General features: G+C 68.1%; 43 protein-coding genes and 2 riboswitches (1 of these 45 running past the window's edge). Of the genes, 24 read left to right on the top strand and 19 right to left on the bottom strand.

What is annotated here, in order from left to right:
* Positions 1-1107 (bottom strand): acyltransferase family protein (locus tag HV701_RS15800; protein ID WP_338077769.1); only part of this gene is annotated, 1107 nt, incomplete at its 3' end.
* Positions 1108-1358: 251 nt separating this feature from the next.
* Here HV701_RS15800 and HV701_RS15805 point away from each other — a divergent pair.
* From HV701_RS15805 to HV701_RS15815, 3 genes are all read left to right on the top strand, one after another.
* Entirely contained in the window at positions 1359-1889 is a 531-nt protein-coding gene (locus tag HV701_RS15805; RefSeq protein ID WP_175133991.1) for an META domain-containing protein, read from the top strand.
* An 83-nt stretch (positions 1890-1972) separates the two neighbouring features.
* Entirely contained in the window at positions 1973-2767 is a 795-nt protein-coding gene (locus tag HV701_RS15810; protein WP_175133992.1) for an META and DUF4377 domain-containing protein, read from the top strand.
* Positions 2768-2865: 98 nt separating this feature from the next.
* Entirely contained in the window at positions 2866-3603 is a 738-nt protein-coding gene (locus HV701_RS15815) for a sulfurtransferase (RefSeq protein WP_175133993.1), read from the top strand.
* Between the two features lie 123 nt (positions 3604-3726).
* Here HV701_RS15815 and metG read toward each other — a convergent pair whose 3' ends face one another.
* Both metG and HV701_RS15825 read right to left on the bottom strand, forming a co-directional pair.
* Entirely contained in the window at positions 3727-5793 is a 2067-nt protein-coding gene (gene metG, locus HV701_RS15820) for a methionine--tRNA ligase (RefSeq protein ID WP_175133994.1), read from the bottom strand.
* A 214-nt stretch (positions 5794-6007) separates the two neighbouring features.
* On the bottom strand, positions 6008-6283 hold the full coding sequence (locus HV701_RS15825) for a hypothetical protein (protein ID WP_175133995.1): 276 nt from the start codon (positions 6281-6283) through the stop codon (positions 6008-6010).
* 101 nt (positions 6284-6384) lie between these two features.
* On the opposite strand from HV701_RS15825, the gene apbC reads away from it, so the two are divergent.
* The 4 genes from apbC (at position 6385) to dcd (ending at position 13752) form a co-directional block, all read left to right on the top strand.
* The gene (apbC, locus tag HV701_RS15830) at positions 6385-7473 is read left to right on the top strand and encodes an iron-sulfur cluster carrier protein ApbC (protein WP_175133996.1); all 1089 of its coding nucleotides are present in this window, start codon (positions 6385-6387) and stop codon (positions 7471-7473) included.
* A 3-nt stretch (positions 7474-7476) separates the two neighbouring features.
* Positions 7477-9369 carry an autotransporter assembly complex protein TamA gene (locus HV701_RS15835; RefSeq protein WP_175133997.1) on the top strand — a complete coding sequence of 631 codons (1893 nt, stop codon included), beginning with the start codon at positions 7477-7479 and terminating at the stop codon, positions 9367-9369.
* Positions 9366-13100, top strand: coding sequence for a translocation/assembly module TamB domain-containing protein (locus HV701_RS15840; RefSeq protein WP_420867819.1), 3735 nt, complete (start codon positions 9366-9368; stop codon positions 13098-13100). The genes HV701_RS15835 and HV701_RS15840 overlap by 4 nt, the downstream gene beginning before the upstream one ends.
* A gap of 88 nt (positions 13101-13188) precedes the next feature.
* Positions 13189-13752, top strand: a complete 564-nt coding sequence (gene dcd / locus HV701_RS15845) for a dCTP deaminase (RefSeq protein ID WP_175133998.1) — start codon at positions 13189-13191, stop codon at positions 13750-13752.
* A 43-nt stretch (positions 13753-13795) separates the two neighbouring features.
* Here dcd and HV701_RS15850 read toward each other — a convergent pair whose 3' ends face one another.
* The gene (locus HV701_RS15850; RefSeq protein ID WP_175133999.1) at positions 13796-14653 is read right to left on the bottom strand and encodes a GNAT family N-acetyltransferase; all 858 of its coding nucleotides are present in this window, start codon (positions 14651-14653) and stop codon (positions 13796-13798) included.
* 161 nt (positions 14654-14814) lie between these two features.
* On the opposite strand from HV701_RS15850, the gene HV701_RS15855 reads away from it, so the two are divergent.
* Positions 14815-16056 (top strand): GGDEF domain-containing protein, encoded by a 1242-nt coding sequence (locus tag HV701_RS15855; RefSeq protein ID WP_175134000.1) that lies wholly within the window; start codon positions 14815-14817, stop codon positions 16054-16056.
* 13 nt (positions 16057-16069) lie between these two features.
* Here the strand turns inward: HV701_RS15855 and HV701_RS15860 are convergent, their stop codons facing one another.
* Positions 16070-16591, bottom strand: a complete 522-nt coding sequence (locus HV701_RS15860; RefSeq protein WP_175134001.1) for a GNAT family N-acetyltransferase — start codon at positions 16589-16591, stop codon at positions 16070-16072.
* 117 nt (positions 16592-16708) lie between these two features.
* Between HV701_RS15860 and HV701_RS15865 the strand changes: the two genes are divergently transcribed.
* The 8 genes from HV701_RS15865 to gcvP all read left to right on the top strand — a co-directional run bounded on the left by HV701_RS15865 (position 16709) and on the right by gcvP (position 27587).
* The gene (locus tag HV701_RS15865) at positions 16709-17161 is read left to right on the top strand and encodes a hypothetical protein (RefSeq protein ID WP_175134064.1); all 453 of its coding nucleotides are present in this window, start codon (positions 16709-16711) and stop codon (positions 17159-17161) included.
* 269 nt (positions 17162-17430) lie between these two features.
* Positions 17431-19692 carry an arginine/lysine/ornithine decarboxylase gene (locus HV701_RS15870; protein ID WP_175134002.1) on the top strand — a complete coding sequence of 754 codons (2262 nt, stop codon included), beginning with the start codon at positions 17431-17433 and terminating at the stop codon, positions 19690-19692.
* A gap of 17 nt (positions 19693-19709) precedes the next feature.
* On the top strand, positions 19710-20912 hold the full coding sequence (locus tag HV701_RS15875; RefSeq protein WP_175134003.1) for a BaiN/RdsA family NAD(P)/FAD-dependent oxidoreductase: 1203 nt from the start codon (positions 19710-19712) through the stop codon (positions 20910-20912).
* A 186-nt stretch (positions 20913-21098) separates the two neighbouring features.
* Positions 21099-21713, top strand: coding sequence for a superoxide dismutase (locus HV701_RS15880; RefSeq protein WP_175134004.1), 615 nt, complete (start codon positions 21099-21101; stop codon positions 21711-21713).
* Positions 21714-21740: 27 nt separating this feature from the next.
* Positions 21741-22634: a ZIP family metal transporter gene (locus tag HV701_RS15885; protein ID WP_175134005.1), complete on the top strand. Its 894-nt coding sequence runs from the start codon at positions 21741-21743 to the stop codon at positions 22632-22634.
* A gap of 80 nt (positions 22635-22714) precedes the next feature.
* Positions 22715-22809: riboswitch (glycine riboswitch) on the top strand.
* Between the two features lie 33 nt (positions 22810-22842).
* Positions 22843-22963, top strand: a riboswitch (glycine riboswitch).
* Positions 22964-23043: 80 nt separating this feature from the next.
* A complete protein-coding gene (gene gcvT, locus HV701_RS15890) occupies positions 23044-24144 on the top strand; it encodes a glycine cleavage system aminomethyltransferase GcvT (protein WP_175134006.1) in 1101 nt (366 codons plus the stop codon).
* Between the two features lie 99 nt (positions 24145-24243).
* Positions 24244-24621: a glycine cleavage system protein GcvH gene (gene gcvH / locus HV701_RS15895; protein ID WP_006385867.1), complete on the top strand. Its 378-nt coding sequence runs from the start codon at positions 24244-24246 to the stop codon at positions 24619-24621.
* Between the two features lie 92 nt (positions 24622-24713).
* A complete protein-coding gene (gene gcvP, locus HV701_RS15900; RefSeq protein ID WP_175134007.1) occupies positions 24714-27587 on the top strand; it encodes an aminomethyl-transferring glycine dehydrogenase in 2874 nt (957 codons plus the stop codon).
* 111 nt (positions 27588-27698) lie between these two features.
* On the opposite strand, the gene HV701_RS15905 is transcribed toward gcvP, so the two are convergent.
* From HV701_RS15905 to aptA, 10 genes are all read right to left on the bottom strand, one after another.
* Positions 27699-29693 carry a DUF945 family protein gene (locus tag HV701_RS15905; protein ID WP_175134008.1) on the bottom strand — a complete coding sequence of 665 codons (1995 nt, stop codon included), beginning with the start codon at positions 29691-29693 and terminating at the stop codon, positions 27699-27701.
* A 210-nt stretch (positions 29694-29903) separates the two neighbouring features.
* Complete coding sequence (locus HV701_RS15910) at positions 29904-31379, bottom strand: M81 family metallopeptidase (RefSeq protein ID WP_175134009.1); 1476 nt, start codon at positions 31377-31379, stop codon at positions 29904-29906.
* A gap of 33 nt (positions 31380-31412) precedes the next feature.
* Entirely contained in the window at positions 31413-32822 is a 1410-nt protein-coding gene (locus HV701_RS15915) for an amidase (protein ID WP_175134010.1), read from the bottom strand.
* A gap of 47 nt (positions 32823-32869) precedes the next feature.
* On the bottom strand, positions 32870-34555 hold the full coding sequence (locus tag HV701_RS15920) for an ABC transporter ATP-binding protein (RefSeq protein WP_175134011.1): 1686 nt from the start codon (positions 34553-34555) through the stop codon (positions 32870-32872).
* A 5-nt stretch (positions 34556-34560) separates the two neighbouring features.
* Positions 34561-35466: an ABC transporter permease gene (locus HV701_RS15925; protein WP_175134012.1), complete on the bottom strand. Its 906-nt coding sequence runs from the start codon at positions 35464-35466 to the stop codon at positions 34561-34563.
* Positions 35467-35475: 9 nt separating this feature from the next.
* Complete coding sequence (locus HV701_RS15930) at positions 35476-36417, bottom strand: ABC transporter permease (RefSeq protein WP_175134013.1); 942 nt, start codon at positions 36415-36417, stop codon at positions 35476-35478.
* A gap of 26 nt (positions 36418-36443) precedes the next feature.
* Complete coding sequence (locus tag HV701_RS15935) at positions 36444-38009, bottom strand: ABC transporter substrate-binding protein (protein WP_175134014.1); 1566 nt, start codon at positions 38007-38009, stop codon at positions 36444-36446.
* Between the two features lie 82 nt (positions 38010-38091).
* A complete protein-coding gene (locus HV701_RS15940) occupies positions 38092-39597 on the bottom strand; it encodes a M81 family metallopeptidase (RefSeq protein WP_175134015.1) in 1506 nt (501 codons plus the stop codon).
* Positions 39598-39675: 78 nt separating this feature from the next.
* Positions 39676-41172 carry a CoA-acylating methylmalonate-semialdehyde dehydrogenase gene (locus HV701_RS15945; protein WP_175134016.1) on the bottom strand — a complete coding sequence of 499 codons (1497 nt, stop codon included), beginning with the start codon at positions 41170-41172 and terminating at the stop codon, positions 39676-39678.
* 92 nt (positions 41173-41264) lie between these two features.
* Positions 41265-42590 (bottom strand): omega-aminotransferase AptA, encoded by a 1326-nt coding sequence (gene aptA, locus HV701_RS15950; RefSeq protein WP_175134017.1) that lies wholly within the window; start codon positions 42588-42590, stop codon positions 41265-41267.
* A gap of 169 nt (positions 42591-42759) precedes the next feature.
* Between aptA and HV701_RS15955 the strand changes: the two genes are divergently transcribed.
* Positions 42760-44178, top strand: coding sequence for an aminotransferase-like domain-containing protein (locus HV701_RS15955; RefSeq protein WP_175134018.1), 1419 nt, complete (start codon positions 42760-42762; stop codon positions 44176-44178).
* Positions 44179-44218: 40 nt separating this feature from the next.
* Here the strand turns inward: HV701_RS15955 and HV701_RS15960 are convergent, their stop codons facing one another.
* The 4 genes from HV701_RS15960 to HV701_RS15975 all read right to left on the bottom strand — a co-directional run bounded on the left by HV701_RS15960 (position 44219) and on the right by HV701_RS15975 (position 48821).
* On the bottom strand, positions 44219-44704 hold the full coding sequence (locus HV701_RS15960) for a dihydrofolate reductase (protein ID WP_175134019.1): 486 nt from the start codon (positions 44702-44704) through the stop codon (positions 44219-44221).
* A gap of 129 nt (positions 44705-44833) precedes the next feature.
* Positions 44834-46897, bottom strand: a complete 2064-nt coding sequence (locus HV701_RS15965; RefSeq protein WP_175134020.1) for a putative bifunctional diguanylate cyclase/phosphodiesterase — start codon at positions 46895-46897, stop codon at positions 44834-44836.
* Positions 46898-47358: 461 nt separating this feature from the next.
* Positions 47359-48330 (bottom strand): thymidylate synthase, encoded by a 972-nt coding sequence (locus HV701_RS15970; protein WP_175134021.1) that lies wholly within the window; start codon positions 48328-48330, stop codon positions 47359-47361.
* Between the two features lie 47 nt (positions 48331-48377).
* On the bottom strand, positions 48378-48821 hold the full coding sequence (locus HV701_RS15975; protein ID WP_006391405.1) for an OsmC family protein: 444 nt from the start codon (positions 48819-48821) through the stop codon (positions 48378-48380).
* Positions 48822-48938: 117 nt separating this feature from the next.
* Here HV701_RS15975 and coq7 point away from each other — a divergent pair, with 117 nt between their 5' ends.
* The 7 genes from coq7 to asnB form a co-directional block, all read left to right on the top strand.
* Positions 48939-49616: a 2-polyprenyl-3-methyl-6-methoxy-1,4-benzoquinone monooxygenase gene (gene coq7 / locus HV701_RS15980; protein WP_175134022.1), complete on the top strand. Its 678-nt coding sequence runs from the start codon at positions 48939-48941 to the stop codon at positions 49614-49616.
* Positions 49617-50429: 813 nt separating this feature from the next.
* Positions 50430-51533 (top strand): MraY family glycosyltransferase, encoded by a 1104-nt coding sequence (locus HV701_RS15985; RefSeq protein WP_175134023.1) that lies wholly within the window; start codon positions 50430-50432, stop codon positions 51531-51533.
* A gap of 99 nt (positions 51534-51632) precedes the next feature.
* Positions 51633-52910: a Vi polysaccharide biosynthesis UDP-N-acetylglucosamine C-6 dehydrogenase TviB gene (tviB, locus tag HV701_RS15990; RefSeq protein ID WP_175134024.1), complete on the top strand. Its 1278-nt coding sequence runs from the start codon at positions 51633-51635 to the stop codon at positions 52908-52910.
* Positions 52911-52924: 14 nt separating this feature from the next.
* Positions 52925-53950: an SDR family oxidoreductase gene (locus tag HV701_RS15995; protein WP_175134025.1), complete on the top strand. Its 1026-nt coding sequence runs from the start codon at positions 52925-52927 to the stop codon at positions 53948-53950.
* A gap of 1 nt (position 53951) precedes the next feature.
* The gene (murJ, locus tag HV701_RS16000; RefSeq protein ID WP_175134026.1) at positions 53952-55301 is read left to right on the top strand and encodes a murein biosynthesis integral membrane protein MurJ; all 1350 of its coding nucleotides are present in this window, start codon (positions 53952-53954) and stop codon (positions 55299-55301) included.
* Positions 55302-56444, top strand: a complete 1143-nt coding sequence (locus HV701_RS16005; RefSeq protein ID WP_175134027.1) for a glycosyltransferase family 4 protein — start codon at positions 55302-55304, stop codon at positions 56442-56444.
* 4 nt (positions 56445-56448) lie between these two features.
* Positions 56449-57671 carry the 5' portion of an asparagine synthase (glutamine-hydrolyzing) gene (gene asnB / locus HV701_RS16010; RefSeq protein ID WP_175134028.1) on the top strand. It continues 709 nt past the right edge of the window, so 1223 of the gene's 1932 nt are visible here — the first part of the coding sequence; it begins with the start codon at positions 56449-56451; its stop codon lies off the right edge, out of view.

Genomic DNA, 57671 nt, shown 5'->3' on the forward strand with positions numbered 1-57671 from the left:
CAAGCCTGCGGCCGAGTGGCGCGGCCCGGCCGTCGGCTGGCCGGCCGGCGAGGCGCCGCGCAGGCGCCGCCGCAACCGCTCCACCGGTTCGGCGACCAGCACGTTCAGCAGCGCCGCGAAGCCGATGCTGCCTGCCACCACCAGCGTCATGAACATCATCGGCTGGCGCAACTGCGTACCATCGAGCAGCCAGCCAAAGAACACGATGACCAGCGCGTGGCAGATATAGATCGGATAGCTCAGCTCACCAATCGCCTTGTCCAGGCGATAGCGCGCCTGGAACAGGAAAGCCAGCGGCATCAGCGCGGCGAACAACAGCACCGCCAGGCCGTCGCGCACCGTCGGCGGCAAGGCGATGGAAAAATGCGCCAGCGCGTACAGCAGCAGCAGCGCGGTGCCGAGTTCGGGCAGGCGCCGCAGGCGCGCGCTCCACGCCTGCCAGCGCGGCAGCAGCACCTGGTGCGACAGCGAGCCGGCCAGGAACAGCGCCAGTTCGGTCGGAAAGAAGCGATAGGTCCAGGGGTCGCTCCTGCCGATGCCGCTGGCCACCAGCGCCACGCGCAATGCCAATGAGGCCAGCAGCAGGAGCAGCAGGCGTCGTGGCGAATGCAGCACGAAGGGCGCGATCAGGTAGAAGCTCAATTCCACGCCCAGCGTCCAGGCCTGCGGCACCAGCAGGCCCTGGTACAGCGGCACGTCGCTGTGCGCGAAACTGCCGGTAAAGGCCAGCGCGCCGTGTTCGATGCCGAAGAACATCAGCCAGTCCTGTCCCAGGATCAGCAGGTTCGACAGCGCCAGGTACACGGTTGCGGTCAGCGGCAGGCCGTCATAGATGCGCCAGAACGGCGACTCGCCGGCGCCGGCATAAGCCAACAGCGTCAATGCGGCCACCACCAGGTAGACGGGATACAGACGCAGCGCGCGGTTGGCGTAGAACCGGCCCGGCGCGCCCTGGTAGTGGTCGGTGGCGGTAAGCACGTAGGAAATCAGGAAACCCGAGATCACGTAGAAAAGCTGCACCGCCAGGCGTCCGCCCACCAGCCGGTCGGTGGCGGCGCCGCCCAGGTGGTCCAGTACGACAGACAGCGCCAGCAAGGTTCTCAGCATGCCCATCGCCGTGTCTCCGGAAATTGTTGTCGTCGCCCGAGGCTGTTGCCGGCCAGGCGCGAAGCGTCAATCGATTCTGCGCGCCCGGGCGGCCCGCCGCCATGCGGCATTCGATGCAACCCCTCCGGCGCGCGGTTTAGCGCGCCCGGCGCGATGTGCTGCTTTGGGATTCGGCTGTCGGGATGAGGCGCGGGACGGGGCCTGCCCAGGGCGGTTACAGTCGAGGGAGTGTCTTTTCTGGAGGGCTGTCCATGTCTACTTTCCTGTCTTCGCGATATCGCCTGGCCGGTGTCTGCGCGCTGGCCATGGCGCTGGCGGGCTGCGCCGGATCGACCGCAGGCGCGCGTCCCCAGGGCGCCGCTGCCGCCAACGCGGCCAGCAGCGCCGATTCGCTGGCCCAGACCAGCTGGGAGCTGGTGCGCTGGACGCAGCCCGGCGGCGCCCTGCGCGAGATTCCGCACGGCGACAATGGCGAACCGATCCGCCTGACATTCCTGGCGCAAGGCAGGCAGTACCGGACCGAAGGTTTCTCGGGTTGCAACCGCTACATGGGCCGCTACCAGCTCCAGGGCGGCAAGCTGTCGATCGAGGCGCGCGCCGCCACCCGCATGGCGTGCGTGCCGGCGGCCCGCGCCGCGCTCGAGAACGACTATCTGCGCGGCCTGGGCGCGATCGACTCGTTCACGCTGGACAGCGGCGGCGCGCCGCGCCATTTGAGCTTCAATCTGCGCGGTGGCGACGTCCTGGAATTCGAGCGCCGCCAGGATCCGCCGACGCCCTGAAACCGGCGCCGCGCCTACAATGGACGCTACCGCGCCGTGCGGCAAGCGTGCCGGGGCGCCCTGGTTTTCCACGGGAGATATCGATGTTCTTGTCCTCTTCCTGGCGCTGGATCGCGCCTTGCGCGCTGGGCCTGGTGCTGGCGGCCTGCGCGGCGCCGCCGCGCGGCGCGGACGGGCGCGACCCGCGCTTCCAGCCGGCCGCCGCCTCCGACGTGCTGGCGCAGACCAACTGGGAGCTGGCACGCTGGACCCGCCCGGGCGGCGCGCTGCGCGAGATCCCGCATCCGTCGTCGCATTCGGTGCCGTTGACCATCGGCTTCATCCATGACCAGGGCGCCACGCGGGCCACCGGCTTTGCCGGCTGCAACACCTACAGCGCGCCCTACACGGTGGCCAACGGCCAATTGATCATCCCCTCCGGCCCGGTGGCGACCATGAAGGCCTGCGCGCCCGTGAACATGCGGCTCGAACAGGAATTCCTGGCTGCGCTGACGCGCATCACCGCCACCTCGTTCGACAACACCAGCAATCCGCAGCGCATGACCTGGGCGCTGAGCAACGGCGACACGCTGGATTTCGGCCGCCGCCTCGATCCGGTCGCCGGCGGTCAGGTGGGCGCGACCAAGCTGGTCTACGTCAACGCCGAACGCGTGCCCTGCAACGCCGGCGCCGGCCGCGCCATGTGCTATCAGGTGCGGGACACCCCGACGCAGCCGTGGCAGCTCTGGTACGGCGACATCACCGGCTTCGATTTCCAGCCCGGCATCCGCTATCGCCTGCGCGTGGTCGAGGTCAGGGACCCGAATCCGCCGGCCGACGCCTCGGGCTTGCGCTGGGTGCTGGACGCGGTGGTGGAACAGGAAATCGTGCGGCGCTGAGCCGGCGCGCTGCAGGCCCGCGCTTGACCCGCGACAAGCGGGCCGCGCGGGGCAGCGATTACTATTACGGCCTTCGCCGCTTTCCGCCTTGCTTTGCCATGTCTTCCGTCGTCAATATCGCCGCCTACAAATTCGTTTCGCTGGACGCGTTGCCCGAGCTGCGCGCGCGGCTGCTGGCCGAGGCCGGCGCGGCCGGCCTGAAGGGCACCATCCTGCTGGCCGGGGAGGGCATCAACCTGTTCCTGGCGGGCACGGCGGACGGCATCGACACCTTCCTGCGGGGCCTGCGCGGCGACGCCCGGTTTGCCGATCTCGAAGTCAAGTTCAGCCACAGCGCGCAGGTGCCGTTTCGCAAGCTGCTGGTCAAGATCAAGCGCGAGATCATCCGCATGGATCACCCGGCGATCCGGCCCGAGGCCGGCCGTGCGCCGGGCGTGGACGCCAGGACGCTGGCGCGCTGGCTGCAGCAGGGGGCCGACGACAGCGGGCGCCCCGTGGTCATGCTGGACACGCGTAATGCCTTCGAGGTCGACGAGGGCACCTTCCGCGATGCCATCGACTGGCGCATCGACCGCTTCACGCAGTTCCCGGCGGCGGTGCAGGCGCACCGCGCCGAGCTGGCGGGCAAGACCGTGGTCAGCTTCTGCACCGGCGGCATCCGTTGCGAGAAGGCGGCCATCTACATGAACGAGGCCGGCATCGAGAACGTCTACCAGCTCGACGGCGGCATTCTCAAGTATTTCGAGGAAACCGGTGGCCCAGGGTTCGACGGCAAGTGTTTCGTGTTCGACGAACGCATTTCGCTCGATCCGGCGCTGGCGCCGAGCAAGGACTGAGATCGCCGCGACTGATTGCGCCATTCGCTGCCGAGCGCCCGGCGCGGCGCGACCGTCACGACAAAAAAATGAGCCCGCCGATCGGCGGGCTCATTTCATTGGGCGGGTGCGCGGATCGCGCGATCAGCGCACGCGCATGCCGGGCTTGGCGCCGGGGAACGGCTCCAGCACGTAGATGCCGGCGTCGACGGCCTCGTCAGCATGGCTGGCGGCCAGCACCATGCCTTCCGAGACGCCGAACTTCATCTTGCGCGGGGCCAGGTTGGCGACCATGACGGTCAGCTTGCCGATCAGGTCTTCCGGCTTGTAGGCCGACTTGATGCCGGAGAAGACGTTGCGGTGGCGGCCTTCGCCCACGTCCAGCGTCAGGCGCAGCAGCTTGGTCGAGCCTTCGACGTGTTCGCAGTTGACGATCTGCGCGATGCGCAGGTCGACGCGGGCGAAGTCGTCGATCGAGATGGTTTCGGCCAGCGGTTCGCCGCCGGGGATCACGGCGGGGGCGGCGGGCGGCTCGAACAGGTCTTCCAGCATCTGCGGCTCGACGCGCTGCATCAGGTGCTTGAACGGCGCCACGCGCTGCGGCAGCACCGCGGCATCGGCCCAGGTGAAGTCGGCGTCGGCGCCGAACAGCTCGCGGGCGACGCGCTCGGCCAGGGCCGGCAGCACCGGCGCCAGCATCACCGACAGGGCCTTGAAGCCGGCCAGCGAGCGCGAGCAGATGTCCTGCAGCGCGGCCTTCTGCGCGGCGTCGGCGCTGGCGATGCCCTTGGCCAGCACCCACGGCTGGGCCGTGTCGAAGGCCTGGTTGATGCGGTCGGCGTAGGCCATGATCTCGCGGATGGCGCGGTTGTATTCGCGCGCCTCGAAGGCGGCGCGAATCGACTCGGCCTGCGCGGCATACTCGGCCGACAGCGCGGCGGTGTCGCCCGCATAGGCCAGGGCGCCGTCGAAATGCTTGGTGATGAAGCTGGCGGCGCGGCTGGCGATGTTGACGTACTTGCCGACCAGATCGCTGTTGACGCGGGCGATGAAGTCTTCCGGATTGAAGTCGACGTCCTCCACCCGGGCGTTGAGCTTGGCGGCGATGTAGTAGCGCATCCATTCGGCATTCATGCCGAGTTCCAGATAGCGCAGCGGCGAGATGCCGGTGCCGCGGCTCTTGGACATCTTTTCGCCGCTGACGGTGATGAAGCCGTGCACGTTGACCGCGTCCGGCGTCTTGCGGCCGGCGAACTTCAGCATCGCGGGCCAGAACAGCGCGTGGAAATAGACGATGTCCTTGCCGATGAAGTGCACCTGCTCGGTGCTGCCGGCCGGATCGAGCAGGGCGTCGAAATCCAGGCCCTTGACCGCGCAGTACGACTTGAGCGAAGCCAGGTAACCGACCGGCGCGTCCAGCCAGACATAGAAGTACTTACCCGGCGCGTCCGGGATCTCGATGCCGAAATACGGCGCGTCGCGCGAGATGTCCCAGTCGCCGAGCTTGGCTTCGCCGTCCTCGGCGCCCAGCCATTCACGCGTCTTGGCCAGCATTTCGGGCTGCAGGTGCTTGCCGCCGCTGGCGTTGCTGCCGGTGGTCCATTGCTGCAGGAATTCGACGCAGCGCGGGTCCGACAGCTTGAAGAAGAAGTGATCCGACGACTTCAGCACCGGCGTGGCGCCGGTCAGGGCCGAGTAGGGGTTGATCAGGTCGGTCGGGGCGTAGACCGCGCCGCAGACCTCGCAGGAGTCGCCGTACTGGTCCTTGGCATGGCACTTGGGGCATTCGCCCTTGATGTAGCGGTCGGCCAGGAACATGCCCTTGACCGGATCGTAGAACTGCTCGATGGAGCGGGTTTCGATCAGGTCCTGCGCCTTGAGCGCGCGGTAGATGTCCTGCGACAGCGCGACGTTCTCGGGCGAATCGGTGGTGTGCCAGTGGTCGAAACGGATGTGGAAACCGTTCAAATATTGCGGACGCTCGGCGGCGTAGCGCGCCACCAGCGCCTGTGGCGTGATGCCTTCTTTCTCGGCCTTGAGCATGATCGGCGCGCCGTGCGCGTCGTCGGCACCCACGAAGTGCACCGTGTGGCCCGCCATTCGCATCGAACGAACCCAGATGTCGGCCTGGATGTACTCCATGATGTGGCCGATGTGGAAGGATCCGTTGGCGTAGGGCAGCGCAGTGGTGACAAAGAGAGTGCGAGACATGGTTGTCGGTCGAGGTTGAGGGGAAAAATGGGTTGGCCGGCCATTTTAGGGCAACGGCGGGGAGACGCCCGGCGCAGAGGGGGGCGGCCCCCCAAAACGAAGCAACCCGCCGGTCGCGCGCGGCGCGTCTGGCGGGTTGTATCGCGGTGAGCCGGGAGACCGGCCGCTGGCGCGTGAGGCGGCGGCGAGGCGGCCGCAGCCGGTGCGGCCGCGCTTAGCGGACTTCGCGGGCCTCGACGTCGATCACGTCGCCGCGCGGCTGCGTGGCGAACGGGGCGCTGGCGGGCTGGAACGGGCTGGGACGGGCGCCCTGGCGCTGGCTCCAGTAGGCGCGCACGCCGAAAGGCTTGCCGCGCACCTTGGCGACCACGTACAGGATCGCCACGGCGATCGCCGTGGACAACATGAAGACCAGCGCCATCGCCATGCCGATCAAGGCCAGGGCGGCGAATAGGACGGCTCGGAAGAAGCGGATAAGAGTATTGGTCATGAAGGTCGGATGCAAAACGCAGCGAAAGGTTCCCGTGTATCCGCTATCCTTTAGGGGATGGCGGCCCGCAGACGCCGCGCTGCCTACGGAACCATAGTGACATGAGTATAACGATAGAACACATCCGCGCCGCGCTGCGCGGCGCGCAAGACCCGAATACCGGCCTGGACCTGGGTGTTTCTGTAAAAGATCGTGACATTCGAATCGACGGCGGCCGCGTTGGCGTGGCGCTGGAACTGGGTTATCCGGCCGACGCCGCGCGCGATCAGGTGCGCGCCATCGCGGTGGCGGCGCTGGCCGCCGCCGGCGCGCCCGGCGCCGACGTGGACATTTCCTGGAAAGTGGCCGCGCACGCGGTGCAAAAAGGCCTCAAGCCGCTGCCCAATGTACGCAACATTATTGCGGTCGCTTCCGGCAAGGGCGGCGTGGGCAAGAGCACCACGGCCGTGAACCTGGCGCTGGCGCTGGCCGCCGAGGGCGCCCGGGTCGGTTTGCTGGACGCCGACATCTATGGCCCCAGCGTGCCGACCATGCTGGGCATTTCGGGCCGTCCCGAGAGCCTGGACAACAAAAGCATGGAGCCGCTGACCGGCCACGGCCTGCAGGCCAACTCCATCGGCTTCCTGATCGACGCGGACGCGCCCGCCATCTGGCGCGGCCCCATGGTCACCCAGGCGCTCGAACAACTGCTGCGCCAGACCAACTGGCGCGATCTCGATTACCTGATCGTCGACATGCCGCCGGGCACCGGCGACGTGGCGCTGACGCTGGCGCAGAAAGTGCCGGTAGTGGGCGCCGTCATCGTCACCACGCCGCAGGACGTGGCGCTGCTGGATGCGCGCAAGGGCCTGCGCATGTTCCAGAAGGTCGAGGTGCCGATCCTGGGGGTGGTCGAGAACATGGCCATCCACATCTGCTCGCAGTGCGGCCACGCCGAGCACATCTTCGGCGAGGGCGGCGGCCAGCGCATGGCCGCGCAGTACGGCACGCCCTGGCTGGGCAGCCTGCCGCTGACGCTGGCGATCCGCGAGCAGACCGATGCCGGCACGCCGACCGTGGTGGCGGACCCGGGCAGCGAAGCGGCCGGGTTGTACCGCGCCATCGCGCGCAAACTGGCGGCGGGCGTCGCGGCGCTGCCCCGTGACATGGCCGGGAAGTTCCCGTCCATCGTCGTGCAGCAGCCGTCTTGACGCATGCAGTGGGCGGCCCGGGCCTTCTTGGCTGGACTTTGCGTAGTGGCGGGCGAGGCGATGGCCAAGCGCCCGGAGATCATCGTGGACCCGGGCGGCGTGCCGCCCGCCGCGTTGCAGGCGATCACCGAGGCGGTGGACGCCATTGCGCGCCTGGCGGAAGACCAGGACGGCGGCGAAATCAATCGCTTGCGGCGCCGCGCGCGCGACGCCACGCTGGCGGCGCTGGCCACCCAGGGCTATTTCTCGCCCACCGTCACGCTCGAGGCCGGCACCGACATCGGCGGTGAAACCTGGGACATCGGCATCGTGCCCGGCAAGCGCACCACGGTGTCGTCGGTCGACCTGACGTTCACCGGCCGCATCACGCGGCCGGAATACGCGCAGCGGGTGCAGAAACTGCGCGACGACTGGCTGCTCAAGCCTGGCCAGCCTTTCATCAACGCCGACTGGAACAGGGCCAAGTCTTCATTGCTGGACGAAGTCTCGGTGCGTGATTTCATGCTGGCGCGCATGACCGCCTCCGAGGCCGACGTGCAGGCCGACGCGGCCTCGGCGGCCTTGCGCGTCACCATCGACAGCGGGCCGCTGGTACGCATGGGCGAACTCAGCACCGAAGGGCTGGAGCGGGTGCCGCCCAAGCTCATCACCCGTTATGTGCGTTACTCGCCGGGGGCGGTCTACGACCAGAACCGCCTCGACGAATGGCAGCAGGACCTGCAATCGACCGCGTTTTTCCGGGGCGCCTTCGTGTCGGTGCGCCAGCCGGGCAGCGCCCAGCAGCCCGTCGAACCCGCCAGCGACCGGGCCCGCGCGCCCGGCGCGGCCGACGTGGCCGAATCCACGCCCGCCGGAGATCCTGCCGTGTCCGGCGCCTTGCCGCCGCCGCCAGCCAAGTACGATTCCGACGGCGAGGTGACCCTGCCGCTGCAGGTGCGCGTGGTCGAGGCGCCGCCCAAGCGCCTGTCGGTTTCGCTTGGCGTCGACGACGAGGCCGGCGTGCGGCTGGAATCGCTCTATCGCCAGAACGTGGTGTTCGGCCAGCCGGTGACCATGGAATCCGGTTTCAGCGTCGACCGCCTGCAGCAACGCGTCTACACCGATTTCCTGCTGCCGCCGACCGAGCGCGGCTACAAGGACTCCATCGGGGTGCTGGCGCAGCATTCCGATATCCAGGGGCTGGACGTGACCCGCTACGCCCTGGGCGCCACCCGCAGCCAGGAGCGCAAGGGCGCCGGCGACAGCCGCGTCACCTACGAAACCCGCTGGGGCCTGCTGCTGGCGCAGGACCACGTCAAGATCGACGGCGGCGATGAATACACGCTGCCCACGCTGACCGCCACCGGCGAATGGCTGCGGCGCGATGTCGACAACAAGTACGACCCGCGCGAGGGCAACCTGATCGCCCTGGGCGGCGGCGTGGGGGTGACGCTGGATACCGGCGAGCCGTACACCCGCGCCCGTTTCCGCGCGCAGAAGTGGTGGCCGATCGGCAAGCTGGACGTGCTGACCGTGCGCGGCGAGGTTGGCCGCGTCTGGGCCAACGGCAATGTGCAGGTGCCGGACGATTTCGGTTTCCGCACCGGCGGCGCGCGCTCGATCCGTGGCTACAAGTACCAGAGCATCGGCCTCAAGCGTGACAACGCCACCGTGGGGGCGCCGGCGCTGGTGGTCGGCAGCGTTGAATACGATCACTATTTCAATGAGCGCTGGGGCATGGGGGTGTTCCTCGACGCGGGGGATGCGGCCCAATCCTTTGGCGACATGTCGCTGGCGCTGGGTTACGGCGTGGGCGCGCGGGTGCGCACGCCGGCTGGCCCGCTGTTCCTGGACGTGGCCTATGGCCAGCGCGAGCGCGACCTGCGCCTGCACTTTTCGCTGGGGATCGCGTTTTGACGGCGCTGCGTCGATTCCTGCGGCGCCTGCTGGTGTGGTGGCTGCCGGGGCTGGCGATGCTGGCGGTGCTGGCGTGCAGCTTCATCTTCTGGCTGCTGGCCTCGCAGACCGGGACGCGCCTGCTGCTGACCACCGCGGCGCAGCAGCTCGATGGCCAGGCGCTGGCGGTGCGCGGTTCGATCCTGCGCGGCCTGAACGTCGGCCGGCTCGACCTGAACGTGGACGGCACCCGCATCGGCATCAGCGACCTGCGCCTGCGCGTGCATTGGCGCGCGCTGGGCAACCGCTTGCTGCACGTGCGCGAGATCGCGGCGGGCAAGGTCGAGGTCGTGCTGGCCCCCAGCCAGGAGGCGCCCGCCGACACGGGTGGCGACGAGCCCTTCACCCTGCCGTCGCTGCCGGTGGACATCGCCGTGGACCGTCTGGCGCTGGGCGAGTTTCACCTGCTGCGGGACGGCCAGCCGTTGCCGGTCGAGCTGGGCGACCTGAGCGCCACATTCGCCGCCGGCAGCCACGGCGCGCAACTGCGTATCGCTCACCTGCGCGTGGGCCACGAGGTCGGCCAGGCGCAGGTGAGCGGGCAGGCCGAGTTGTCGGGCCTGGCCGATCCCTGGCCATTCGCGGCGCGGCTTGACGTGACGGCGCGCGGGGCGGGGCCGGATTCGCCGCTATGCCAGGCCGACCAACTCAGCGGCAAGTTCGCGCCGCCAGCAAAGCCGCGGGCCCAGGATGCCAAGGCGCCGGCGCCCGTGACGGCCGGCAATCAGGCGCCGGCCGCGTCGGCGGGCACGCCGCCGGTGGCCTCCAGGAACCCGGCCGCGAACGGCTTCGTCGGTCCGCCGGCCCCCGCCTGCCAGGTGCTGCTGCGCGCGGACGCGGCCGGCTCGCTGGAGGGTATCCAGGCCAAGCTCGATGGCACCGGCGCCGGCCTGGCCCTGAACGTGGCGGCCGAGCTGGCGCCGCGCACGCCGCTGGTGCTGCGCAGCGCGCGGGCCGATGCACGGCTGCCGGACAATTCGACCCTGGCGGCGCGCCTGGACCTGCAGGCCGTGGATGGCCGGCCGGGCCGCGACCGCATCGCCGGCAGTCTCCAGGCGCGCCGGCTGGATCTGTCCGCCTGGCTCGGCGCCGCGGTCCCGCCGGCGGTGGTCAGCGCCACCGCACAGTTGAGCGCCGAGTTCGAGAACCTGAGTCAGTTGCGCCAGGCCGCGATCGACCTGCGTTTCGAGGAGGGCGCGCGCTGGAACAGGCAGACGCTGGCGGGCACGGCCAAAGCCGAGCTGGATATCGACGCGCCCGCCGCCGCTGCGGTCCCGCCTGAGACGGGCGCCAGGCCGGCGCCCGGCGGTCCTGCCGGCGCTGGCGCGGCGGCGGCCGACCTGCTGGCGGGCTTGCGCATCCATGGCCTGGACCTGGACCTGAAGCTGGGTCCGAACCGGGTTCGCGCGCAGGGCGAAGTGGGCGGCACCGACGGCGCGCTGACGCTGGACGCGCAGGCGCCGCGGCTGGACGCATTCTGGCCCGGTATCCCGGGAGGCGCCGAGCTCAAGGGCAAGCTCACCGGCGCCATCGGCGCCCACAAGGGCGAATTCACCGCCGGCTATCGCCCGGCCCGGCCACGCCCCGGCGTGCTGGGCGAGTCGCCGGCCCAGGTCGGCATCGCTTTCGCCGGCGGCTGGGGCAAGGGGCCGGCGGACGCGGCCGATGCCTCCCTGGCCGGCTGGCGTGGCACGGTCTCGCGGCTGACGGCCGGCAGTGCCGGCTTCACGGTCTCGGTCGAGCGGCCGGTGACGCTGTCGTTCCTGCCGGCGGCGCGGGCGCCGCAGTGGCAGTGGCAGGTCGGCCAGACGGTGCTGGGCGTGGCCTTGCCGGGCAAGGAAAAGCTGGTCATTGCCCATCAGGGCTCGCGTGGCGGCGCCCGGCGCTGGGAAACCGCCGGGCGGGCCGACAACCTGGTCATCACCGCCGCCATGGCGCGCCAGGTGATCGCCGCGGTTGATCCGGAGGCGGCGGCGCGGATGAAGAAGGGGCCCAAGCGCGTCAACGCCGCCGTGGCCGAGAGCCAGCGGCGTATCGCGCTGGACGCCTCCTGGGATCTGAAATTCGACGGCCGCCTGGCCGGCCGTGCCCGCATCGCGCGCCGCGATGGCGATCTGCTGATTCCGGGCGACCCGCCGGTGCCGCTGGGCGTGAAGTCGCTGGTGCTGGACCTGAGCGCCACGCCCACGTCGGCCAACGCCAGCCGCCTGGATGCCCGGCTGGACCTGGCCACGGACAAGATGGGCAAAATCGCCGGCAGCGGCAGCGCGCTGCTGGTGGCCGATGCCCAGGGGGGCATGGCGCTGGACCCGCGCCAGCCGATCCGCGCCAGGCTGGACGCGGATATCGCCGATCTGGCCTGGGTCGGCTTGTTCGTCGGCGATTCCATGGAAATTGGGGGCCAGGTCAAGGCCAACCTGGAGGCGCAGGGCACCCTCAACGGCACATGGCGCGCCAGCGGCGCGATCCGGGGCGACAAGCTGCGGGTGGTGCGCATCGACGACGGCGTGCGCCTGATCGATGGCACGCTGTCGGCGCGCCTGGACGGTGACAAGCTGGTGCTGGACAGCCTGCGCTTTCCGGCCTCGCTGCGAGTCATGCCGGCCGAATGGCGCACCAAGGAGTGGATCACCAGCGATCCCGGCGCCAAGGGCGGCTACGCCGAAGCCAAGGGCCAGTGGAACCTGATCGACGGCGGCGGCAGCGTGCGCCTGACGCTGTACCGCTTCCCGGCGCTGCAGCGCTCCGACCGCTATGCCATGGTGTCCGGCACCATCGACCTGAACGCCGCGATGCCGCGCATCGACATCGTCGGCGACCTGAAGGCGGACGCCGGCTGGTTCAGCCTGGAGATTCTGCAAGGCGTGCCGTCGCTGGACGATGACGTCAAGGTGCGGCGCGCGGGCGACAACCCCGGCGCCGTTTCGACGCCGTTGCAGACCAGCATGAATCTGAAGTTCGACATGGGGCCGCGCTTCTACATCACCGGCATGGGGCTGGACGCCGGCCTGCTCGGTTCGATCCAGATCCAGCTCAACGACGGCCGCCTGACCGGCGTGGGCGCGCTGCGCACCCGCGGCGGCGGCATCGAGGCCTACGGCCAGAAGCTGCGGCTGCGGCGCGGCACGCTGACCTTCCAGGGCCGGCTGGACAATCCGTTGTTGGATATCGAGGCGCTGCGCACCGGCGAGCAGGTCGAGGCCGGCGTCAAGGTAGGGGGCACGGCGCAGCGCCCGCGCATCGACCTGGTGTCGTACCCGGACGTCAGCGATGTCGAGAAACTGTCGTGGCTGCTGCTGGGGCGCGGCCCCGACGAAAGCGGCAGCGACGCCGCCCTGCTGCTGTCGGTGGGCACGGCCCTGTTGGGTGGCGGCGAGCCGTTCTACAAGCAGTTCGGGCTGGACGACCTCAGCGTGCGCACCGGCAACCTGGGCAGTTCGGGCAGCATCCTGCCCGACCGCACCGTGGCCGGCGACGTCAACCGCGACAGCGACAGCCAACTGGCGACGCAGTTCCTGGTGGCCAGCAAGGCGTTCGCCAACGGCATCACGCTCAGCGTCGAACAGGCGCTGGCCGGCAGCGATACCGTGGGCCGGGCCAGCTACCGCCTGGCGCGCGGCCTGTCGCTGGACCTGAAGGGCGGCTCGGTCAATGGCATCGCCCTGGTGTATCGCACGTTCTTTGGCGATTGAGGCCCGCCGCCGTTCCGCCCCCGCTGGGGGCGGGGCGGCGCTCGGGATAAAATGACGTCCATTCCATTCCCCAAGCACCTTTGCCATCATGAGCATCAAAAGCGACCGCTGGATCCGCCGCCAGGCTGAAGTCGGCATGATCGAACCCTTCGAAGCGGGTCAGGTCCGCACGGCCAATGGCGGGCGCATCGTCAGCTACGGCACCAGCAGCTACGGCTACGACGTGCGTTGCGCCGACGAATTCAAGATCTTCACCAACATCAATTCCACTATCGTCGATCCCAAGAACTTCGACGAAGGTTCGTTCGTGGATTTCAAGGGCGATGTCTGCATCATCCCGCCCAACTCGTTCGCGCTGGCCCGCACGGTGGAATATTTCCGTATCCCGCGCAGCGTGCTGACCATCTGCCTGGGCAAGAGCACCTATGCCCGCTGCGGCATCATCGTCAACGTGACGCCGCTGGAACCCGAATGGGAAGGCCACGTCACGCTGGAATTTTCGAACACCACGCCGCTGCCGGCCAAGATCTACGCCGGCGAGGGCTGCGCCCAGATGCTGTTCCTGGAAAGCGACGAGGTCTGCGAGACCTCGTACGCCGACCGCGGCGGCAAGTACCAGGGCCAGCGCGGCGTGACGCTGCCGCGCACTTGATACCGCGCCGGGGGCCGCGGCGCCCGCCGGGCCCGCTGCCGCCTCAGGAGGCGGTTTGGCGCCCGGGCGCCTGGCGCAGGTAGTCGATGTCCCATTCGCCTTGCGCCACCGGCTCGAAGCCGTGGCGGCGATAGAAGCGGTTCGAGTCGCTGCCGCGCAGCGCGCCCACGCGCACCGGCAGGCCGCGGTGGTCTGCATCCCGCAGCAGGCGGCCCAGCACCCGGCTGCCCACGCCCAGGCCTTGCGCCGCGGGCAACACATACAGATGATCCAGCCGCAGGGCGTCGCCGTCGGGGCGCAGGGCGTAGAAGCCGACGCGCGCGCCGGCGCGCTCGATGAACCAGGTGTGGCCGGGGCTGAACGTGGCGCGCAGCCGTGCCCGGGCCCGCTCCGGGTCGAACCGGCCCAGGCGTTCCAGGCTGTCGCGCATGGCTTCGATGCGGATCGCCAGCAGGGCTTCGAAATCGGCTTCGGTCACGGGCGCATCGCGCAGCGTGTCCGCCGCCAGCGCATCGTAGCCGCGGCCCAGGAACTGCATGATGCAGATGCCATGACCGAACGGGTCGCTCAGGTGGGCGATGCGGCCCCAATCATGCGAAACCGCCGGATCTTCCAGCCGCGCGCCCGCGGCCACCGCCCGCGCCACCGCGTCATCGACGTCATCGACCACCACGTCCAGGTGCACCGGGGTCCAGTGGCGCGCGTAGTCGCGCGGCTGGCGCGCGGCGCCCGCGGCCGGTGTGCCGGCGGCCTTTTGCAGCAGGTAGATGGGCGCCGGGGCGCCCAGCATTTCGGCGCCGGTCGCGCCCAGCCGGCGCTGCAGCGCCAGGCCGAAGGCGCGGGTATAGAAATCGATGGCCGCCTCGAGGTCGGGCACGTCGATGTTGACCAGAATGCGCATGGTTTCTTTTCCTCGGGGACGGAGCGCAAAACATAGCACGCCGCGCGCGGCCGGGAACTGCGGGCAATGCGCTAAAGAACCTGCGGGGGCGACCGTAAAATGACATATGTGTTTGCCGATTTGGCGACGTCATTTCAGCAAGCGTGAGCAAGGCCCTATCCGTGCGTTACCCCCATATCCCCTGGCTGCCCCTGTTGTTCTACCCTGCGCTGCCAGTGATGGCGGCGGTCGGGCTGTTGCTGTGGCGCCAGTGGCCGCCGGCGCTGACCCTGATCATGCCGTTCGTGCCCTGGGTCATGGCGCTGGTGGGGGCGGCCATTTGCATGATGTACCAGCGCTCGCAGACCCTGGCGCTGATGCTGGCGGTGCTGGCCGCCGTGGCCGTGTGGCCAACGCTGGCCCGCCAGGCGCCCTGGGCGCTGGGGCCGGCGCTGGTATGGTGGTCGTTGGCCTATAGCATCAACGCGCTGTGGCCGGAACGCGCGGGCATGCTGCGCGACCTGGCGGCCCGCCTGGGCCTGATGGCGGCGGGCGTGGCCGCCATTGCGCTGGCCGGCAAGGAAGGTGTGTCGCAGCTGTTCGGCGAGCTGGCGGTGCAGGGCGTGCTGGCGCGGCTGGGGGTGCCGTTCGAGGCGCTGGCGGCGTTGCTGCTGACCGGCTTGACGCTGACTCTGCTGTTGTTGCGCTATGGCCGCCCGCAGCGGGCCGGCCAATGGCTGGGTTTCGTCTGCATGGCCTGGGCGCTGCCGCGCGGCGCCGAGCATGGCATCGAACTGGCCATGATGGCCGCCGCCGCGCTGACCTCGCTGTCCATTTCGCTGGCGCACGAGGGCTATCACATGGCCTTCCGCGACGAACTCACCGGCCTGCCGGGGCGGCGCGCGCTCAACGAGCGCCTGCAGCGCATGGGCCGCGTCTATACGTTGGCCATGGCCGACGTGGATCATTTCAAAGTATTCAACGACACCCATGGGCACGACGTCGGCGACCAGGTGCTGCGCATGGTGGCGGCGCAACTGCGCCGCGTGCCGGGCGGCGGCTACGCCTATCGCTACGGGGGCGAGGAATTCACGCTGGTGTTCCCGGGCAAGACCGCGGTCGAGGCGATGCCGCACCTGGAAACGGTGCGGCGCGCCATCGAGGCCTACCAGATGCGCCTGCGCGACAAGCCGGCGCGCCCCAAGGCCGACCAGCTCGGCTTGCGCCGGCGCGGCGTGCGCGCCGGCCGCAATGCGCGGCCGCTGCGCGTGACGGTGAGCATCGGCGTGGCCGAGCGCGGCGAGGCCTTGCGCGCGCCGGATGCGGTCATCAAGGCGGCTGACCAGGCGCTCTACAAGGCCAAGGACGGTGGCCGCAATCAGGTGTGCGCCTACGGCGCGCGGCGGCGCGCGGGCGCGGCCTGAGCGGCGCGGCGGTTCAGCGGCCGGGCAAGGGCAGCGCCATCAGCAGTTCATCGTAAAGCGTGCCGTTGACGCACAGGGCTTCCTGTTCGTGACCATACTGTTCGAAGCCGAGGCTGGCGTACAGCCGGCACGCGGCGGTGTTGTTGGCGGTGACGCTCAGGAGCACCGTGCGCACGCCGGGCATGGCGGCGGCGTGGTCGATCGCCGCCTGCAGCAACAGCCGCGCCAGGCCTTGGCCACGCCAGGCCGGCGCCACGTATACGCTCCAGACATGCGCCTTGTGGCGCATCTTCAGCTTGCGCTGCCGGGCCACCCCGATGATGCCGGCCAATGCCTGGCCGACGAATACGCCGAACATGGCGCTGTCGTCCACGGGGACGATCCAGGCGCGGATGTCCGCCAGTGTCAGCGTGTGTTCCTCTTCGTAACTCGATCCGAACGCTTCGGGGGTTTCGCGCAGCGCATCCAGGCGCAACTGGCGCAGGGCGGGGGCATCCTCGGCGGTAAGGCGTCTGACGAGCGGAGCGGGATTCATGGAGCGGAGCGAGTGTTGGGAATTGGGAACGGTCGAGGCCGCGCGCGGCCAGTATAGGCGGGCAGGCTGCCTATAATGGGGTCAACGCCGCTTGCGGTTTTCACACAGGAGCCAATGATGTTCGGTTTCCTCAAGATAAACCAGGACGCCAAGCGCGACGAGGTCCAGGAAGAGTTCGTGGCGCGCGTGGCCCATGCCGCGCAGGATTTCGTCCAGGCCGCCGGTCAGGCCGGCGCCGGGCTCGACTATTCCGTGTCGAGCGTCCATGCCCTTGATGACGTGCTCGACGCCGCGCATCTGGGCAAGTTGTCCCTCACCCCCATGCAGACCGTCGGCGCCGCCGCCTATCTCTACGAGGTGGTGCGGCGGGCCCATGGCGGGCTGTACGAAGTCTGCGACGACGAGGACCCGGTGGTGCTGGTATGCGGCGCGCCGCAGGCCGAGGTCTGCCTTGGGGCCATTGCCAAGGTCGAACGGCGCATCCGCTATGGCGCCGCCGAAGCCATCCCGCCGTACTTCGAGCGCTTCCTGGCGGCGCTGGCGGCGGGGGGCGACGTTACCCTGCGCTAGGCCTGGCCATCCTCCCGCGCGCCCAGTCTGCCGCCATCGCGGCCCCGGCGCCCGGCGTGGCCGCCGCCGTCGGGAAAACCCCCGCGCCGGGGGGGCGTGGACGGTTCTTTTCGAGGTTGGCCGGCCCCGGGGGAAAACCGCCCTACAATTCCGCCATTCCCGCCGCCGGCGGGAACCTCGCGCCCGCCTGTCATCAGACGGTTTTTCACTAGAAGTACACTCGCGTCCGCCAACCCGGTCCGATTCGCCTTGCCCCCAGGAGCGCCTGCATGAAATTCCGCTTCCCCATCTTCATCATCGACGAGGACTATCGTTCCGAGAACGCGTCCGGTCTGGGTATCCGTGCTTTGTCTTCGGCGATCGAGGCCGAGGGCGTCGAGGTGATCGGGGTGACCAGTTACGGCGACCTGAGTTCGTTCGCCCAGCAGCAGAGCCGTGCCAGCGCCTTCATTCTGTCGATCGACGACGAAGAGTTCGACGTGGACTCGCCCGAGGACGTGGCCAGCGCGATCAAGAACCTGCGCACCTTCATCGGCGAACTGCGGTTCCGCAACGCCGACATCCCGATCTACCTGTACGGCGAGACGCGCACCTCGGAGCACATTCCGAACGACATCCTGCGCGAACTGCACGGCTTCATCCACATGTTCGAGGACACCCCCGAATTCGTGGCGCGCCACATCATCCGCGAAGCCCGCAGCTATGTGGACAGCCTGCCGCCGCCGTTCTTCCGTGAACTGGTCAAGTACGCGCAGGATGGTTCCTATTCCTGGCACTGCCCCGGCCATTCGGGGGGCGTGGCGTTCCTGAAGAGCCCGGTGGGCCAGATGTTCCACCAGTTCTTCGGTGAGAACATGCTGCGCGCCGACGTCTGCAACGCCGTCGACGAACTGGGCCAACTGCTGGACCATACCGGCCCGGTGGCCGAGTCCGAGCTGAACGCGGCGCGCATCTTCCACGCCGACCACTGCTTCTTCGTGACCAACGGCACCTCGACCTCGAACAAGGTGGTGTGGCACGCCAACGTCGCCGCCGGCGACGTGGTGGTGGTGGACCGCAATTGCCACAAGTCGATCCTGCACGCCATCACCATGACGGGCGCGATCCCGGTGTTCCTGCGCCCGACGCGCAACCACCTGGGCATCATCGGCCCGATCCCGCTGGAAGAGTTCCACCCGGACAACATCCGCAAGAAGATCGAGGCCAACCCGTTCGCGCGCGAGGCGGTGAACAAGAACCCGCGCATCCTGACGCTGACGCAGAGCACCTACGACGGCGTGATCTACAACGTCGAGATGATCAAGAAGGAGCTGGGCAGCTACGTCGACACGCTGCACTTCGACGAAGCCTGGCTGCCGCACGCGTCGTTCCACGAGTTCTATCACGACATGCACGCGATCGGCCAGGACCGCCCGCGCAGCCAGGACGCGATGGTGTTCGCCACCCACTCCACGCACAAGCTGCTGGCCGGCATCTCGCAGGCCTCGCAGATCATCGTGCAGGAATCCGAGACCCGCAAGCTGGACCGCAACGTCTTCAACGAAGCCTACCTGATGCACACGTCGACCTCGCCGCAGTACGCGATCATCGCGTCGTGCGACGTGGCCGCGGCCATGATGGAGCCCCCGGGCGGCACCGCGCTGGTCGAGGAAAGCATCCGCGAAGCCATGGATTTCCGCCGCGCCATGCGCAAGGTGGAGTCCGAGTTCGGCAAGAACGACTGGTGGTTCAAGGTCTGGGGCCCGAACCGCCTGGTGTCCGAAGGCATCGGCAACCGCGACGAGTGGATCCTGGAGTCCAACGACCACTGGCACGGCTTCGGCGACCTGGCCGAAGGCTTCAATATGCTGGACCCGATCAAGGCCACCGTCATCACGCCGGGGCTGGACATGTCGGGCAGCTTCGGCGAAACCGGCATTCCGGCCGCGCTGGTCTCCAAGTACCTGACCGAGCACGGCGTGGTGGTCGAGAAGACCGGCCTGTATTCGTTCTTCATCCTGTTCACCATCGGCATCACCAAGGGCCGCTGGAACACGCTGCTGACCGCGCTGCAGCAGTTCAAGGACGACTACGACCGCAATCAGCCGCTGTGGCGCATCCTGCCGGACTTCTGCCGCGGCCATCGGCGCTACGAGCGCATGGGCCTGCGCGATCTGTGCCAGCAGATCCACGAGGCCTATCGCGAGCGCGACGTGGCCCGCCTGACCACGGAGATGTACCTGAGCGACATGGTGCCGGCGCTCAAGCCGTCCGACGCCTTCGCCCGCATGGCCCACCGCGAGGTCGAGCGGGTCGACATCGACCAGCTCGAAGGCCGCGTCACCGGCGTGCTGCTGACGCCGTATCCCCCGGGCATCCCGCTGCTGATCCCGGGCGAACGCTTCAACCGCACCATCGTCCAGTACCTGCAATTCGCGCGTGAGTTCAACGAACGCTTCCCTGGCTTCGAAACCTACATCCACGGCCTGGCCGACGAAGTGGGCCCGGACGGCGAGAAGCGTTACTACGTCGATTGCCTGATCGAAGACTGAGCGGGCCTGGAGTCTTGATGTTCGATGTCGCCGTTCTCGGCGCCGGCGCCGCTGGCATGATGTGTGCCGCGGTCGCCGGGCAGCGCGGCCTGCGGGTGGTGCTGGTGGACCACGCTGAGCGCCTGGCCGAGAAGATCCGCATCTCCGGCGGCGGCCGCTGCAACTTCACCAACCTCGGCGCCGGCCCCGCCAACTTCCTGTCCGACAACCCGCATTTCTGCCGCTCGGCGCTGGCGGGCTATACGCCGCAGGATTTCCTGGCGCTGCTCAAGCGCCACCGCATCGCCTGGCACGAGAAGCATCGCGGCCAGTTGTTCTGCGACGATTCCAGCGAGTCCATCATCGAGATGCTGCGCGCCGAATGCGATGCCGGCGGGGTGCAGTGGCGCATGGGCTGCCAGGTGGCCGAGGTGGCCCACGGCGATGCCGGCTTCGAGCTGCGCACCAACCAGGGCGCGATCCGCGCCGCCAGGCTGGTGGTGGCCACGGGCGGCATGGCGATTCCACAGTTGGGCGCGACCGACTTCGGCCTGAAACTGGCGCGCCAGTTCGGGCTGAAGGTGGTCGAACCGCGGCCGGCGCTGGTGCCGCTGACCTTCGACCCGGCGCAGTGGCAGCCGCTGTCGGAACGGTCCGGCGTGGCGCTGGAAGTCAACCTGGCGACCGGCCAGGGCAAGGCGCGCGGCGAGTTCCTGGAAGACCTGCTGTTCACCCATCGTGGGCTGTCGGGTCCGGCGATTCTGCAGATTTCGAGTTACTGGAAGCCGGGCGAGCCCATCGTCATCGACCTGGCGCCCGGGCGAGACCTGGCCGCCGAACTGCTGGCGGCCAAGTCCGGCAACCGGCAGCAACTGCATACGGTGCTGGCCGGCCTGTGGCCCAAGCGCCTGGCCGACCGCTGGCTGCAACTGGCCGAGCAGGGCGGCAAGCCGGGCCTGGCGGCGCTGCGCCTGGCCGACGCGCCGGACAAAACCCTGCGCGCCCTGGCGCAGGACATCCACCAGTGGAGCCTGGTGCCCAGCGGCACCGCCGGCTACAAGAAGGCCGAGGTCATGCGCGGCGGGGTCGACACCCGTGGCCTGGACCAGAAGTCGATGCAGGCCCGCACCACCCCCGGCCTGTACTTCATCGGCGAGACGGTGGACGTGACCGGCTGGCTGGGGGGCTACAACTTCCAATGGGCCTGGGCCAGCGGCGTGGCCTGCGGCAAGGCGCTCTAGGCTTTCCAGACGCCTTTCCCGGGCACGGTTCATGCTGCGTGCGGATGCGATGTCCGCGCCATAGCCTGTCTGCATGACAGGCATTGCAACATGGCCGTTGTGGTATTAAATAAAAATGCCTATCATTTGTATTTCTAAAATTCAGACGTGCGCCAGCCCCGGCCGCGTCGCCCGACGGAGACCGCCTTGGCCTATACCTTGCCGCCCCTGCCTTACGCCTGCGATGCCCTCGAACCGCATATCGACGCGCTGACGATGGAGATCCACCACGGCAAGCATCACCAGGCCTACGTCAACAACCTGAATGCCGCGCTGGAGGGCGCCGGCATCGCCGCCGACGAGCCGGTCGACGCGCTGGTGGCGCGCATCGACCAACTGCCCGAGGCCATCCGCGGCGCGGTGCGCAATAACGGGGGCGGCCACGCCAACCACAGCCTGTTCTGGTCGGTGATGTCGCCGCGCGGCGGTGGCGAGCCGGACGGCGCGCTGGCCCGCGCCATCGACACCGAACTGGGCGGCCTGGCCGCCTTCCGCAACGCCTTCACCCAGGCCGCGCTGACGCGCTTCGGCAGCGGCTGGGCCTGGCTGAGTGTGACGCCGGGCGGCAAGCTGGCGGTCGAGAGCAGCGCCAACCAGGACAGCCCGCTGATGCAGGGCAATACGCCGATCCTGGGGCTGGACGTGTGGGAACACGCTTACTACCTGAAGTACCAGAACCGTCGGCCGGAATACATCGGCGCCTTCTACAATGTGATCAATTGGTCCGAGGTGGCGCGCCGCTACGCCGCCGCCGTGGGCTGAGCCGGCATTGCGCGGAGGCAGCGGTCCATGAATACCTTCAGCCGTCATCGCATCCGGCCCGCGGCCACCAGCGTCAGTGTCTGGACGCTGGCGGTGCTGGTCGCCTGCCTGGGCTTGTATCAGATGTGGGTCTACTTCAACGGGCACGCGCCGCACGTGGCCGACGCGCTGCTGGGCGGCATGGTGGCCGCTGGCGCCACCGCGGCGGGTACGCTGCCGATCCTGTTCGCGCGCACCATTCCACAGAAAGTGCAGGACGGCATGTTCGGCTTCGGCGCCGGCGTGATGCTGGCGGCCAGCGCCTTCTCGCTGGTGGCGCCGGGCATCGCGGCGGCCGAATCGCAGGGCGCCGGCCCGTGGGGCGCGGGCCTGACGGTGGGCGCCGCCATCCTGTTGGGCGCGGCGGCGCTGCTGCTGATGGACCGGCTGCTGCCGCACGAACACTTCATCAAGGGCCGCGAGGGCATCGAAGCGCACCGCCTGCGCCGCACCTGGCTGTTCGTCTTCGCCATTACGCTGCACAACCTGCCCGAGGGGTTGGCCATTGGCGTCGGTTACGCCGGCAACGATCCGCTGCGCGGCACCGCGCTGGCCACCGGCATCGCGATCCAGGATATTCCCGAAGGGCTGGTGGTGGCGGTGGCGCTGATCGCGGCCGGCTACAAGCGCGCGTTCGCGGTGGCGCTGGGCATGCTGTCCGGGCTGGTCGAACCGGTCGGCGCGGTGCTGGGCGCGGCGGTGGTGGGCTGGTCGGCCGCCTTGTTGCCGTGGGGGCTGGGCTTTGCCGCCGGCGCCATGCTGTTCGTGATCAGCCACGAGATCATTCCCGAATCGCACCGCAAGGGGCACGAGGTCTACGCCACCTGCGGCCTGATGCTGGGCTTCGTGCTGATGATGCTGCTGGATACGGCGTTGGGCTGAAGCCCATGGCGGGCGGCGGCCGTCCGGTGGCCGCCGATCAACAACGCGGCGGCGTTTCGCGGTATGCTTTCGGCGCTGTCACGCATGTTGCGGGAGAGAGCGGCCGTTCACCCGGTCGCCGCCGAAGGCGCAATTCGCCCGGAATCGCTCAGGTATCCCATACCGCGCATGTTTGCCCTGTCCCGGTTTTCACCGCGTGGACGCGGCAAAGCAGCACTCTGGAGAGACCTGGCGCCGCAACCCATCAGGGCATCGCGCGCAGACCAGGCGCCGAAGGTGCAAACCCGCCACGCGGGGCAACTCTCAGGCAAAAGGACAGAGGGGCGGAAAATTCAGCCGTTGGGCGGGCATCTGTCCCCTGGCGGCATTCCGTAACCCTGGCCCCGCAGCCGCTCCGGAGTACCCGCGCATGTCCGCACCCCTCAAACGCACCCCGCTGGCCGACGAACACATCGCCGCCGGCGCCCGCATGGTCGATTTCGGCGGCTGGGATATGCCCCTGGCCTACGGCTCGCAACTGGAAGAGCACCACGCGGTGCGCCAGGATGCCGGCATGTTCGACGTCTCGCACATGCTCAACGCCGACATCGTCGGCCCCGATGCCTACGCCTTCCTGCAGCGGCTGGTGGCCAATGACGTGGCCAAGCTGACCGTGCCCGGCAAGGCGCTCTACACCTGCATGCTGAACCCGCAGGGCGGCGTTATCGACGACCTGATCGTGTATTTCTTCGCCGCCGACCAATGGCGCGTGGTGGTCAATGCCGGCACCGCCGACAAGGACATGGCCTGGATGCAGCGCGTCAAGCAGGCCGGCAAGTTCGACGTCACCATCACGCCGCGCCGCGACCTGGCCATGATCGCCGTGCAGGGCCCCAATGCCCGCGCCAAGGTCTGGGCCGCGCGTCCGGCCTGGCAGGCGGCCAGCGAGCCGCTGACCCCGTTCGTGGCCGCCCGCGTCGGCGACGACATCCTGGTGGCGCGCACCGGCTACACCGGCGAAGACGGCTTCGAAATCGTGTTGCCCGCCGCCGAGGCAGTGCAGTTGTGGCGCGACCTGGCGGCCCAGGGCGTGCGTCCGGCCGGCCTGGGCGCGCGCGACACGCTGCGCCTGGAAGCGGGCATGAACCTGTACGGCCAGGACATGGACGAACTGACCCAGCCGGGCGAAGCCGCGCTGACCTGGACGGTGTCGCTGAAGAACCCCGAGCGCCGCTTCATCGGCCGCGACGCGCTGGAACAATTCGCCACCCCCGCCGCCTTTGTCGGCCTGAAGCTGCAGGAACGCGGCGTGATGCGCGCCCACATGGCGGTGCGCACCAAGCACGGCATGGGCGAGCTCACCAGCGGCACCATGTCGCCGACGCTGGGCGTGTCGATCGGTTTTGCCCGCCTGCCGCAAGGCGTGGCCGCCGGCGATACGGTCGAAGTCGACATCCGCGGCAAGTGGGTGCCCGCCCTGGTCTGCAAGCTGCCGTTTGTCCGTAACGGCAAAGCCGTCGAACACTCGTAAACTCGAAGCTTCGCGCTGGCGGCCGGCCCCCTGGGGCCGCAGCCGCGGGCGCGAGGCGCGCAACACTTTTTCTCCATCCGAATCCCCCCAGGAGCTCCCATGAGTCTGCCCACCGATCGCAAGTACACCGAGTCCCATGAATGGGTCAAAGCCGAAGGCGACGTGTTCGTCGTCGGCATCACCGATACCGCCCAGGACCAGCTGGGTGACCTGGTCTTCGTCGGCGACGTCAAGGTCGGCGCCAAGCTGAACGCGGGCGAGACCGCCGGCGTGGTCGAGTCGGTCAAGGCCGCTTCGGACATCTACGCGCCCGTGGCCGGCGAAATCGTCGCGTTCAACGACGAACTCGAAAGCAACCCCAACCTGATCAACGAATCGGCCTTCACCGCCTGGATCTTCAAGATCAAGCCGGTCAACGCCGCCGATGCCGACAAGCTGCTGGACGCGGCCGGCTACGAAGCCGTCGCCAACGGCTAAGCCCGTCGGGGCGGGCGCGGCGCTGGCGCCGCCGCCCGCCCATGCATCACCGTCCGTCCCTCCGACGACACCGCCATCCCGAGATCCCTCCCATGTCGCGCGCCCTAGACACCCACACCGACTTCATTCCCCGCCACATCGGCCCCTCCGACGCCGACCAGGCCGCCATGCTCGCCGCGATCGGCAGCCCCAGCCTGGACGCCCTGATCGAAGAAGTCGTGCCGCCCAAGATCCGCAGCCAGGCGCCGCTGGCGCTGCCGCCGTCGCGCAGCGAAGCCGACGTGCTGGCCGAACTGAAGCAGATCGCCGGCCGCAACAAGGTCTTCCGCAATTACCTCGGCCAGGGGTACTACGGCACGCAGACGCCCAATGTGGTGTTGCGCAACATTCTCGAGAATCCCGCCTGGTACACGGCCTACACGCCGTACCAGCCCGAGATCTCGCAGGGCCGCCTGGAGGCCCTGCTGAACTACCAGACCATGGTCGCCGACCTGACCGGGCTGGACATCTCCAACGCCTCGCTGCTCGATGAAAGCACCGCCGCCGCCGAAGCCATGACGCTGGCGCGCCGCAGCGCCAAGTCGCAGAGCCCGGTGTTCTTCATCTCGCGCCACGTGCATCCGCAGACCATCGAGGTCGTGCGCACGCGCGCCGAGGGCCTGGGCATCGAGATCGCCGTCGGCGACGAGGCCGACGGCCTGCCGCAATGCTTCGGCGTGCTGCTGCAGTACCCGCACAGCACCGGCTCGGTGGCCGACTACCGCCAGTTGGCCGAGACCGCCCACGCGCAAGGCGCGGTGGTGGCGGTGGCCACCGACCTGCTGGCGCTGGCGCTGCTGGCCGCGCCGGGCGAGTGGGGCGCGGACATCGCCATCGGCTCGGCCCAGCGCTTCGGCGTGCCGTTCGGTTTCGGCGGCCCGCATGCCGGCTTCATGGCCTGCAAGGACGCCTTCAAGCGCAACATGGCCGGCCGCCTGGTGGGCGTGTCCAAGGACGCCCAGGGCAACCCGGCGATGCGCCTGGCGCTGCAGACGCGCGAACAGCACATCCGCCGCGAGAAGGCCACCTCGAACATCTGCACCGCACAGGTGCTGCTGGCCGTGATGGCCGGCATGTACGCCGTCTGGCACGGCCCGGCCGGCATCCGCCGCATCGCCGAGCGCGTGCAGCGCTACACCGCGATCCTGCGCGCCGAACTCGTCAAGCTCGGCGTCAAGGTCGCCAACGACACCTTCTTCGATACGCTGCTGCTGGAAACCGGCCCGGCCACCCCGGCCATCATTACCGCCGCCGAGTGCGAGCACATCAACCTGCGCCGCATCGACGGCGCGCGCCTGGCCGTGTCGCTGGACGAGACCGTCACCGCCGCCGACCTGCAGGCGCTGGTGAATGTGTTCGCCGCCGGCCTGGAGCGCGATGACGTCGAGCTGGACGTCGACGCGCTCGACGCCCAGGCCGCCGGCGGCATCCCCGCCGCCGTGGCGCGCGAAAGCGCCATCCTGACGCATCCGGTGTTCTCCAGCGTGCAGTCGGAAACCGACATGCTGCGCTACCTGCGCAAGCTGGCCGACAAGGACCTGGCGCTGGACCGCACCATGATCCCGCTGGGCTCGTGCACCATGAAGCTGAACGCCACGGCCGAGATGATTCCCATCACCTGGCCGGAGTTCGCGCTGGTGCACCCGTTCGCGCCCGCCGCGCAGAGCAAGGGCTACGACGAACTGATCACGCGCCTGTCGGCCGCGCTGTGCGAAATCACCGGCTACGACAACATCAGCCTGCAGCCCAACTCGGGCGCGCAGGGCGAATACGCCGGCCTGCTGGCGATTCGTGGTTACCACCAGGCCAACGGCCAGCACCAGCGCAACATCTGCCTGATCCCGTCGTCGGCCCACGGCACCAACCCCGCATCGGCGCAACTGGCCGGCATGGACGTGGTGGTGGTGGCGTCCGACGCCAACGGCAACGTCGACCTGACCGACCTGCGAGCCAAGATCGAACAGGTCGGCGACAAGCTGGCCGCGCTGATGATCACCTACCCGTCCACGCACGGCGTGTTCGAGGAAGCGGTAACGGAAATCTGCGACCTGGTGCACCAGGCCGGCGGTCAGGTCTACCTGGACGGCGCCAACATGAACGCCATGGTCGGCGTGGCCAAGCCGGGCAAGTTCGGCTCGGACGTGTCGCACCTGAACCTGCACAAGACCTTCTGCATCCCGCACGGCGGCGGTGGCCCCGGTGTCGGTCCGGTCGCGGTGCGCGCGCACCTGGCGCCGTACCTGCCGGGCGTGGTCAACGAGCAGGGCAAGCTGCCCGGCGAGGCCCGCGTCGGCCCGGTCTCGGCCGCGCCGTTCGGCTCGGCCGGCATCCTGCCGATCCCGTTCGTGTACATCGCGCTGATGGGCGCCGACGGCCTGCGCCGCGCCACCGAAGTCGCGATCCTGAACGCCAACTACATCGCCACCCGCCTGCGCGGCCACTACCCGGTGCTGTACGCGGGCCGCAACGGCCGCGTGGCGCACGAGTGCATCCTGGATGTGCGTCCGCTCAAGGAAACCAGCGGCATCAGCGCCGAGGATATCGCCAAGCGCCTGATGGACTACGGCTTCCATGCCCCGACCATGAGCTTCCCGGTGGCCGGCACGCTGATGGTCGAGCCGACCGAATCCGAGGGCGTGGCCGAGCTGGACCGCTTCATCGAGGCGATGATCTCGATCCGCGAGGAAATCGCCCAGATCGAGCGCGGCGAACGTGACCGCGAGGACAACGTCCTGAAGAACGCGCCGCACACCGCGCAGATGCTGCTGGCCGAGGAATGGCTGCACGACTACCCGCGCCAGCAGGCCGCCTACCCGGTGGCATCGCTGCGCGACGCCAAGTACTGGCCGCCGGTGGCGCGCGTGGACAACGCCTACGGCGATCGCAACCTGGTGTGCGCCTGCCTGCCGATCGAAGCCTACGCCTGATGCCGCATGAGGGCCCGCCCTCGTTGGGGGCGGGCCCTTGAGGCCGGCCTCGCGCCAGGCAAAAAAATACCCCCATCGCGAGATGGGGGTATTTGTTTTTGCGCGGCCGCCTTACTTCTTGGCCGGCGCTGCCGTGACGGTGTTGGCGAAGTCCTCGACGATGCTGAAGTAGGTGTTCAGCAGGATCTGCAGGTTCTTCTTGCCGATGCCGCCTTCGGCGTTCATGTCCATCTGCAGCACGGCCTGGTTCTTGTCGTCCAGGTAGGCGCGGGTCCAGCGGTATTCCTGGTTCCAGGCGTTGATGGCCTTGAGCGTGGCCGGCTTCTTGCTGGCGTAGGTGGCGGTGGCCACCAGGTCGTAGCACTTCTCGGAGAAGTCGTTGCACAGGAATTCCAGGCGCAGGTCGGTGGCGCCGGTGTTGGCCGCGTCCAGGATCAGGACCGGACCTTCGTCGCCTTCGATCTGGCGCGTGGCGTAGCCCATGTCTTCGAGCATGCGCACGACCATGTCGACATCGAACTGGTTCACGACATCGGCGTTGCTGGTCGCCGCCATGGCGTCGTCCATGACGCTGGCGTCGGCCGCCGGCCCCGCTTCGTGCTCATCGTCCATGCCTTCAGGCAGGTCTTCCTCGGACATGTCGTCGTGTATTCCGGCCGCGCCCAGCAGGCCCGAGAACATTTCCTCGGCGGGGATCTTCTTGCCGTTCAGGTCGCCCATGCCGTCGGCGAAGTGGAATTTGCCGACGATATTGTCGCCGTCGTTCTTGCCGACGTTGAGCATTTCGGCCATGCCGGACATGTTGCGCACGTTGTCGGCGGCTTCGGCCTCGGCCTTGTCCGCGCTCAAGCCGTTTTTCTTGATGGCGTATTGCACCATCAGATCCTGCACCATGGGCTTGGAGATCACCAGGGTGGCGTCGATCTGCTTGATCGCCTTGATCGCGATTTCCTGCGGCGTGAGGTTCTTGACGTCGGGCGGGTTGGCCAGGTCCAGCCTGAAGTTCAGCTTGCTTTCGCCCTTGGCGGTCTTCCAACTGATCGGGTCGATGCTGAACGACGGATTGCCGGCCAGGATCTTGCCGGCATTGTCCAGCAGCACCTGGATCTGTTCGTCCTTCAGGCCCTCGTCCTGGGTGTCGGCCATGTACTGGCTGATGAGCTGGTTGTAGGTGTCCGACAGCTGCTTGACCGCGGCGCCGTCCAGGCTGGACAGCTTGATCACGGCCTGGCCATTGCCCAGCGCCACGTCATTGACGGTCAGGTCACCGGTCTGGTAGACGGCCTGGATGTTGATGTTCTTGTCGTCTTCGGCGAGCTTGACGGTGTAGCCGAAGTTGTCGAGCACGACCTTGACGTCGGTGTCCGGCTTGATGACTTCGGCGCGCTGGATCTTGATGCCCGAGTCGCCGACCGACAGGCCGAACTTGCCCATGCGGCTGTCCACGTCCATCGACAGGCCCGACAGCACCATCTTGATGGGGTCGTGGCTCTTGGTGCCGTCCACGGCCAGCGTGTCGGTTTTGGCGCTGGCGGTGATGGCCTGCAGGCCGCGGTCGAAGGTGCCGGTGATTTCCATGCCGCTGAAATCGACCGAGTTGCCGTCATGGACCACCTTCACCGGCGCGATGCGCGTGGTCGAGGCGGAGTGGCCGCCAAAGCTGACCATGGCATCGGAGACCAGCGGCGTGACATCCTTGGTCAGTTCGAACACCGGTTTGACGTTGTCGGTCTTGGCCAGCTCGGCATGGACGAAGGCCAGCTTGGGGGCGATGGCGCCGCGCGCCAGGGCGCTCTTGGGGAACGGGCCGTGTTCGATGCGGGTATCGAATTCGATCATGCCGGGGGGCATGTCGTTGGGGGATTTGTCGTTCTTGACGAACGACAGGCCATAGCGCGCCTGGGTCGAGAACAGGCCGCGCTCATACTGGAGCTGGTCGATGCGCAGGCCGAACAGGGGCGTGATCCGGGCCAGCTTCTCATTGGCTTCGGCCAGGCGACGCTGGGTGCTTTCCTCGATACGTTTGCCGGTGTACCACGTGGCGCCCACCCAGCTTCCCGCTCCCACTATGACCACCGCGAGGGTGATTGCTACGCTCTTCTTCATCGTTTTGCTTTGTCGTTGATTGTCGAGTCTTGCCCGAGCGGCGCGACGCCATTGCTTGGCGTGGGCGGCCCGGACGCGTTCATCGGCCTGTCAGGACCCGCGGCGAGTATACCGAGGCGGAATGGTGTCTTGCGGTGCGTGCGGTTACTGAAGATTTCAAAATGAAAGCCGGCGCCCTCGGGCGCCGGCCAGATTGTCGACAAACCGCCCTTAAAGCGGATCGAGCGGGTAGATCGGCCGCCGCACGTGCTTGAAGTCGAGCTGGCCGTAGTCGGAGGTGGTGACGCCGACGCCGGTGCATTCAATGATCTCGGTGGCCATGGCCGAGAAGCCGGCGCGCCAATGGATGCGGCTCTTGAGCACCACGTAGCGCTTTTGCAGCGGATCGATGCCGGCCGACAGCAGGCAATTGATATCGAACGGCTCCTGGTGCCGCGATACCACCACGATCTCGACCCGGCCGGTGTCGATCACGACGGTCAGGCCGGTATCGTTGCGCACGCCGCGGTACATGGGGCCGCGGTTCAGGTAGACGCCGTCGAACACCAGCTTGACCCGGCCGGTCACGGTCAGCGGCTCGCCGGGCCGGTTGATGGCCGGCATGTCGACCTTGCCGCCCAGCGGCAGGGTGATGGTGCTGCCGACGCCGGCCGTGGCGGCCTCGCGCGCCGCCTGCGGGTCGCAGATGGCGTAGAACACCACGTTGTCCAGTTCCTGGCGCAGCACTTCGGCCAGTACCGCCGTGGTGTCCATGGTGCCGCCGGAGCCGGTGTTGTCGTAGTGATCCAGCAGCACCACCGGCCCTTGTTCGATGGCCTTGGCGCGGGCGATGGTGGGCGCCAGCGGTTCGGCGTGGAATACCCACTTGGCGCGGTCGGTCCAGGCGCGGTCCAGCAGCTCGTCTCGGTATTGTTCGGCCTGCGCCAGGTTGGCGTCGGTACAGACCACGGCGCTCAGGCCGGCCTCGCGGATGTCGGCATGCGGAAAGCCGACGAACACCGAGGCCGCCAGCACGCCCTCGGCTTCCAACTGGCGGCAGCGCTCCTGCAGCGACTTGTTGGGGTCGGCATGGGTGCCCTGGCACATGACGTGCGGCAGCATGGGCTTGCTGGCCCAGGTCATTACCGGCTTGATCTCGCCCTTGAGCGTGCGCACGATGACGTTGGCCGCGCGCACGCCGGCCTCGCGGATGTCCACGTGCGGGTAGGTATGGAAGCCGCTGATGACGGTGGCGTTGTCGACGATGTCGGCATAGATGTTGGCGTGCATGTCCAGCGTCACCGCCACCGGGGTCGTGGCGTCGATCGCGCGCAGGCGGCGCAGCAGGTCGCCCTCGGCGTCTTCCACGCCCTCGGCCACCATGGCGCCGTGCAGGTCCAGCAGGATGGCGTCGTAGCCGCCCTTGCGGACCTCGTCCAGCACCAATTGGCACAGCCGTTCGTGGGTTTCGGCGCTGGCCGGGCCGCTGGGCCAGGATTCGGCCGCCACCGGCACCACGATCTCGGCGCCGACGCGGCGCGCCACGTCGATATAACCGCCCAGGCCGCTGTCGGTGTTCTCGTAGGCCCGGATGGCGCGCTCGCCCGCCAGGATTTCAGGGTTGCCGCGGAAAAAGCGCGCGAGCGGGGTCGGCACGGGCGAAAAGGTATTCGTCTCGTGTTTGATCATTGCCAGAAGCCAACGCATGGAAATTCCTGTGGGTTGCCAAAGGGGAAAGGATCAGGCGGCCTGGGGCGGCTGCGGCCAGGGATGCTGCGCCGGGCGCATGCGCTCCCAGGCGCGGGCCAGGCGCAGCACACCGAGGTCGTCGAAGCGGGCGCCGGCGATCTGCAGGCCGATCGGCAGGCCGGCCCGGGTGTAGCCGCAATTGACCGAGGCGGCCGGCTGCTCGCTCATGTTGTAGGGCAGCGTGTAGCCGATGTGGTGCATGGTGGTGGCGACGTCGTTGGTGGGCGCTGGCCACTCGGCGTTGTAGGCCACTACCGGCGCCACGGGCGACAGCACGTAGTCGTAGGGTGCGGTGGCGGCGACTGTCCTGGCGCGCACGTTGAGGGTTTCGTAGTAGCTGCGGAACACGTCCTCGCCCGACTGGCCACCGCCGCTTTCGGCCCAGGCGCGGATGAACGGCAGGATCCGGGCGCGGCGTTCTTCCGGCAGGGCGCCCAGGTCGAGCGCCGAGCGGGTGCGCCAGAAGCGGTCGACCCCTTCCAGCATCCCCGGCGTCATCCAGGGGGGCAGCGGCGTGACGATGGCGCCAGCCGCCTCGAAGAGGCGCGCCGCCGCTTCAACGGCGCCGCGGATCTCCGGGTCCAGCGGCAGGCCGCAGCCGGCGTCCAGCTGCAGGCCGATGCGCAGGCCGCGCACGTCGATGTCCAGGTTGAGCCAGTCGAAGTCCTGGAACGGCAGGCTCATGTGGTCGCGCGCGTCGGGCTGCGACAGCACGCCCATCATGAGCGCGGCGTCGGCGACGTCGCGCGTCATGGGGCCGGCGCAGCGGCCCATGAAGGGCGGGTCGATCGGGATGCGGCCCAGGCTGGGCTTGAGCGTGGCGATGCCGCACCAGGCGGCCGGCAGGCGCACCGAGCCGCCGATATCGGTGCCGATGTGCAGCGGGCCGTAGCCCGCCGCCGCGGCCGCGCCGGCGCCGGCGCTGGAGCCGCCGGGGTTCTTGGACAGGTCCCAGGGGTTGCGCGTCAGCGCATGGAAGCTCGACAGGCCGGACGACAGCATGCCGTAGTCGGGCATGGTGGTCTTGCCCAGCACCACGGCGCCGGCCTCGCGCATGCGCGCCGCCGGCGGGGCGTCGGCCGTGGCCGGCGTCAGGTCGGTGGCGGCGGTGCCCAGCGGCACCGGCACGCCGCGCGTGGCGATGTTTTCCTTGATGGTGGCGGGCACGCCGTCCAGCGAGTAACCGCCGCAGGCCAGCGGCTCGCCTTTCATCCAGCGCGCCTCGGAGGCGCGGGCCGAGGCCAGCGCCTGGTCGGGATCGAGCGCATAGGTGGCGTGGATGTGCGGCTCCCAGCGCGCGATGTGATCGAGCACCGAGCGCGTCGCCTCGACCGGCGACAGGGTCTTGTTGCGATAGGCGGCCAGCAGTTCCTGGGCCGAGAGTTCATGCGGTTGCGACATGGCGGATTCCAATTGCGGGGGGATGCCTGGGTGTTACGTGGGCGCCCTCAGGCGGCGGGGGCTGCCAGTCCGGCCGCCACGGGCCGGAAATTGCGGAAGTCCCAGTCGCGTCCGGGCGCCGCGTCGATCAGGGCGCGGGTGTATTCGTGGCGGGGGTCGGTCAGCACGGCCTGCGCGGCGCCGGTCTCGACGACCTTGCCGCGCTGCATGACCATGATGGTGTCGCAGATCTGCGCGGCCACGCGCAGGTCATGCGTGATGAACAGCACGCCCACCCCGGTGCGCTCGCGCACCTGTTCGAGCAATTCCAGCACCTGCGCCTGCACCGACACGTCCAGCGCCGACACGGCTTCGTCGGCCACCAGGATCTCCGGGTCCATCACCAGCGCGCGGGCGATGCAGATACGCTGGCGCTGGCCGCCCGAGAACTGGTGCGGGTAGCGCCGCATGGCGTCGGGACTCAGGCCGACCACGGACAGTGTCTCGCCGGCGCGGCGCTCCGCCTGGTCGCGCGGCACGCCGAAATTGAGCAGGCCTTCGATGATGGACTCGCCCACGGTGCGGCGCGGGTTGAGCGAGCGGTACGGGTCCTGGAACACGATCTGGATGCGGCGGCGCACCGGACGCAGGGCCGCGCCGGACAGGGTGCTGAGGTCCTCGCCGCCCATCATCATGTGCCCGGCGGTGGGTTCGATCAGGCGCACGATGCAGCGCGCCACGGTCGACTTGCCCGAACCGGATTCGCCGACGATGCCCAGGATCTCGCCCTTGCGCAGCGTCAGGTTGACGTCGGCCGCGGCGATCACGTTCTGCGGCGCGCGGCGCGAGAACAGCGAACCCTTGCCGCCGTAGGTGCGGCCCAGGCCCTTGACGTGCAGCACCGGCTGGCCGGCGGGCGCCTCGCGGTGCGACGGCACCAGGCTGGGCACCGATGACACCAGGCGCCGCGTGTACGACTGCTTGGGCTCGGCCAGGATCTCGTTGCGCGTGCCGCTTTCGATCAGGTCGCCGCGGTTCATCACCACGATGCGGTCGGCGATCTCGGCCACCACGCCGAAATCGTGCGTGATGAACAGCACGGCGGTCTGGTGCTTGAGCTGCAGTTCCTTGATCAGCAGCAGGATCTGCTTTTGCGTGGTGACGTCCAGCGCCGTGGTCGGCTCGTCGGCGATCAGCAGCTTGGGTTCCAGGATCAGCGCCATGGCGATCACGATGCGCTGGCGCTGGCCGCCCGAGAGCTGGTGCGGATAGGCGTCGTAGATACGTTCGACATCGGGCAGGTGCACCGAGCGGAACATCTCCAGCACCTTGGCGCGGCGTTCGGCGGCCGACATGCGGCGATGCAGCCGCAGCACTTCGTCGACCTGCTTGCCGACGGTGTGCACGGGATTGAGCGCGGTCATGGGTTCCTGGAACACCATTGCCATGCGGGTGGCGCGCAATTCGCGCAGGCGGCGCGGCGTGGCATTGGCCACCTCCTCGCCTTCGACGCGGATCGACCCCGCGCTGATGCGCAGCACGCCCGGCGGCAACAGGCCCATGACGGCCAGCGAGGTGACCGACTTGCCCGAGCCGGACTCGCCGACCACGCACACGGTTTCGCCGGCGTTCACATCCAGGCTCAGGTTGCGCACCACGCGGTTGCCGGCGCCGCCAACCTCCACCGACAGGTTGCGGATGGCCAGCACGGCGGACGAGGCATCGCCCGCGGGGGGAGTGGGAGAATAAGTCATCGGCATCAGATCCTGCGCACCATTTTCGGGTCGAGGGCGTCGCGCAGCGCGTCGCCCAGGATGTTCACGCTGAGCACGGTCAGCGACAGGAACAGGCCCGGGAACAGGATCAGGCCGGGCAGCATGCGGAAGTACATGCGGCCTTCGGACATGATGTTGCCCCACGAGGCGATCTCGGGCGGGATGCCCGCGCCCAGGAAACTCAGGATGGCCTCGGTCAGCATGGCCGAGGCGAACACATAGGTGCCCTGCACGGTCAGCGGCGCGATGGTGCTGGGCACCATGTGGCGCCACAGCAGCAGCGGCAGTGGCGTGCCGAGGGCCAGGGCGGCCTCGACGTAGGGTTCGCCGCGCACGCTCAGGATCTGGCCGCGCACCAGACGCACCACCCGCGGCACCTCGGGAATGGTGATGGCCACCAGCACCGTCGTCAGGCTGGCGCCGGTGACGGAGACCAGCGCGATCGCCAGCAGGATGCCGGGGATCGCCATGATGGCGTCCATGGTGCGCATGATGAGGCCGTCGAGCGAGCGGAACCAGCCGGCGATGACGCCGACCACCAGCCCGATGGTGACGCTGACGACCGCCGCGCCCAGGCCCGCGATCAGCGACGTCTGGGCGCCATAGGCCACGCGCGACCAGACGTCGCGGCCGAAGGCGTCGGTGCCGAACAGGTACTCGGTGAACGGCTGCTTCAGGCGCGCGCCGGGATTGAGCAGAGTCGGGTCGACCGTGCCCAGGTACGGCGCGAACAGGGCCATGCCGATGATGGCGACCAGCACCACCAGGGCCAGCATGACCGGCCAGCTCTTGAGGCCGTGGCGGATCTGGCGCCAGGCGGTGACGTGGGGCGTGCCGCCGCCGGGAAGGTCGGCGGCCGCTTGCGCGGCGGCGTCGGTTGGCGTTTGCATGGCGTGGCCTCAGTATCGGATACGGGGGTCGAACACCGTGTAGGCGCAATCGACAACCAGATTGATGAAGACGTAGACGAAGGCGAAGAACAGCGTCAGGCCCTGGATGACGGGATAGTCGCGCGCCAGCACGGCTTCCACCACCAGCCGGCCCACACCGGGGATGTTGAACACCGACTCGGTCACCACCACGCCGCTGATCAGCAGCGCGATGCCCAGGCCCACCACCGTGGCGATGGGCACGGCGGCATTGCGCAACGCATGGCCGAGCAGCACGCCGGTCTCGGTCAGCCCCTTGGAGCGCGCGGTGCGGATGAAGTCTTCGCCCATCACCTCGATGACGCTGGTGCGCGTGATGCGGGCGATCAGCGCGATGTAGACCGTGGACAGCGCCAGCGACGGCAGGATCAGCCGGTGCAGGAACAGCCAGAAGCCGTTGGCCAGCGGCGTGTAGCCCTGCACGTTGAACCAGCCCAGCTTGATGGCGAAGGCCCAGATCAGCAGGTAGCCGGTGACGAACACCGGCACCGAGAAGCCCAGCACCGAAAAGCCCATGACGGCGCGATCGAGCAGCCGGCCCTGGCGCCAGGCCGCCAGCACGCCCAGCGGAATCGCCACGATCAGCGTGAAAACCAGCGTCAGCAGCGCCAGGCTCAGCGACGGTTCGAGGCGCTGGCCGATGAGCTGGGTGACCGGCACGCCGGACATCAGCGAAGTGCCCAGGTCGCCCTGCAGCAGCTTGCCGCCCCATATGAAGAACTGCTTGACCACCGGCTGGTCCAGGCCCATCGTCTGGCGGATCTGCTCGATCCGTTCGGGCGTGGCGCCGTCGCCCGCCATGATGATGGCCGGATCACCCGGGCTCAGACGCAATATCGCAAAGACCACCACCGCGACCATCACCAGAACGGGGATGGTCGCGAGGAGCCGGCGTGAGACGAATGCCAGCATGCATTTCCCCCTGAACTACTTGCCCGTCAAGGGGCTTTTTTCACATTCCAGAACGCGAACACCGGCGCGTGCACCAGGCCCGAGAGCTTGGTCGAGTAGACGGTGGGCACGGACATCTGGCCCAGCGGCACGTACAGGCCTTCATCGATGCCGATGCGCTGCAATTCATCGGCGATCTTCTTCTGCTCGGCCGGGTCGGAGGTCAGCGCGAACTTGGTGCGCAGTTCCTCGACTTGCGGGAAGTCGGGCCAGCCGAACCAGGCGTTGTCGCCGTTGGCCGCGGCCGGGGCCGAGCGCACCGGGTCCATCACGTCGGTGGCGTACCAGTTGGTGTTGTGGATGTTCCAGCCGCCTTCGGCCGGCGCCGCCTTGGAGGCGCGGCGGGTGGCCACGCTCTGCCAGTCCATCGCCGCCAGGTTGACGTTGAAGCCGGCCTTGCGCAGCGCCTGGGCCATCACCACCGGCTGGGCCGACAGCGTGCCGACGTCGGTGGCATGCATCATCAGGATCGGGGTGTTGTCGTAGCCGGCTTCCTTGAGCAGGGCCTTGGCCTTCTCGATGTTCGAGGGCACCACGATGTCCTTGCCGATGTCCGACTCCAGCGGCGTGCCGCAACCCCACAGCGAGGCGCAGGTCTTCCAGTACTTGGGATTGCCCACCAGCGCCTTCATCACGTCTTCCTGGCCGATGGCGTACATCGCGGCCTGGCGGATCTTCTTGTTGTTGAAGGGCGGGTACTTGAAGTTGAAGCGGTACATCGTGAAGTAACCGACCGGACTGAGCGATTCTTCCTTCAGGTCCTTGTTGCCCTCGACCATCGGCAGCAGGTCGTAGGGGAACTGCTCGACGAAGTCGATTTCACCGCCGAGCAGGGCGTTGGCGGTGGTCAGGGCGTCGGGCATCACGTCCCATTCGACCTTGTCCACGTTGACCACCTTGCCGCCGGCCAGGCCACTGGCCGGTTCCTTGCGTGGCACGTAGTCGGTGTTTTTGACGTAGACGGTCTTCACGCCCGGCTTGAATTCGGCAACCTTGAACGGGCCCGAGCCGGTCATGTCGGTGATCGGCTTGCCGACAGGCTGTTCGGCGATGCGCTTGGGCATCATGAACGGCGCGGTGCCGGTGGGCTTGGACAGGGCGCGCAGCGCCAGGTCCGTGGGTTCTTTCATGACGATGCGGAAGCTCTTGTCGTCGATGACTTCGATCTTGTCGGTGAATTTCAGCAGGGTGCGGCCCATGCCGTCGCCCGCCGCCCAGCGCTTGATCGACGCGACGCAGTCCTCGGCCGTGACCGGCTTGCCGTCGTGCCATTTCTGGCCCGGGCGCAGGGTCATGGTGTAGGTCTTGCCGTCGGCCGAGACATCCCATTTTTCCAGCATCTGCGGCTGGATCTTGTTGTCGGCGTCAGTGGCCAGCAAGGTGTCGTAGATCATGTAGCCGTGCCACGTCGTGATGTACGCGGTGGTGGCGTGCGGATCGGTCAGGCGCAGCGGCGAATGCATCACCGCCTTGATGACGGTTTCGGCGTAGGCGCCATGCGCCATCAGCAGGGTGGCGCCGGCGAATGCGGCCGCGCGGACGAACTTGAGCATGAAATTCCCCTTTTATGCGGAGTGAGCGGCGTGTCTGCCGCTACGTCGTTGACACGCCGCGCCAAGGAGCGGCGTGCGAGGGTCAGTCGGCTGCGGCACCGGCGAAGACCGGGCCGCAAGGCGCCATTCTGATGCCGGGACGCAAGCGTGTCCATGGTTGTTTTGCCGCATCCATCAGCATCGAGCCCGGCGCGGCGCAAACCAGGATCGTGTGGGCGATCGGTGTGAAGTCGGCACGGAAATGCGCCGAGCTTTTCACCGCCAGGATGGCCGCGCGGCGCGGCTCGATGCCGGCGAAACGGAACATCTCCTGGTCGGCCATCTGCACCTTGTTGGAGGCCACCACGATGCGCACGCCGCCGATGCGCAGACAGGCGCTGGGGCCCAGGTCCATGTGGAAGCCGCGGTAGAACGCGCCGTGCGTGTCGAAGCGCCCATCCGAAGTTTTCTCCACGATGAACTCTGCGTCTAGCGGTTCGTCGTCGGGAATACCCGAGTGTCCACCCAATGCAATGCGGACCGATTTACCCACGCCGGCGCGGTGCGCGGCCAGCGCCGCTTCCGGATCGACGATCAGGCCGATGGCGGCGTCGCGCACCTGGTGGCGGATCAGCGCGCGCAGCAGGCCGGTGGTGTCGGAACTGCCGCCGGCGCCAGGGTTGTCCTGCGCGTCCGCGATGATCACGGGCGCATTGGCCTCGCGCGCCAGGCGCAGGGCGGTGGTGATCGCATCATCCGGTGTGTAGAGCGTGCCACCGAAATCACGCTCGGCATCGAGCACGGCGCGCGCCAGGGTGTCGGCGGCCGCGTCGGCGTCGGCCTGGGTCGCGCCGTAGGCCCAGACCGCGGGCAGGCAATCGGGAAAATCCGCCGCCGGGAAACCGGTGGCCAGCGACACGCTGTGGGCGCCGCGCGCCTCGATGTCGCCCACCATCTGGTAGAGCGAGCGCGCCGGTTCGATGTCGGTCGATTGCCAGCACAACGGGATCAGGAAGGGCAGCTGTCGCAGCGCCACGCAGGGACGCGGCGCGCCGGCCAGGCGCCGCGCCAGCAGCGCGGCGGCGCGCTGGCCGGTTTCGGCCATGTCGATGTGCGGATAGGTGCGATAGCAGACCAGCGCGTCGGCATGGCGCACCATCGCCGGCGTCATGTTGGCGTGCAGGTCGAGGCTGGCCACTACCGGCACGTTGGGGCCGACCAGGTCGCGTACGCGTTTGAGCAGTTCGCCTTCGCCGTCGTCCAGGTGCTCGGTGACCATGGCGCCGTGCAGGTCGAGATAGACGCCGTCCAGCGGCATGGCCGCTTGCAGGCCGTGCAGGATCAGCGCGCTGATGCGTTCGAACGCATCCTCGGTGACCGGGCCGGACGGGCTGGCCGCGGCCCAGGTGGACGGCAGCAGCGTGTGCTGTTGCATGGCCTCGATGAAGCCGGCCACCGGAATGTTGGCGCCGGCCACGGCCGGGAACAGCGCCGGGCCGCTGACCAGCTTCGGCCAGCCGCCGCCCTTGTCGGCGAAGTCTTCCCAGGCCGCGCGCGAGGGCGCGAAGGTATTCGTTTCATGCTGAAAGCCGCCGATCCCGATGCGCATCAGGATTCCCCTTATTGTGTGTCTTTCGGCAAAACCCCGGCCGCTTTGCGGCTCGGGGCGGTGAGAGCGTCTACATGATTACTTGGCCACCGGCATGGTGAATTCCGCACCCTTTGCGATGCTGTCCGGCCAGCGCTGCATCACGCTCTTGTAGCGTGAGTAGAAGCGGATGCCTTCCTCGCCGTAGGCGTGGTGGTCGCCGAACAGCGAGCGCTTCCAGCCGCCGAACGAGTGCCAGGCCATCGGCACCGGGATCGGCACGTTGATGCCGACCATGCCGACCTTGATCTGGCGGGCGAAGGCGCGCGCCACGCCGCCATCGGAGGTGAAGCAGGCCACGCCGTTGCCGAACTCGTGCGCGTTGATCAGTTCGACCGCGGCGGCGAAGTCGGGCACGCGCACCACGCACAGCACCGGTCCGAAGATCTCTTCGCGGTAGATGTTCATCGTGGGCTTGACCTGGTCGAACAGCGTGCCGCCCAGGAAGAAGCCCTTCTCGGCGCCCGGCACCTGCAGGCCGCGGCCGTCGACCACCAGTTCGGCGCCGGCGGCGATGCCATCCTCGATATAGCCGATGACCTTGTTGCGGTGCTGCGCGGTGACGAGCGGGCCCATCTCGGCATCGCCCTGCATGCCATCCTTGACCACCAGGGCCTTGACGCGCGGCGTCAGGCGTTCGATCACCTTGTCGGCCACGTCGCCCACCGCCACGGCCACCGAGATCGCCATGCAGCGCTCGCCGGCCGAGCCATAGGCCGCGCCCATCAGCGCGTCGGTGACCTGGTCGAGGTCGGCGTCGGGCATCACCACCAGGTGGTTCTTGGCGCCGCCCAGGGCCTGCACGCGCTTGCCGCGACGGGTGCCTTCGGCATAGATGTATTCGGCGATCGGGGTCGAGCCGACGAAGGACAGGGCCTCGACGTCGGGGTGTGCGATCAGCGCGTCCACGGCCTGCTTGTCGCCGTGCACGACGTTGAACACGCCCGGCGGCAGGCCGGCTTCGGTCAGCAGCTCGGCCAGGCGCAGCGAGGCCGAGGGATCGCGTTCGGACGGCTTGAGCACGAAGGTATTGCCGCAGGCGATGGCCACCGGGAACATCCAGCACGGCACCATCATCGGGAAGTTGAACGGCGTGATGCCGGCCACCACGCCCAGCGCCTGGCGCATGCTCCAGTTGTCGATGCCGCCGCCGATCTGGTCGGAATACTGGCCCTTGAGCAGTTGCGGAATGCCGCAGGCGAATTCGACGATCTCGATGCCGCGCATCACTTCGCCCTTGGCGTCCGAGAACACCTTGCCGTGCTCGCGGGTGATCAGCTCGGCCAGTTCGTCCTGATGCTGGTCCAGCAGCGCCTTGAAGTTGAACAGCACGCGGGCGCGCTTGAGCGCCGGGGTTTCCGACCAGGCGGGAAAGGCGGCCTTGGCCGCCGCCACCGCCAGCGCGACTTCATCGGGCGAGGCCAGCGGCACCGAGGAGATGATCTCGCCGGTGGCCGGATTGAAGCCGTCGGCGTAGCGGCTGCTGCGGCCGTCGTAGGGCTGGCCGTTGATGTAGTGGGAGAGGTTCTTCTTCATGGGTAAAGCCCGGTTCTTTGAAAATGCCGGAGGGCGACCCGGGGCCGCCCGCCGTTGTGTGCGATGCGCGGCGTCTGGCGCCGCGCCGGAGGTTACGCGACTTCCTTGAGCACCTTGCCGATCTGCTCGAAGATCTGGCCGATCTGCGCTTCTTCGATGATCAGCGGGGGCGAGACGGCGATGATGTCGCCGGTGTAGCGCACCATCAGGCCGCTGTCGAAGCATTTCTGGAACACTTCGGCGGCGCGCGCGCCCGGCGCGCCGGCGCGCGGCGCCAGCTCGATACCGGCCACCAGGCCCAGGTTGCGCACGTCGATCACATGCGGCGCGCCCTTCAGGCTGTGGGCGGCCTGTTCGAAGGCGCCGGACAGCTTGCGGGCGCGGGCGAACAGGTCTTCGCGGCGGTAGATGTCGAGCGTGGCCAGGATGGCGGCGGCCGCCAGCGGGTGGGCCGAATAGGTGTAGCCGTGGAAGAACTCGATGCCGCCGGCCGGGCCATTGACGATGGCGTCATGCACTTCGCGGCGCACCGCGACGGCGCCCGCCGGCACGGCGGCGTTGCTGACGCCCTTGGCCATGGCGATCAGGTCCGGCGTGACGCCGAAGAATTCCGACGCGGTGGCCGCGCCCAGGCGGCCGTAGGCGGTGATGACTTCGTCGAAGATCAGCAGGATGCCGTGCTTGGAGGTGATCTCGCGCAGCTTTTCCAGGTAGCCCTTGGGCGGGATCAGCACGCCGGTGGAGCCGGCCATGGGCTCGACGATGACCGCGGCGATGGTCGAGGCGTCGTGCAGCGCGATGATGCGTTCGAGTTCGTCGGCCAGATGCGCGCCCCAGGCCGGCTGACCCTTGGAATAGGCGTTCTGTTCCAGGTTGTGCGTATGGGGCAGGTGGTCCACGGCGGGCAGCAGCGCGCCGGAGAAGGTCTTGCGGTTGGTCGAGATGCCGCCCACCGAGATGCCGCCGAACCCCACGCCGTGGTAGCCGCGCTCGCGGCCGATCAGGCGGGTGCGCTGGCCGTCGCCGCGGGCGCGGTGATAGGCCAGGGCGATCTTCAGGGCGGTGTCGACCGATTCCGACCCCGAGTTGGTGAAGAACACGCGGTCCAGGCCCTGCGGCATGAAGCTGGCGACGGCGGTGGCCGCTTCGAATGCCAGCGGGTGGCCGAGCTGGAAGCCGGGCGCGTAGTCCATGATGCCGGCCTGGCGCGAGATCGCCTCGACGATCTCCTGGCGGCCGTGGCCGGCGTTGACGCACCACAGCCCGGCCGTGCCGTCCAGCACCTGGCGGCCGTCGGCCGAGGTGTAATACATGCCCTTGGCCGACGCCAGCATGCGCGGGTGCGCCTTGAATTGCTTGTTGGCGGTGAAAGGCATCCACAGATGGGACAGGTCGGGCAACTCGGCGGGGGCGTTCATGGTGGCTCCAGGGCAGGGACAAGCGCCGGGCCTGCGCCAAGTGGGGCGGGCAGCCGGCGGGATGCGATTGATTCTGGTCCGTCCTGGGGCGAATGAAAATATACAATCCGCGCAAACCGGGCTAACTGTATAGTTGCAGGCATGGCAACTGTACAGATAACGTAGCGTCGTGATCGACTTCCAGCCTGTGCGCGCCCGTGGCCAGGCGCCGACCCTGGTGGACCAGGTGGTGGCGGCCGTGCTGCGCGCCATCGAGGCGCAATTGCTGCGTCCGGGTATGTCCCTACCTTCGGTGCGCGAGTTTGCCCGCCAGCACCAGGTCAGCACCTTCACCGTGGCCAGCGCCTACAGCCGGCTGGTGTCGCTGGGCTGGCTGGCGGCGCGGCCGGGCGCCGGCTACCGGGTGGCCTCGCCCGATGCGCCGGCACGCCGTGGCGAGCCGCAGTCGTGGGAGCCGCCGCGCCTGAATGCGGCCTGGCTGCTGTCGGACATCTTCGCGGACCATTCCATCCCCATCAAATCGGGCTGCGGCTGGTTGCCGGGCGAATGGCTCAATGAAGAGGGGCTGCACATGGCGCTGCGCCACATGGGCCGGGTGCCGGCCATGCGCATTGCCAACTACGGCCATCCCTATGGGTACGCGCCGCTGCGCGAAACCATCGCCGCCACGCTCGGCGCGCAGGGGATGGAGGTCGAGGTGTCGCAGGTGCTGCTGACCCAGGGCGTGACGCACGGGCTCGACATGGTGATCCGCACCTTGCTGCGGCCGGGCGACACCGTGCTGGTCGAGCAGCCGGCCTATGCCAACCTGCTGCAGATGCTGCGGCTGGCCGGCTTGCGGGTGGTGCCGGTGCCGCGCACCCTGGACGGCCTCGATTGCGAGGCGCTGGAGCAGGCCGCCTCGCAGCACCGGCCGCGCGCGCTGTTCGTCAACACCGCCCTGCAGAACCCGTCCGGCGCCAGCATCAGCATGGCCAATGCCTTCCGCATCCTGCAACTGGCCGAACGCCATGGTCTCTGGGTGATCGAGGACGATATCTCGCGCGAACTGGCGCCGGGCGTGACGCCCATGCTGGCGGCGCTGGATGGCGGCCGCCGGGTGGTCTATCTGGGCGGCTATTCCAAGGTCATCAGCCCGTCGGTGCGGGTCGGCTACGTGGTGGCGCACCGCGACCTGGTGCGCGACATCGCACGCACCAAGATGGCGGTGGGGCTGACCTCGCCGGAGATCATGGAGCGCATCGTGCACCAGGTCATCCGCGAGGGCCGCTATCGTGCCCACATCGAACGCACCCGCGAACGGCTGGCCCAGGCCCACGCGTCGGTGGCGGAGCTGATGGCGCAGCATGGTTTCGAGATCTATGCGCGGCCCCGGGCCGGCCTGTTCCTGTGGGCCAAGGTGGCCGGCCAGTGGCGCGAGCGCGGCGCCAACGGCCTGGCCGGATTGGCGCTCAAGGATGGTATCTGGCTGGCGCCGGGCTCGTATTTCGAGGCCGATGAGGCCGATACGCCGTGGGTGCGCTTCAACGTGGCGTATTCGGAAGCGCCGGCCCTGTGGCGCTTCATGCGCAACGCGGGCGCGGTCTGATCTTCCGGACCGGCTGGGCCGCCGGTAGCGGGCGCCGCTATCAGGCGCGCTCGTACGTCACGAAGTCGTAGCGGTAGCCGTTTTCCGCGGGCTGCGCCGCGCGCGCGGTTTCGCGCCACTGGAAGCCGGGCAGCAGCGGGAAGAAGGCATCGCCCTCGACCTCGGCATGGACCTCGGTGGCCAGGACGCGGCTGGCCAGCGGCAGGGCCTGCGCATAGATCTGCGCGCCGCCGATGACGAAGGCCTCAGCGCTGTCGCCACAGGCGGCGACGGCGGCCTCCAGCGTAGCCACCACGGTGGCGCCGGCGGCCTCGAAAGCGGGGTTGCGGCTGATGACGATATTGGCGCGGCCGGGCAGGGGACGGCCGAGCGACTCCCAGGTCTTGCGGCCCATGATGATCGGATGCCCCAGCGTGCTGCGTTTGAAATGCGCCAGGTCGCCCGGCAGTTTCCAGGGCAGGGCGTTGTCGCGGCCGATGGCGCGATTGGTGGAATAGGCGACGATCAGGATCAGGCGGGCGGACATGCGGTCGGGGAGGGTCTGTAAAAAAGGGCCGGCATTGCCGGCGGGAAGACCCCAAGCGTAGCAAATTTGACCGGCCGGGCCGGGCCGCGTCGTCGCGCCGGCCGGGGGGGCACGGCGGCAGGGGCCGGCTCAGCCGCTGGCGTGCTCCAGGAATTCGTCGGCCGGCATCGGCTTGCCCAGCAGGAAGCCCTGCAGCGAATCGCAGCCCAGGCCGGTCAGGAATTTCTGCTGCGCGGTGGTTTCCACCCCCTCGGCCACGATGCGCAGGTTCAACTGCTGCGCCAGCGCGACGATGGCCGAGACGATGGCGGCGTCCTCGTTGTCATTGTCCAGCTGGTTGACGAAACCGCGGTCGATTTTCAGTTCGGTGGCCGGCAGGCGCTTCAGGTACAACAGGCTGGAGTAGCCGGTGCCAAAATCATCGATCGAGATAGTCACGCCCAGCCCCGACAGGCGCTTGAGCACGGTCAGGCTGGCCTCGGCATCGCGCATGGCGGTCGACTCGGTCACTTCCAGCGTCAGGCAGGACGGCGGCACGTCGTGGCGCGCGAGCGCGCCGCGCACGGTTTCGACCAGGCTGGAATGGGCGAATTGCAGCGCCGAGATGTTGACGGCGATGGTCCAGTGTCCCTGTCCGGCGTTGATCCATGCGCGCATCTGGCGGCAGGCCTCGTTGATGACCCAGTCGCCGATCGACAGGATCAGCCCGGTCTTTTCCGCTGTCGGGATGAACTGGTCCGGGCCCACCAGGCCGCGGGTGGGATGGTTCCAGCGCAGCAGCGCCTCGGCGCCGATGATGGGGCCGGCCGGCGCTTCGTATTTGGGCTGGTAGTGCAGCACGAACTGACCCAGTTCCTGCGCCAGGCGCAAGTCATGCAGCAGTTCGATCTGCTCGTGGGCGTCGGCGTTCATCGACGGCTCGAAGAAGCTGTAGCCAGTGCCGCCCAGGCGCTTGGCATGGTACATCGCGGCGTCGGCATTGGTCAGCAGGGCGTGGGTGTCCTCGCCGTCGTTGGGATAGATGGCAATGCCGACGCTGGAGGTCACCAGCACTTCGTGTCCGTACACCATCACCGGCCGCGCGATCGCCTCGATCAGGCGGTCCGCCACATTGGCGGCGTCGGTGGGTTCGGCCACTTCGCTGAGCACGATGAACTCATCGCCGCCCAGGCGGGCCACCGTGTCCTGCGTGCGCAGGGTCTGGCGGATGCGCTGGGCCAGGTCGATCAGCAGGGCATCGCCGGTATGGTGGCCATAAGCGTCGTTGACCGCCTTGAACCCGTCCAGGTCGAAGAACAGCACGGCGAAATAGCCCTTGCGGCGACTGGCGCTTTCGATCGCCTGTTCCAGCCGGTCTTCCAGCAGGATGCGATTGGGCAGCTTGGTCAGCGTGTCGTGCAGCGCCAACTGCACCAGTTCTTCGTTGGCTTCGGCCAGCGATGAGGCGAGCGCCGAGGTCCGGGCCTCCAGGCGGTTGTCCAGCACCGCCACCACCAGGGCGATGGCCAGCACGCTGAGCGTCACGGCGGTCACGGCAATGGCCAGCCAGCCGGCCGAGATGCCCGTGTTCGCCGCCGTGCAGAGGCTGCCCGCCGGGAAGCCCGCGGCCTCCATGCCGGTGTAATGCATGCCGACGATGGCAAGCCCCATGACCCCCGCCGCCAGCGGCCGCGACAGGGCCACGCGCGGACCGTCCTGGCGCAGGCGGTAGGTGATCCACAGCGCCGCGCCCGACGCCGCCACCGCGATCACGATGGACAGGATGAACCAGGCCGGATCGTAGACGATGCCGGGCATCATGCGCATGGCGGCCATGCCGATATAGTGCATGGCGGCGATGCCCGCTCCCATCAGCAGGGCGCCGCTGACCAGGCGGGGCCAGGGCAGCTCGTCCTTGCAGACGACCCACAGCGCGAATGCGGAACAGCCTATGGCGATGGCCAGCGACAGTACCGTCAGGGGCAGGTCGTAGCCCATCGGGATCGGCAGGCTGAACGCCAGCATGCCGACGAAATGCATGGACCAGATGCCGATCCCCATGGCCAGCGCGCCGCCCGCCAGCCAGTAGCGCGCCGCCGGCAGCCCGCTCGCCGCCCGCACGCGATTGGCCATACCCAGCGCCGTGTATGACGCCAGGATGGCGACCCCTAGGGATACGAGGACGAGCGAAGGGTTATATGTTCCAACGAGCATTTTTGGAGTCCTGTCCTGAGCGCATACAGCCGCCGCGCCGGCCTCAATTCAAATCAATTAGTAGTCAACGGTTGCAACTTGGCCGCACGGGCATTCTGCTGTCGACGCTGGCGATTCACATACTCTCTTGTCTGGATGGGGGGGGCGGCGCCGCCCTGCAGGCGGTCGGCGAGACCAGCGGATGAGCCGGTCACGCGGCGAGTGGCAGGCACGGCGCGGCAAGGGCCGTTCAGCAGCGACGGCGCGCAGGGCTTGCAGTACCCGCGTCCGAGGCTAAGGGATGGGTTATACCGAAAACGCGCTTCCAGAAGCTCACCAATCTTCACCTGTGCCGGGCGGGGCGTGCCCGCCACGCGGCGTCGTTGTACGCGCCTCGCATGGCCTGGCCACGCGGCGGCGACCGCGCCAGGCCGGGCGGCCGATGGCCGGTCCGCGCGAGGCGCCTTCAAGTGGCAGCCGGTTCAGACGGCCATGGGAGCGGTGAGCGGGGCGTGATGGGTGTAGCCGGCCAGCGAAAAATCGCCCGGTTCGACCTTTTCGAGCCATTCCGGTTCATAGCGGCCGGTCTGGGCGAAATCGGGGATGCGGTCGGACAGCACCAGCCGGGGCGCCTCGTGCGGCGTGCGCGTCAGTTGCTCGCGCAGCATCGGCAGGTGGTTCTCATAGATGTGGGCGTCGCCGATGAAATACGTGAACCAGCGCGGCGTGTAGCCGGTCAGCCGGCCGACCAGGTGCAGCAGCGCCGCGCCTTCGGTCAGGTTGAACGGCGTGCCCAGGCCGACGTCATTCGAGCGGATGTACAGGCACAGCGAGATTTCGCGCGTGGTCGCGTTCGGCAGGAACTGATAGAGCAAGTGGCAGGGCGGCAGCGCCATTTCCTCGATCTGCGCCCAGTTCCAGCCGTGGAACAGGATGCGGCGGTCGCCCGGACGCTCGTGGATGGTGTCCAGGCACTGGCGCAACTGGTCGACCGCCTTGTACAGCAGCACCTTGGGCGCGCCGCCTTCCTGCAGGTCGGCCACCTTGGTGTAGCCGCGGGCCAGGGCATCGGCGATCTGGCCGTCGCGGCCGGCGTCCAGCAGTTTGTAGGCCGGCCATTGGCGCCATTGCACGCCGTAGACCGGGCCCAGGTCGTCCGGCCCTTCGCGGTACGGGTTGGCCAGCCATTGGGCGTTTTCGTTGGCGTTCTGGTCCCAGACCTTGCAACCCAGTTCCCGGAACGCGGCGGCGCTGCGCACGCCGCGCAGGAAGCCGACCATTTCACCGATGGCGGACTTGAAGGCCAGTTTCTTGGTGGTGACGGCCGGAAAGCCCTGCTGCAGATCAAAGCGCAGCGAGGCGCCCGGCATGCTCAGCGTGCGTATGCCCGTCCGGTTTTCCTGCCACGCGCCGGTGTCCAGGATGGATTGAACGAGGTCCAGGTATTGTTTCATGGGTACAGAATCAGAAAAGGCTGAAGTGGCGCCGGCAACGGGCAGCGTCAGGCGGCCGCCGGGGCTTCCTGGGTATCGACGATATCCACTGAGAAGGTCAGTTCGGCGGTCTTTTCAAGCATGGCGGAAGCCGAGCAGTATTTCTCGTGCGACAACTGCACCGCGCGCTCGACCGCCGCGCGCGGCAGGTTGCGGCCGGTGACGGTGAAGGCGAAGTGGATGCGCGTGAACACCTTGGGGTCGACGTCGGCGCGGTCGGCCTGCAGTTTGACGCTGCAGCCGGTCACGGCATGGCGGCCGCGCTTGAGGATCAGCACGACATCGTAGGCGGTGCAGCCGCCGGTGCCGGCCAGCAGCATTTCCATGGGGCGGGGCGCCAGGTTGTGGCCGCCGCCGTCCACCGCGCCGTCCATCACGGCCACATGGCCGCTGCCGGTGCTGGCGGTAAAGAGCATGCCGTTGGGGCCGCCCCAGTCGATCGTGCATTCCATTTCTCGGGTCCTTGTGCTTGAGCGCAATCAATGGCTGATGATACCCGTTGCGTACAATTCCAGGCGTGAGAGCCCCGCCCCGCGTCAGGGGTGTGTGCCGCAATCCAGGAGTTGTCCATGTCCCCCTCCCTGTCCCCAACCGCTCCCGCCAGATTCCCGCGCCGCGCCGCGCCGCTGGACGCACTGCTGGCCGAGGCCGACCGGGCCTTGCGCGTGCTGTCCGGCAGCGCCAGCGCCGGCCGGCCCAACCCGGCCACCGCCGAGGAGGCGCCGGACACCCTGTCGGCGCAGGAAAAGCGCCATGCGGCCGGGCTGATGCGGGTCAATCATGTGGGCGAGGTCTGCGCCCAGGCGCTGTATCGCGGCCAGGCCGCGGTGTGCCGCGAGCCCGGCCCGCGCAACCTGTTGCTCGAGGCCGCTGGCGAAGAGGTCGATCACCTGGTGTGGTGCAACCAGCGTCTGGGGGAACTGGGCAGCCGGCCCAGCCTGCTCAACCCGGTCTGGTATGCCGGCTCGTTCGCGCTCGGCCTGCTGGCCGGCTACGCGGGGGCGCCGCGCAACCTGGGTTTCATGGCCGAGACCGAGAAGCAGGTCGAGGCGCATCTGGAGGGGCATTTGCGCACGCTGCCGCAACAGGATGCGCGCTCGCGCCAGATCGTGCAGAAGATGAAGGAAGACGAGGCCCAGCACCGCGCCAGCGCCGAAGCGGCCGGCGGAGTGCCGTTGCCCGCCCCGGTCAAGGCCGCCATGCGCGCGATGTCCAAGGTCATGACGACCACAGCGTACTGGATCTGAGGGCGGCGGCCCGGCGGCACCCCCCTGGGGCATCAAAATGTTGCGATGCGCAATAATTGCCGCAATCTGGTGCCGGGCGCACCTTTCTGGTGCAAATCATAGGGCGGGATTACCCGGCCAAGGCTAGGGTAAGTCCGCAAGGGGTAAACCCGTTTGGCAATAACCCGCCTTTTTTGAAAAACATTGCTGGGCGCGGCTTTGCGGGCGATGACAGCCTGCGTTGCGGCAAAAAAGCAACGCAGGCTCCGAGAGCCTGATGCGCGCAAAAAAAATCTTGCATCGCACAAAAAAACCCGATACTATGCATCTCATCGGATGTTGAAACGCAGTCGGCGCGGTGCCAAACCCCGACAGCGCAGTGAGCGAAAGCGGCTCCCAACATGCCACGGTTGTCTCCTCCACCCTCCTCCTTTGGTGGATTTAGCCCGAGATCTCACGATCTCGGGCTTTTTTTTAAGAAAAATCAACGCGTCCCCAATTTCCTGAGCGCGGCGTCGAAGCGCGTTGGGGCAGGGGGCGGGAAAGGATTTCAGACGCGGCTGCCCTCCTTATGACGGACTCCGTGTTTTCCCTTGGATATTTCGCGTGCGCAGGGGCGGAAAGCTCTACAATCAATTCATGAAATCCGTATTTCCGCGGGCCAATGGCCGCGTCGCGGCACACCCCTCAACCGGGGACGCTGCGCCGGCCCGGTCCGCGGCCGTTACGTTCTGTCCCGGTGAATTGCACTTCCTTATTCCTGCCATATATGGGCGTTACACCTGCCGTCGATAATGGCCGGCCTGTCTCGATAGACCAACCAGAGGTGACCCTGTGACCTGGCTGTACATATGCGTGGTCGCGTTCATGGTGGGGGGACTCATCGTGGCGTCGGAGCGCTGGCATGGCGCCTTCACCGGCGACAGCGATCTCAACAAGCCGCAAGCGAACCATTCGCGCGCCACGCCGCGCGTGGGCGGACTGGCCGTGCTGGCCGGCACGCTCATGGGTCTGCTGGTGCTGGGGCCCGACAACATGACCCTGACCTGGCTTTGGCCGGCATTGTTCGTTTCGGCGCTGCCGGTGTTCGTGGCGGGGCTGCTCGAAGACATCACCAAGGACATTGGCGCCAGCAAGCGCCTGCTGGCCGCCTTCGCGTCCGCGGCGATCGCCTGGTGGCTGCTGGGCGGCGTCAGCCGCGTCGGCATGGCGCCGGTGGACTACATCCTGTCGTATTGGCCGGTTTCCCTGATTTTCACCATGTTCGCGGTGGGTGGCTGTACCCATGCGCTGAACATCGTCGATGGCATGAACGGGCTGGCCGGCATGGTCGCGACGCTGATGGCGGTGTCCATCAGCCTGGTCGCGCTGCAGGTGGGCGATGTGCCGATCTTCCTGGTGGCCGCGGCCCTGGCATCGGCCACGCTCGGCTTCCTGGTGTGGAACTTCCCCTTCGGGCGCGTGTTCCTGGGGGACGGCGGCGCTTACTTCCTGGGCTTCATGCTGGCCGAGCTGGCGGTGCTGCTGGTGGTGCGCAATCCGTCGGTGTCGCCGTTCTACGCCTTGGCGGTGTTGTTCTACCCCGTTTTCGAAACCGGTTTCTCGATCTGGCGCCGCCGCTTCAAGCGCGGCGTGCCGGTGGACCAGCCGGATGCCCTGCACCTGCATCAGTTGGTGTTCCGCCGGCTGGTGCGCGTGACCTTCAGCCGCGGACGCCGCCACGCGGTGCCGGCGCTGTGCAACGCCCTGGCTTCGCCCTACATGTGGGTCCTGGCCCTGATCGGCCTGGTGCCGGCCACCATCTGGTGGGACAACGCCTGGGCGCTGAGCGCCAGCCTGCTGGTCTTTGCCGGCGTGTACATCTGGCTGTATGCGCGCCTGGTGTCCTGGCGCCGGCCAGGATGGCTGCTGCTGCCGTCCGTCCTGCGGGCCGATTAAGTTTTTGGGTGCCCCGGTGATTTCCGCCGGGGGCCCGGTTATCCATCACCCCGACCATATTTAAAATGCCGTAATGGTTCTTACGGTAAAGGGAGAATTATGTTGCGTATTCAGGATGTGAAACTCGCGGTCGTCGGCCTGGGCTACGTCGGCCTGCCGTTGGCGGTCGAGTTCGGCAAGAAGCGGTCGGTTATTGGTTTCGACATCAACACCCGACGCATCGAGGCGCTGAAGGCCGGCCATGACCACACGCTGGAAGTCAGCGACGCCGAATTGGCCGAGGCCACGCAACTGAGCTACACCGCCGACCGCGCCGAGCTGGGCCAGGCCAATGTCTTCATCGTCACCGTGCCCACGCCGATCGACGAATACAAGCAACCCGACCTGACGCCGCTGGTCAAGGCCAGCGAGACCATCGGCGCGGTGCTCAAGCGCGGCGACATCGTCATCTATGAATCGACCGTGTACCCCGGCGCCACCGAGGAAGACTGCGTGCCGGTGCTGGAACGCGTGTCGGGCCTGAAGTTCAACGTCGATTTCTACGCCGGCTACAGCCCCGAACGCATCAACCCGGGCGACAAGGCGCACCGCGTCAGCACCATCAAGAAGGTCACGTCGGGCTCGACGCCGGAAGTGGCCGAGCTGGTCGACCAGCTCTACAAGCAGATCATCACCGCCGGCACCCACAAGGCTGCCAGCATCCGCGTGGCCGAGGCCGCCAAGGTGATCGAGAACACCCAACGCGACGTCAACATCGCGCTGATCAATGAACTGGCGCTGATCTTCAACAAGATGGGCATCGATACCGAAGCGGTGCTGCAGGCCGCCGGCACCAAGTGGAACTTCCTGCCGTTCCGTCCGGGCCTGGTGGGCGGACACTGCATCGGCGTGGACCCGTACTACCTGACGCACAAGGCGCAGTCGATCGGCTACCACCCCGAGATCATCCTGGCGGGCCGCCGCCTGAACGACTCGATGGGCGGCTACGTGGTGTCGCAACTGGTCAAGGCCATGACCAAGCGCCGCATCCACGTGCAGGGCGCGCGCGTGCTGGTGATGGGCCTGGCCTTCAAGGAAAACTGCCCCGATCTGCGCAATACCCGCATCGTCGACATCGTCAAGGAACTGGGCGACTACAACGTCGATGTCGATGTGTACGACCCGTGGGTGGACGCCGAAGAGGCCATGCACGAATACGGCATCACCCCGGTCACCAAGCTCGAGGAAGGCAAGTACGACGCCGTGATCCTGGGCGTGGCGCACCAACAGTTCGCCGACATGGGCGCGGCCGGCATCCGCAAGCTGGGCAAGCCGGAACACATTCTTTACGACCTGAAGTACGTGTTGTCGCCCGCCGAATCCGATCTGCGCCTGTAATAGGAGGATGTCGCATGACCACACGCTTTGAATCCGTCACCCGGGAGCTGGCCGCCGCGCCGCGCAAGTGGCTGGTAACCGGCTGCGCCGGCTTCATCGGCTCCAATCTGCTGGAAGCCCTGCTCAAGCTGGACCAGACCGTCACCGGCCTGGACAACTTCGCCACCGGCCACCAGCGCAACCTGGATGAAGTGAAAGCCGCCGTCACGCCCGAGCAATGGGCGCGGCTGACCTTCATCGAAGGTGACATCCGCGACCTCGAGGTTTGCCGTCGCGCGGTTCAAGGCGTGGATTTCGTGCTGCACCAGGCCGCCCTGGGTTCGGTGCCGCGCTCGCTGAAGGATCCGATCACCACCAACGAGGTGAACATCGGCGGGTTCCTCAACATGCTGGTGGCGGCGCGTGACGCGGGCGTCAAATCGTTCGTGTATGCCGCTTCCAGCTCGACTTACGGCGACCATCCGGCGTTGCCCAAGGTCGAGGAGAATATCGGCAAGCCCTTGTCGCCCTATGCGGTGACCAAATTCGTCAACGAGCTGTACGCCGACGTGTTCGCGCGTTCCTACGGGTTCGAGACGGTGGGCCTGCGCTACTTCAACGTGTTCGGCAAGCGCCAGGATCCCAACGGCGCCTATGCCGCGGTCATTCCCAAATGGACCGCCGCGATGATCCAGGGCGAGGACGTCACCATCAACGGCGATGGCGAGACCAGCCGCGATTTCTGCTTCGTCGACAACGCGGTGCAGGCCAACATCCTGGCCGCGATGGCGCCGGCCGAAGGCCGCAACCAGGTCTACAACGTGGCCGTCAGCGGCCGCAGCACCTTGAACCAGCTGTTCGGGTTCCTGGTGAAGGCGCTGGGCAACCAGGGCGTCGCCTACGACAAGCAACCGGTCTACGCCGACTTCCGGGCGGGCGACGTGCGCCATTCGCAGGCCGACGTCAGCAAGGCCGGCCGGCTGCTGGGCTACCAGCCCACGCATACCGTGCTGCAGGGCCTGGAAGTGGCAATGCCCTGGTACACGCAATTCCTGCGTTGATTTGAAAGCACTCATCCGCAAACTCGGCAGCATCCACCCGGATCACCAGCGCATTTTCAAGGGCGCTTTCCGGGTGGCGCTGTTTCTGCTGCTGGGCAAGGCCGCCGGCGCCATCAAGGAGATGGCGGTGGCGTACCGCTATGGCGTCAGCGATGCCGTCGACGCCTATCAGTTCACGATGACCATGGCCACCTGGCTGCCGGTCACCATCGTGGGCGTGCTGTCAGTGGTGCTGATTCCGGTGCTGGTGCGCTTGCGCCGCGCCGAGGATACCGAGCGTGAGCAATTCATCCGCGAGCTGCAAGGCTGGGTGGCGGCCGCGGGCATCGCGCTGGCCTTGTTGACCTGGTTCGCCTGGCCACAGGTGCTGGGCGCGCTGGGGCAGGGCCTGTCGGCGCGCGTCGGCGAGATGACCGGCGAGCTGTTGCTGGCCTTCGCGCCGGTGTCGGCATTGCTGCTGGTGGCGGGCATCAGCGCCGCGCGGCTGCGTTCGCATGAGCGTCACGTCAATACCCTGCTGGACAGCGTGCCGGCGGTGGCGACGCTGGCGTGGGTCATGCTGGCCGCCAGCGCCGAGAGTATCGGACCGCTGTTGTGGGGCACGCTGGTGGGCTATGCGATCCAGACCGTGTGGCTGGCCTGGCTGGCCGCGCGCGCCGACGGAGGATTCTGGGGCGCGCCGAGGCTGACCCTGCGTTCGCCCCATTGGCCCGAGTTGATGGGCGCGGCCGGCGTGATGCTGATCGGCCAGGTGGCCATGAGTTTCGTCGGGCCGCTCGATCAATACGCCGCCGCCAACCTGGGCGCCAATGCCAATGCCACGCTGGGTTACGCCAGCCGCCTGTTGTCGCTGTTGCTGGGTATCGGCGCGGTGTCGGTGGGCCGCGCGGCGCTGCCGGTGTTGGCCGACGTGCAGGCGCGCGGCGACACGGCGCGCGCGCGGGCCATGGCATTGAAATGGTCGGTGCTGATGGTGGCGGCCGGCGCCGGCGCGGTGGCGGTGGGCTGGGTGCTGGCGCCTTGGGGCGTGTCGGTGCTGTTCCAGCGCGGCGCCTTCACCGCCGAGAATACCGCGGCCGTGGCGCATGTGTTGCGTTGGGGCCTGCTGCAATTGCCGTTCTACTTCGGCGTGCTGATCCTGGTGCAGTTGCTGGCCAGCCAGAACCGCTATCGCATCATGGCCGCCATCGCGGTCGCCAATTTCGCGTTGAAGGCTGGCCTGAATACTGTGTTGGCGCCGAAGATGGGGGCCGCGGGCATCATGCTGGCCACCAGTCTGATGTACCTGTTGTCCTATGCCTGCTACCTGGTGGTGGCCTTGCGCCGCGCCGAACCCAAAGAGGCCGACTGAATGCCCGCCGCTTCCGACACCGGCCGCGCGCAACGCGTGCTGCTGTTCATCCATTCCCTGCACGGTGGCGGCGCCGAACGCGTGGCCGCCGACCTCAGCGCGCACTGGGCCGCCATGGGCCGCGAGGTGATGGTGGTGACCCAGGCCGGCACTGATGGCGACGCCTATGCGCTGCACCCCCAGGTGCGCCGCGAAGTGCTGCACACGGCGGGCGAGGGCGGCGGCCTGCGCGGCATCTGGAGCAACATGCAGCGGGTGCGCGCGCTGCGACGTGTGGTCAAGGCGTTCCGGCCCGACATCGTGCTGGGCATGATGACCACCGCGTCGGTGCTGTCGGTGCTGGCCTGCGCCGGGCTGGGATGCCGTGTCATCGCCACTGAACACACCCATCCGCCATCGCAGACCCTGTCCGGCTTCTGGCAGCGCCTGCGTCGCCTGACCTACCCGCGCGCCGCGCGCGTGGTGGCCCTGACGCGCGGCACCGCGCAATGGCTGGAGCGGCATGTGCCGGGCTCGCGGCTGGCGGTGATCCCCAATCCGGTGCACTGGCCGCTGCCCCAGGGCGAGCCGGTGCTGGCGCCGCCAGCAGGCGCCGGCCGCAAGCGCCTGCTGGCGGTCGGCCGGCTGCACGCGGACAAGGGCTTCGACCTGCTGCTGCGGGCCTACGCGCGGCTGGCGCCGTCGCATCCGGACTGGGATCTGGTTATCCTGGGCGAAGGCGGCGAGCGCCGCGCCTTGGAGGCGCAGGTGCGTGAAGCCAGTCTGCAGGATCGCGTCCACCTGCCGGGGCGTGCGGGTAACGTGGGCGATTGGTACCAGAGCGCCGACCTGTACGTGCTGACCTCGCGTTTCGAGGGGCTGTCCAATACCTTGCTGGAATCGATGGCCAGTGGCCTGGCCGCGGTGGCGTTCGATTGCGACACCGGGCCGCGTGAAATCGTGCGCGAAGGCGTCGATGGCGTGCTGGTGCGGCCCAATGGCGATGTCGACGCGTTGTGCCGCGCGCTCGATGCGGTGATGGGCGACGAGGCCGGCCGCCAGCGCATGGCGGCGGCGGCCACGGCGGTACGCGAGCGCTTTTCCGCCGCACGCGTGCTGGGCCTATGGGAAGAACTTTTTGCTGCGGTGACCACGAGAACCTGAAATCATGTGTGGAATTGTCGGAATTTGGGGCCCCCTGGGTGACAAGGCGCAAGTGCTGGCGGAGAGTTGCCGCCGCATCCGCCACCGCGGGCCCGACAGCAACGGCTTCTGGGAAGACGCCGAAGCCGGCCTGGCGCTGGCGCACGTGCGCCTGGCGATCCAGGACCTGACCGAAGCCGGCCATCAGCCGATGGTGTCGGCTTGCGGCCGCTACGTGATGGTGTTCAACGGCGAGATCTACAACCACCTGGACATGCGCCGGCAGTTGGAAGCGTCCGGCCTGGCGCCGTCCTGGCGCGGCCATTCCGATACCGAGACCCTGCTGGCCGGTTTCACCGCGCTGGGCATCGAGGCCACGCTGCAGGCCTCGGTCGGCATGTTCGCCATCGCGCTGTGGGACCGCGCCGCGCGCAAGCTCCTGCTGGCGCGCGACCGCATGGGCGAAAAGCCCCTGTATTACGGCTACTCGGGCGCCGACCTGGTGTTCGCGTCCGAACTCAAGGGCTTGATGCCCATTCCCGGTTTCGGCCGCAACCTGAACCGCAATGCGTTGGCGTCGTTCATGCGGCATAACTACATTCCCGCGCCGCAGTCGATCTACGAAGGCATCGCCAAGCTGCCGCCCGGCACCTGGATCGAATTCACCGCCGACGACACCCGCAGCCGCCGAATGCCCGAGCCGCGCGTGTACTGGTCGGCGCGCGAGGCCGCCGATACCGCGGCGCAATCGTTGCTGTCGTTTGATTCCGACGCGCAGGCCACCGACGCGCTCGAAGGCGTGCTGTCCAAGGCCGTCGGCGGCCAGATGCTGTCCGATGTGGCCCTGGGGGCGTTCCTGTCGGGCGGCATCGATTCGTCCACCATCGTCTCGCTGATGCAGGCGCAGAGCGCGCGGCCGGTGCGCACGTTCGCCATCGGCTTCCACGAAAAAGGCTACGACGAGGCGCAACATGCCAAGGCGGTGGCCACGCACCTGGGCACCGATCATACCGAGCTGTATGTCACCGCCGACGATGCGCTGGCGGTGGTGCCGGGCCTGGCCGACATGTACGATGAACCGTTCGCCGATTCATCGCAGATCCCGACCTCGCTGGTGACGCGCATGGCGCGCCAGCATGTCACCGTGGCGCTGTCCGGCGACGGCGGCGACGAGCTGTTCGGGGGGTATTCGCGTTACTTCCGCGTCAACAACTGGTGGCAGAAGTGCGAGCGCATTCCGGCGCTGCT

Origin of the sequence: Achromobacter pulmonis, from assembly GCF_902859765.1 — a bacterium.
Taxonomy (GTDB): domain Bacteria; phylum Pseudomonadota; class Gammaproteobacteria; order Burkholderiales; family Burkholderiaceae_B; genus Achromobacter; species Achromobacter pulmonis.

What these genes read in the sequence shown, in the direction of transcription:
- HV701_RS15905 (WP_175134008.1), bottom strand. Translation starts at nt 29,693, where the DNA reads ATGAAGAAGAGCGTAGCAATCACCCTCGCGGTGGTCATAGTGGGAGCG.
- tviB (WP_175134024.1), top strand. Translation starts at nt 51,633, where the DNA reads ATGTTGCGTATTCAGGATGTGAAACTCGCGGTCGTCGGCCTGGGCTAC.
- HV701_RS15850 (WP_175133999.1), bottom strand. Translation starts at nt 14,653, where the DNA reads ATGCGCATTCTGGTCAACATCGACGTGCCCGACCTCGAGGCGGCCATC.
- HV701_RS15870 (WP_175134002.1), top strand. Translation starts at nt 17,431, where the DNA reads ATGAAATTCCGCTTCCCCATCTTCATCATCGACGAGGACTATCGTTCC.
- dcd (WP_175133998.1), top strand. Translation starts at nt 13,189, where the DNA reads ATGAGCATCAAAAGCGACCGCTGGATCCGCCGCCAGGCTGAAGTCGGC.
- gcvH (WP_006385867.1), top strand. Translation starts at nt 24,244, where the DNA reads ATGAGTCTGCCCACCGATCGCAAGTACACCGAGTCCCATGAATGGGTC.
- HV701_RS15935 (WP_175134014.1), bottom strand. Translation starts at nt 38,009, where the DNA reads ATGCTCAAGTTCGTCCGCGCGGCCGCATTCGCCGGCGCCACCCTGCTG.
- HV701_RS16005 (WP_175134027.1), top strand. Translation starts at nt 55,302, where the DNA reads ATGCCCGCCGCTTCCGACACCGGCCGCGCGCAACGCGTGCTGCTGTTC.
- HV701_RS15970 (WP_175134021.1), bottom strand. Translation starts at nt 48,330, where the DNA reads ATGAAACAATACCTGGACCTCGTTCAATCCATCCTGGACACCGGCGCG.
- HV701_RS15930 (WP_175134013.1), bottom strand. Translation starts at nt 36,417, where the DNA reads ATGCTGGCATTCGTCTCACGCCGGCTCCTCGCGACCATCCCCGTTCTG.
- HV701_RS15805 (WP_175133991.1), top strand. Translation starts at nt 1,359, where the DNA reads ATGTCTACTTTCCTGTCTTCGCGATATCGCCTGGCCGGTGTCTGCGCG.
- HV701_RS15975 (WP_006391405.1), bottom strand. Translation starts at nt 48,821, where the DNA reads ATGGAATGCACGATCGACTGGGGCGGCCCCAACGGCATGCTCTTTACC.
- HV701_RS15810 (WP_175133992.1), top strand. Translation starts at nt 1,973, where the DNA reads ATGTTCTTGTCCTCTTCCTGGCGCTGGATCGCGCCTTGCGCGCTGGGC.
- HV701_RS15835 (WP_175133997.1), top strand. Translation starts at nt 7,477, where the DNA reads ATGCAGTGGGCGGCCCGGGCCTTCTTGGCTGGACTTTGCGTAGTGGCG.
- HV701_RS15965 (WP_175134020.1), bottom strand. Translation starts at nt 46,897, where the DNA reads ATGCTCGTTGGAACATATAACCCTTCGCTCGTCCTCGTATCCCTAGGG.
- aptA (WP_175134017.1), bottom strand. Translation starts at nt 42,590, where the DNA reads ATGAACGCCCCCGCCGAGTTGCCCGACCTGTCCCATCTGTGGATGCCT.
- HV701_RS15815 (WP_175133993.1), top strand. Translation starts at nt 2,866, where the DNA reads ATGTCTTCCGTCGTCAATATCGCCGCCTACAAATTCGTTTCGCTGGAC.
- HV701_RS15960 (WP_175134019.1), bottom strand. Translation starts at nt 44,704, where the DNA reads ATGTCCGCCCGCCTGATCCTGATCGTCGCCTATTCCACCAATCGCGCC.
- metG (WP_175133994.1), bottom strand. Translation starts at nt 5,793, where the DNA reads ATGTCTCGCACTCTCTTTGTCACCACTGCGCTGCCCTACGCCAACGGA.
- HV701_RS15910 (WP_175134009.1), bottom strand. Translation starts at nt 31,379, where the DNA reads ATGCGTTGGCTTCTGGCAATGATCAAACACGAGACGAATACCTTTTCG.
- HV701_RS15915 (WP_175134010.1), bottom strand. Translation starts at nt 32,822, where the DNA reads ATGTCGCAACCGCATGAACTCTCGGCCCAGGAACTGCTGGCCGCCTAT.
- HV701_RS15825 (WP_175133995.1), bottom strand. Translation starts at nt 6,283, where the DNA reads ATGACCAATACTCTTATCCGCTTCTTCCGAGCCGTCCTATTCGCCGCC.
- HV701_RS15860 (WP_175134001.1), bottom strand. Translation starts at nt 16,591, where the DNA reads ATGAATCCCGCTCCGCTCGTCAGACGCCTTACCGCCGAGGATGCCCCC.
- HV701_RS15925 (WP_175134012.1), bottom strand. Translation starts at nt 35,466, where the DNA reads ATGCAAACGCCAACCGACGCCGCCGCGCAAGCGGCCGCCGACCTTCCC.
- HV701_RS15920 (WP_175134011.1), bottom strand. Translation starts at nt 34,555, where the DNA reads ATGACTTATTCTCCCACTCCCCCCGCGGGCGATGCCTCGTCCGCCGTG.
- HV701_RS15945 (WP_175134016.1), bottom strand. Translation starts at nt 41,172, where the DNA reads ATGAAGAAGAACCTCTCCCACTACATCAACGGCCAGCCCTACGACGGC.
- gcvT (WP_175134006.1), top strand. Translation starts at nt 23,044, where the DNA reads ATGTCCGCACCCCTCAAACGCACCCCGCTGGCCGACGAACACATCGCC.
- HV701_RS15875 (WP_175134003.1), top strand. Translation starts at nt 19,710, where the DNA reads ATGTTCGATGTCGCCGTTCTCGGCGCCGGCGCCGCTGGCATGATGTGT.
- coq7 (WP_175134022.1), top strand. Translation starts at nt 48,939, where the DNA reads ATGTCCCCCTCCCTGTCCCCAACCGCTCCCGCCAGATTCCCGCGCCGC.
- HV701_RS15940 (WP_175134015.1), bottom strand. Translation starts at nt 39,597, where the DNA reads ATGCGCATCGGGATCGGCGGCTTTCAGCATGAAACGAATACCTTCGCG.
- HV701_RS15865 (WP_175134064.1), top strand. Translation starts at nt 16,709, where the DNA reads ATGTTCGGTTTCCTCAAGATAAACCAGGACGCCAAGCGCGACGAGGTC.
- apbC (WP_175133996.1), top strand. Translation starts at nt 6,385, where the DNA reads ATGAGTATAACGATAGAACACATCCGCGCCGCGCTGCGCGGCGCGCAA.
- HV701_RS15885 (WP_175134005.1), top strand. Translation starts at nt 21,741, where the DNA reads ATGAATACCTTCAGCCGTCATCGCATCCGGCCCGCGGCCACCAGCGTC.
- HV701_RS15995 (WP_175134025.1), top strand. Translation starts at nt 52,925, where the DNA reads ATGACCACACGCTTTGAATCCGTCACCCGGGAGCTGGCCGCCGCGCCG.
- gcvP (WP_175134007.1), top strand. Translation starts at nt 24,714, where the DNA reads ATGTCGCGCGCCCTAGACACCCACACCGACTTCATTCCCCGCCACATC.